This is a genomic window from Burkholderia sp. 4NA327C6 (assembly GCF_005502655.1).
GTDB lineage: Bacteria > Pseudomonadota > Gammaproteobacteria > Burkholderiales > Burkholderiaceae > Burkholderia > Burkholderia contaminans.
Genome location: NZ_SCNZ01000010.1, coordinates 170,858 through 211,974, shown reverse-complemented (window position 1 = coordinate 211,974; position 41,117 = coordinate 170,858). Strand labels below are relative to the sequence as shown.

General features: G+C 65.7%; 36 protein-coding genes and 2 tRNA genes (1 of these 38 cut by a window edge). 13 read left to right on the top strand and 25 right to left on the bottom strand.

Annotated elements, in window-relative coordinates:
* The first annotated feature begins 398 nt into the window (after window positions 1–398).
* Together FFS49_RS13495 and glmS are read left to right on the top strand one after the other, a co-directional pair.
* The gene (locus FFS49_RS13495) at window positions 399–1,487 is read left to right on the top strand and encodes a hypothetical protein (protein ID WP_105815757.1); all 1,089 of its coding nucleotides are present in this window, start codon (window positions 399–401) and stop codon (window positions 1,485–1,487) included.
* 48 nt (window positions 1,488–1,535) lie between these two features.
* Window positions 1,536–3,353 (top strand): glutamine--fructose-6-phosphate transaminase (isomerizing), encoded by a 1,818-nt coding sequence (glmS, locus tag FFS49_RS13490; protein ID WP_105815756.1) that lies wholly within the window; start codon window positions 1,536–1,538, stop codon window positions 3,351–3,353.
* Between the two features lie 52 nt (window positions 3,354–3,405).
* Here glmS and FFS49_RS13485 read toward each other — a convergent pair.
* Together FFS49_RS13485 and FFS49_RS13480 are read right to left on the bottom strand one after the other, a co-directional pair.
* Window positions 3,406–3,482 (bottom strand) — tRNA-Arg (locus FFS49_RS13485).
* 168 nt (window positions 3,483–3,650) lie between these two features.
* Window positions 3,651–4,481: an undecaprenyl-diphosphate phosphatase gene (locus FFS49_RS13480; protein WP_039347620.1), complete on the bottom strand. Its 831-nt coding sequence runs from the start codon at window positions 4,479–4,481 to the stop codon at window positions 3,651–3,653.
* 477 nt (window positions 4,482–4,958) lie between these two features.
* Between FFS49_RS13480 and FFS49_RS13475 the strand changes: the two genes are divergently transcribed.
* The 6 genes from FFS49_RS13475 (at window position 4,959) to FFS49_RS13455 (ending at window position 10,485) form a co-directional block, all read left to right on the top strand.
* Window positions 4,959–5,870, top strand: a complete 912-nt coding sequence (locus FFS49_RS13475) for an aldose epimerase (protein WP_105815755.1) — start codon at window positions 4,959–4,961, stop codon at window positions 5,868–5,870.
* Between the two features lie 152 nt (window positions 5,871–6,022).
* Window positions 6,023–6,724 carry a peptidoglycan DD-metalloendopeptidase family protein gene (locus FFS49_RS13470; protein ID WP_105815754.1) on the top strand — a complete coding sequence of 234 codons (702 nt, stop codon included), beginning with the start codon at window positions 6,023–6,025 and terminating at the stop codon, window positions 6,722–6,724.
* A gap of 68 nt (window positions 6,725–6,792) precedes the next feature.
* The gene (locus FFS49_RS41965; protein WP_162489645.1) at window positions 6,793–6,939 is read left to right on the top strand and encodes a hypothetical protein; all 147 of its coding nucleotides are present in this window, start codon (window positions 6,793–6,795) and stop codon (window positions 6,937–6,939) included.
* A gap of 152 nt (window positions 6,940–7,091) precedes the next feature.
* Window positions 7,092–8,711: an acyl-CoA synthetase gene (locus tag FFS49_RS13465; protein ID WP_105815753.1), complete on the top strand. Its 1,620-nt coding sequence runs from the start codon at window positions 7,092–7,094 to the stop codon at window positions 8,709–8,711.
* Between the two features lie 75 nt (window positions 8,712–8,786).
* Window positions 8,787–9,110, top strand: coding sequence for a DUF2288 domain-containing protein (locus FFS49_RS13460; protein WP_039347631.1), 324 nt, complete (start codon window positions 8,787–8,789; stop codon window positions 9,108–9,110).
* A gap of 10 nt (window positions 9,111–9,120) precedes the next feature.
* Window positions 9,121–10,485 (top strand): MATE family efflux transporter, encoded by a 1,365-nt coding sequence (locus FFS49_RS13455; protein ID WP_105815752.1) that lies wholly within the window; start codon window positions 9,121–9,123, stop codon window positions 10,483–10,485.
* An 18-nt stretch (window positions 10,486–10,503) separates the two neighbouring features.
* Here FFS49_RS13455 and FFS49_RS41960 read toward each other — a convergent pair whose 3' ends face one another.
* Complete coding sequence (locus tag FFS49_RS41960; protein ID WP_095146129.1) at window positions 10,504–10,680, bottom strand: hypothetical protein; 177 nt, start codon at window positions 10,678–10,680, stop codon at window positions 10,504–10,506.
* A gap of 136 nt (window positions 10,681–10,816) precedes the next feature.
* Here FFS49_RS41960 and FFS49_RS13450 point away from each other — a divergent pair, with 136 nt between their 5' ends.
* On the top strand, window positions 10,817–10,987 hold the full coding sequence (locus FFS49_RS13450) for a hypothetical protein (protein ID WP_171026759.1): 171 nt from the start codon (window positions 10,817–10,819) through the stop codon (window positions 10,985–10,987).
* A gap of 200 nt (window positions 10,988–11,187) precedes the next feature.
* Here FFS49_RS13450 and FFS49_RS13445 read toward each other — a convergent pair whose 3' ends face one another.
* Both FFS49_RS13445 and sixA read right to left on the bottom strand, forming a co-directional pair.
* Complete coding sequence (locus FFS49_RS13445) at window positions 11,188–11,994, bottom strand: GNAT family N-acyltransferase (protein WP_011351620.1); 807 nt, start codon at window positions 11,992–11,994, stop codon at window positions 11,188–11,190.
* A 170-nt stretch (window positions 11,995–12,164) separates the two neighbouring features.
* A complete protein-coding gene (gene sixA, locus FFS49_RS13440) occupies window positions 12,165–12,626 on the bottom strand; it encodes a phosphohistidine phosphatase SixA (RefSeq protein WP_105815751.1) in 462 nt (153 codons plus the stop codon).
* A 160-nt stretch (window positions 12,627–12,786) separates the two neighbouring features.
* Here sixA and FFS49_RS13435 point away from each other — a divergent pair.
* Together FFS49_RS13435 and FFS49_RS13430 are read left to right on the top strand one after the other, a co-directional pair.
* Window positions 12,787–12,863: transfer RNA gene (locus FFS49_RS13435), tRNA-Pro, on the top strand.
* 358 nt (window positions 12,864–13,221) lie between these two features.
* Complete coding sequence (locus FFS49_RS13430; RefSeq protein WP_039347888.1) at window positions 13,222–13,656, top strand: hypothetical protein; 435 nt, start codon at window positions 13,222–13,224, stop codon at window positions 13,654–13,656.
* Between the two features lie 87 nt (window positions 13,657–13,743).
* Here FFS49_RS13430 and ppx read toward each other — a convergent pair whose 3' ends face one another.
* Complete coding sequence (gene ppx / locus FFS49_RS13425) at window positions 13,744–15,258, bottom strand: exopolyphosphatase (RefSeq protein ID WP_039347642.1); 1,515 nt, start codon at window positions 15,256–15,258, stop codon at window positions 13,744–13,746.
* A 278-nt stretch (window positions 15,259–15,536) separates the two neighbouring features.
* Between ppx and ppk1 the strand changes: the two genes are divergently transcribed.
* Window positions 15,537–17,600, top strand: a complete 2,064-nt coding sequence (gene ppk1 / locus FFS49_RS13420; RefSeq protein ID WP_137909902.1) for a polyphosphate kinase 1 — start codon at window positions 15,537–15,539, stop codon at window positions 17,598–17,600.
* A gap of 125 nt (window positions 17,601–17,725) precedes the next feature.
* On the opposite strand, the gene phoR is transcribed toward ppk1, so the two are convergent.
* From phoR to FFS49_RS13360, 11 genes are all read right to left on the bottom strand, one after another.
* Complete coding sequence (phoR, locus tag FFS49_RS13415) at window positions 17,726–19,045, bottom strand: phosphate regulon sensor histidine kinase PhoR (RefSeq protein WP_105815749.1); 1,320 nt, start codon at window positions 19,043–19,045, stop codon at window positions 17,726–17,728.
* A 57-nt stretch (window positions 19,046–19,102) separates the two neighbouring features.
* Window positions 19,103–19,804, bottom strand: coding sequence for a phosphate regulon transcriptional regulator PhoB (gene phoB, locus FFS49_RS13410; protein ID WP_027787869.1), 702 nt, complete (start codon window positions 19,802–19,804; stop codon window positions 19,103–19,105).
* Between the two features lie 30 nt (window positions 19,805–19,834).
* The gene (gene phoU, locus FFS49_RS13405; protein ID WP_039347650.1) at window positions 19,835–20,539 is read right to left on the bottom strand and encodes a phosphate signaling complex protein PhoU; all 705 of its coding nucleotides are present in this window, start codon (window positions 20,537–20,539) and stop codon (window positions 19,835–19,837) included.
* 18 nt (window positions 20,540–20,557) lie between these two features.
* A complete protein-coding gene (pstB, locus tag FFS49_RS13400) occupies window positions 20,558–21,406 on the bottom strand; it encodes a phosphate ABC transporter ATP-binding protein PstB (RefSeq protein WP_039347653.1) in 849 nt (282 codons plus the stop codon).
* Between the two features lie 15 nt (window positions 21,407–21,421).
* Window positions 21,422–22,315 (bottom strand): phosphate ABC transporter permease PstA, encoded by an 894-nt coding sequence (pstA, locus tag FFS49_RS13395; RefSeq protein ID WP_105815748.1) that lies wholly within the window; start codon window positions 22,313–22,315, stop codon window positions 21,422–21,424.
* The gene (gene pstC, locus FFS49_RS13390) at window positions 22,312–23,298 is read right to left on the bottom strand and encodes a phosphate ABC transporter permease PstC (RefSeq protein WP_039347659.1); all 987 of its coding nucleotides are present in this window, start codon (window positions 23,296–23,298) and stop codon (window positions 22,312–22,314) included. The genes pstA and pstC overlap by 4 nt, the downstream gene beginning before the upstream one ends.
* A 94-nt stretch (window positions 23,299–23,392) precedes the next feature.
* Entirely contained in the window at window positions 23,393–24,427 is a 1,035-nt protein-coding gene (gene pstS, locus FFS49_RS13385; protein ID WP_039347662.1) for a phosphate ABC transporter substrate-binding protein PstS, read from the bottom strand.
* Window positions 24,428–24,885: 458 nt separating this feature from the next.
* On the bottom strand, window positions 24,886–26,241 hold the full coding sequence (gene glmM, locus FFS49_RS13375; protein ID WP_105815747.1) for a phosphoglucosamine mutase: 1,356 nt from the start codon (window positions 26,239–26,241) through the stop codon (window positions 24,886–24,888).
* Between the two features lie 28 nt (window positions 26,242–26,269).
* A complete protein-coding gene (gene folP, locus FFS49_RS13370) occupies window positions 26,270–27,211 on the bottom strand; it encodes a dihydropteroate synthase (RefSeq protein WP_105815746.1) in 942 nt (313 codons plus the stop codon).
* 35 nt (window positions 27,212–27,246) lie between these two features.
* A complete protein-coding gene (ftsH, locus tag FFS49_RS13365) occupies window positions 27,247–29,145 on the bottom strand; it encodes an ATP-dependent zinc metalloprotease FtsH (RefSeq protein ID WP_039347669.1) in 1,899 nt (632 codons plus the stop codon).
* Between the two features lie 166 nt (window positions 29,146–29,311).
* The gene (locus tag FFS49_RS13360) at window positions 29,312–29,974 is read right to left on the bottom strand and encodes an RlmE family RNA methyltransferase (RefSeq protein WP_105815745.1); all 663 of its coding nucleotides are present in this window, start codon (window positions 29,972–29,974) and stop codon (window positions 29,312–29,314) included.
* A gap of 193 nt (window positions 29,975–30,167) precedes the next feature.
* On the opposite strand from FFS49_RS13360, the gene FFS49_RS13355 reads away from it, so the two are divergent.
* On the top strand, window positions 30,168–30,695 hold the full coding sequence (locus FFS49_RS13355) for a YhbY family RNA-binding protein (protein WP_039347674.1): 528 nt from the start codon (window positions 30,168–30,170) through the stop codon (window positions 30,693–30,695).
* Window positions 30,696–30,774: 79 nt separating this feature from the next.
* Here FFS49_RS13355 and FFS49_RS13350 read toward each other — a convergent pair whose 3' ends face one another.
* The 8 genes from FFS49_RS13350 to gloB all read right to left on the bottom strand — a co-directional run.
* Complete coding sequence (locus FFS49_RS13350; RefSeq protein ID WP_046545365.1) at window positions 30,775–31,233, bottom strand: DUF4149 domain-containing protein; 459 nt, start codon at window positions 31,231–31,233, stop codon at window positions 30,775–30,777.
* A 14-nt stretch (window positions 31,234–31,247) separates the two neighbouring features.
* The gene (greA, locus tag FFS49_RS13345) at window positions 31,248–31,724 is read right to left on the bottom strand and encodes a transcription elongation factor GreA (RefSeq protein ID WP_039347681.1); all 477 of its coding nucleotides are present in this window, start codon (window positions 31,722–31,724) and stop codon (window positions 31,248–31,250) included.
* A 118-nt stretch (window positions 31,725–31,842) separates the two neighbouring features.
* On the bottom strand, window positions 31,843–35,097 hold the full coding sequence (gene carB, locus FFS49_RS13340; RefSeq protein WP_039347683.1) for a carbamoyl-phosphate synthase large subunit: 3,255 nt from the start codon (window positions 35,095–35,097) through the stop codon (window positions 31,843–31,845).
* Between the two features lie 49 nt (window positions 35,098–35,146).
* A complete protein-coding gene (gene leuE / locus FFS49_RS13335; protein ID WP_039347686.1) occupies window positions 35,147–35,806 on the bottom strand; it encodes a leucine efflux protein LeuE in 660 nt (219 codons plus the stop codon).
* A 37-nt stretch (window positions 35,807–35,843) separates the two neighbouring features.
* Window positions 35,844–36,989 (bottom strand): glutamine-hydrolyzing carbamoyl-phosphate synthase small subunit, encoded by a 1,146-nt coding sequence (carA, locus tag FFS49_RS13330; protein ID WP_041492797.1) that lies wholly within the window; start codon window positions 36,987–36,989, stop codon window positions 35,844–35,846.
* A gap of 365 nt (window positions 36,990–37,354) precedes the next feature.
* Entirely contained in the window at window positions 37,355–38,572 is a 1,218-nt protein-coding gene (locus FFS49_RS13320) for an MFS transporter (RefSeq protein ID WP_105815744.1), read from the bottom strand.
* 157 nt (window positions 38,573–38,729) lie between these two features.
* Window positions 38,730–40,289 carry a transglycosylase SLT domain-containing protein gene (locus FFS49_RS13315; protein WP_105815743.1) on the bottom strand — a complete coding sequence of 520 codons (1,560 nt, stop codon included), beginning with the start codon at window positions 40,287–40,289 and terminating at the stop codon, window positions 38,730–38,732.
* A gap of 151 nt (window positions 40,290–40,440) precedes the next feature.
* A protein-coding gene (gene gloB / locus FFS49_RS13310) for a hydroxyacylglutathione hydrolase (RefSeq protein ID WP_039347697.1) crosses the window boundary here: on the bottom strand, window positions 40,441–41,117 show its 3' portion. 130 nt of this gene lie beyond the right edge of the window; 677 of the gene's 807 nt are visible here — the last part of the coding sequence; its start codon lies beyond the right edge, outside the window; it ends in the stop codon at window positions 40,441–40,443.

Below are 41,117 nucleotides of genomic sequence, written 5' to 3'. Positions count from 1 at the left end.
CCCCCGCCCCTTGCCGTGCTTGGCATCCCGGCCGATGGCTCACGCCTTGCTTAATGACAGACAGGTGTGCTTCGAAACACTCGCCCGGCAGCGGACGACCGGACGCGCCTCGGCAACGAAACAGGCTGGAAACGCAACGGGTCCGCGTGGAGCGAACGACGAGCGCTCCAGCGCGCCGAAAGTGCCGACGCGCCCTGTTGAAGCACGCGCGATCTACGAGCAAGGTTCCCGCTCCGAAGTAAGGAACCCGCCCGTGAACGCAAACATCGCTACCAGCCTCGGTTTCACCCGCATGACGGAGACCCGAGCCACAACGTCGACCCGCCCGCCAGGCGCCACGCGGCCAACGCCGCGCCCGGCGACGATTGCACAGGACTGCCGCGCAGGAGCCCACGACCATGAACCGGCCCGCGCTTTGCCCGACCGTACGCTCGCGCGTAGCGGCCACCGTCGCGCTGTGTCGCCTGTGGCACGTCGCCTGCTGTATCGCTGCGTGCGGTTTCGCGCTGCACGCGAGCGCCGCTGAACTCCGCCTCAACGGGCTGTACCAACGCGCCGACGGTGCGATCACCGTGCGCCTGAACGGCGTCGGCATCGATCCGTATTTCGCGGCGAAGGCGCTGCTCGCCGCGTCCGACGCGCAACTCGATGCGCGTCAGGCTGCACTCGCGTGGATCGCATGGCTGCTGCCTCGCCAGCGCCCGGACGGCAGCTTCGAACGCTACTGCGTGAAAAATGGCCGCTACCGCGCATGCGCCGACGCGGAAACCGATGACGCGATGACGGCGACCTGGATCGAACTGCTCGCCCGCTTCGCGCCGCCTGACGGCTTGCCTGCGGCCTGGGAGCTCAGCCTGAACCGCGCTGGCGTGCATCTGGACACGCTGCTCGACAAGTCCTGCGGCGTCTATCAGATCTCGTCGTCGCTGCATGTCGCATTGCTGATGGACAACGTCGAAGTACACAGCGCGTTCCAGGCCCTCGCGGCGTACTACGTCCGGCGCGCCGACTACACGCATGCGGGACCGTGGAGCCAGCGCGCCGACCAGTTGGCGTCCGCGATCCTGAGGGTCTTCTGGCGCGGCGCCGGATCCGGCTTTCGTGCGAGCACGCAGCAGGTCAGCGACACGAGTTTTTATCCGGCGAAGATCGCGCAGATCCTCCCGCTCCTTTCCGGTATTCAGGTTCCCGAACAATCCGGCGAGACGATCTACACGCAGTGGATGAAGAAGTATGGAAAGAGCTGGCCGCAACTCGCCAACACAGATTATCCGTGGAGCCTGATCGCGCTTGTTGCGCTCAAGATGGGCGATTGGGGCAACGTCGCCTGCTGGCAAGCGCGATCGGGCCCGTACCGGCACGGCGCGCACTGGAACGTACTGGAGGAATCGCTTTATCTGGCATTCGAAAGCCGGATGGCCGCGCCCGTCATCCCCGCTCGATGCGGACTCACGACGGCAGCGGCAACGGCAACCGCATCGCGCTGACGCACCGGCGTGCGCGGTCCATGATGACTAACAGGGAGGAGACGTGTCATGTGTGGCATCGTCGGCGCAGTCGCGCAACGGGACATCGTCCCGGTTCTGATTGAAGGGTTGCGCCGCCTCGAGTATCGCGGCTACGATTCATGCGGCGTGGCGACGGTCGTGAACGGCCAGGCGCGCCGCGAACGCAGTGTGTCGCGTGTCGCCGATCTCGACGCGCACGTGCGCACCACCGGCCTCACCGGCAGCACCGGCATCGCGCACACGCGCTGGGCAACACACGGCGCACCGGCAACCTGCAACGCGCATCCGATCTTCTCGCGCGACGAAATCGCGCTCGTGCATAACGGCATCATCGAAAACCACGAAACGTTGCGCAAGCAACTTTCTGATGCGCATTATGAATTCGATGGCCAGACCGATACCGAAGTCGTCGCGCACCTGATCCATAGCAAGTACCGCGGCGATCTCCTCGCCGCCGTGCGCGCGGCGACTTCACAGCTTCACGGCGCGTACGCGATCGCCGTGTTCAGCAAGCACGAACCACAACGGCTGATCGGCGCGAAGGTCGGCTCACCACTCGTCGTCGGCTTGAAAGACGGCGAATGCTTTCTCGCCTCCGACGCGCTCGCGCTCGCCGGCATCACCGACCGCTTCATCTTTCTCGAGGAAGGCGACATCGTCGAGTTGACGCCTGGCGGCGTGCGCATACTCGATCGTGGCGGTGCACCGGTCGAACGCGCGGTACAAACCATTTCCTCCGCGCAGGCCGCGGTCGAACTCGGGCCGTACCGGCATTTCATGCAGAAGGAGATTTTCGAGCAACCGGAGGCCGTGGCCGCGACCATCCCGGATGCGGGGCTGTTCGATCCGGCCGTATTCGGCCCCGACGCCGCGCGCGCGTTCGAGCAGATCGACAACGTGCTGATTCTCGCGTGCGGCACGAGTCACTATTCCGGACTGACCGCGCGTCGCTGGCTCGAAACGATCGCGCGCGTACCCGCGCAGGTCGAGATCGCGAGCGAATACCGTTACAGCGACGCACTCGCGATGCCGAACACGCTGGTGGTGAGCGTGTCGCAATCCGGCGAGACCGCCGACACGCTCGCCGCGCTCAAGTACGCGCAGGCGCTCGGCCATATCGACACGCTGGCGATCTGCAACGTGCCGACCAGCGCGATGATGCGGCAGACCGGCCTGCGCTTCCTGACGCGGGCCGGCCCGGAAATCGGCGTCGCGTCGACCAAGGCGTTCACGACCCAGTTGGTCGCGCTGTTCATTCTCGCCGTCACGCTCGGCCGGCTGCGCGGCTACGTCGACGATGCGCAGCTCGCGCGCTACACGATGCAATTGCGGCGGCTGCCCGGTGCACTCGAGGATGTGCTCGGGCTCGAACCGCAGATCGAGCGCTGGGCGGAGGAGTTCTCGCAACACGAGAATGCGCTGTTTCTCGGGCGCGGGCTGCACTACCCGATCGCGCTCGAAGGTGCGCTGAAGCTGAAGGAGATTTCGTACATTCACGCGGAGGCGTATCCCGCGGGTGAGTTGAAGCATGGGCCGCTCGCGCTCGTGACGCACACGATGCCCGTCGCGACGATCGCACCGAACGACGCGTTGCTCGAGAAGCTGAAGTCGAACATGCAGGAAGTGCGGGCGCGCGGCGGCCAGCTTTACGTGTTCGCCGATGCCGATACGCGGATCGACAACAGCGAAGGCGTGTCGGTGTTGCGGATGCCGGATTACTACGGGTTGTTGTCGCCGATCCTGCACGTGGTGCCGTTGCAGTTGCTCGCGTATCACGCGGCGTGTTTGCGTGGCGCGGATATCGACAAGCCGAGGAATCTGGCGAAATCGGTGACGGTTGAGTGAGGGGGGTTGTGCAATCCGGGGCGGACTGGTGAAGGTCTTCGAGGGATCAAGCTGGCCCGCCCTACACGATTCGAACGTGTGACCTACGGCTTAGAAGGCCGTTGCTCTATCCAACTGAGCTAAGGGCGGTCGGGGAGAAAAGACACGGCTGGCACGGGCCACATTTGACACCGGGCATCGAGCGACGACAAAACCACCCACCTCGAAGCCCCGAAACAAAACGGGCCCAGCATGAAGCCGAGCCCGAAATTATACCCGATCATCGCGTCAGATCACGCGAAGCGAGCCATCGCAACCTCAAACCGGCTGCGGATGCAGCATGAACCAGCCGAGACAGAACACACCGGCGATCACGCAATACACGCCGAACGAAGCCAGCCGGCCACGCCCCTCGAAGTAGCGCATCAGGAACCGCACGCTCAGGTACGCGGCGATCGCCGTCAGCACGCCGCCGAGCAGCGCATCGGCAAGCTGGTCGCGCGCATGGAACAGCTTCGGCAGTTCGAGCACACCCGCCGCGAAAATGATCGGCGTACCGAGCAGGAACGAGAATTCCGCAGCCTTCTCCGCCGTCAGCCCTGCGGCATTGCCGGCGATCATCGTCAGCCCGCTGCGCGAGAAGCCCGGAATCAGCGCGCCGATCTGCGCGAGACCCACGAAGAACGCCTGCTTGAACGTCATCTTCTCCGGCGCTTGATGCGCGCGGCTGCGCTGGATGCGATCGCCGAGCCACAGCAGCACGCCGTTCACGATCAGCGCGACGGCGACGATCCGCAGGTCGTGGAACACGCGTTCGATGCGCTTCTCGAGGAGCAGCCCCACGATGCCGGTCGGGATCGTGCCGATGATGAGCGCCCACATCAGGTGCCCGTCGTCGTTCTTGCGGCCGCCGAGCTGCGCGAAGAAACCGCTGATCAGCGCGATCCAGCGCGCGCGGAAATACCACAGCAGCGCCAGCGCGGTGCCGAGGTGCAGCGCGACGAGGAACGGCAGCAGTTGCGGTGCGTGCTTGTCGATGTGCATGCCGAACAGCGCCGGCACGAGCAGCGTATGGCCAAGGCTGCTGACGGGGAAGAGTTCGGTGACGCCCTGCAGGACGCTCAGGAATACCAGAAACCAGAGACTCACGCGTCGGTCCTTTTAGTGAAGTTTGAGCGGAAAGAGAAGCGGACGACGCGATGCGCGTCCGAAAAACGCGCCCCGATTATGCCGAGCCCGGATTACTGCGCCAAGGCATTTGGCTGGATATTGCGGCAATGCACACAAACGCTTGCATCTTGTAAGCAGTCAGAAAGCAAAAGGCCCGCCATTTGCATGGCGGGCCTTTCGATTTCGGCAGGAATTGCCGTCAGCGGCCGAGCTGATAGAAAAATAATACCGTGCTGCCGGTGAACATGCCGAACAGTGCGATACCCATTGCCATTGCCAGATCCATGGCCCCCTCCACGAAGTGTCATGACCCGGCAACATCACCGGTTTAGAGCCATTATCCCGACCGTCGGCAGTCTTAAAAACTCGCGATTTCCCGAGAAGGGTTTTCCCCGAGCCTCCATGGCCCGATAATGGAGCGCGCCGTTCCCGTCCACCCGCCCAACCCGATTCGCCATGCCGACCTTCCAGCAACACGACATTCACGAACTTCACGCCGGCCCGTCGCTCGTCCGGGTCGCTCCGCAATTCGGCGGCCGCCTGCTGTCATGGGATGTCGACGGTGAACCGGTGATCTTCTGGCCGGACACGGCCGACTGGAGCAATCTCGCGCGCGTGCGCGGCGGCAACCCGCTGCTGTTCCCGTTCCTCGGCCGTCATCGCGTCGATGGCGAACTCGGCCGCTGGCGCGACGCCGCCGGCGTGGTGCGCGACCTGCCGATGCACGGCTTCGCGCGCGACCTGCCGTTCGCCGCGCGGCCGTCGGCCGATGGCGCCGCGCTGTCGATGACGCTCGACGCGACCGACGCGCTGCGCGCAAGTTACCCGTTCGACTTCCGGTTCGAGACGACCTACCGGCTGGCCGACTCGCACACGCTCGAAGTCGCGCTGACGACGACCAATCGCGGCGACACGCCGCTGCCCTACTACGCCGGCCACCATTTCTATTTCGCGCTGCCGCACGGCGAACGCGCCGAAACCACGCTTGAGCTGCCGCCCACGCATCGTTGCGCGCAGCAGGCCGACGGCTCGATCAGCACGCCGGAACCAGGCAACACCCGTTATCACCTCGACAACCCGGATATCGTCGACCGCTTCCACTGCCTCGACGGCGTACCGGCCACGCCGGTGCGCATCGTGATGCCGGGCCGCCGCCGCACGATCGAGATCGCGCTCGACGTGCCGGGTTCGATCCCTTGGTACGCGGTGACGACCTGGACGGAGAAGCCGGATTCGGACTTCTATTGCGTCGAGCCGTGGCTCGGCCTGCCGGATGCGATCCACAACGGCCTCGGGCTGCGCATGCTGGCGCCCGGCGCGACCGAAACGGCCACGCTGCGGATTCGCGTCCTCCCGCTCGCCGGCTGATACGCAGGCTCGATACGCAGGCCGAGACGCCGTCAGGCAGCGCGCCGCAGCCCCGATAACAGCCCAAACTGCGGCGCGCGGGTCGAACCCGTTAAAATCGGACGTTTTGTGTTGCCTGCCGCGTCACGAGCGGCAGGGTTTTGCGAGGTTCAATGTTCGGAACAACAACGAAGCGACTCTTCGCAGCCGCCTGCGCCGCCATGCTCGTCGCGTGCGGCTCCGCGCCTGTCGGCCCCGGGTTCTATCGCGTCGAGCGTGGCGATACGCTCTACAAGATCGCGCGCGACAACCGCACGTCGGTATCGAACATCGTGCGCTGGAACCAGATGACGAACCCCGATGCGATCGAAGTCGGCCAGGTGCTGCGCGTCGCGCCGCCGGCCGGCACGACCACCGCATCGACGCCGTCGACCACCGGCACCGGCAGTGCCGGCCGGGCCCGCCCCGCGCCTTCCGCACCGGTCGAGTCGGCCGTCAAGCCGGCCTCGAGCATCGCGCTGATCTGGCCGGCAGCCGGCAATGTGGTCCGCACGTTCGACGGCTCGAAATCGAAGGGCATCGACATCGCGAACTCGCCGGGCACGCCGGTGGTCGCGGCGGCGCCGGGGGTGGTGGTCTATGCGGGTAACGGGCTGCGCGGCTACGGCAACCTGATCATCCTCAAGCACAACGCCGACTACCTGACCGCCTACGCGCACAACCGCGCGCTGCTGGTGAAGGAAGGCCAGTCGGTCACGCAAGGGCAATCGATCGCCGAGATGGGCAACAGCGACAGCGATCGGGTCGCGCTGCATTTCGAGTTGCGCTACGGCGGCCGATCGATCGACCCGTCACGCTACCTGCCGGCGCGCTGAGCACCCGACAGACGACACGCGATGCCGGCACGCATCGCGTGTCGTCGCGGTGAAAACCGGGAAAGGTGATGTCAGCGCTTGCGCAGACGTCCGGTGAACCGGCCGGACAACGGATCGACGTGACGGGCAAACGCTACCAGTACGCCGATTCCTATCAGGCTGAACCCCGCAGCTATCAGAAGCAAATCCATGGTCACACACTGATTTTTTCGTGATCTTATGCGTCATTGTGGAATCGTGCACTGAGCCGAGGCTGTGGACGAGTACGAACATTCCCTACCCTCGGACGCCATTGTGGATTCGTCTGCGTGAAATCCTGATGTAAGCCGCTCGCGCGACGCCACGTTCGCCCCCCGGAGACACCTCGATGCTGCCCGCCGCCGATCGCTACGACGACCTGCTCTCCCGCTTCGCGTGGGACGTCCCGGCGCGCTACAACATCGGCGTGGACGCCTGCGACAAATGGGCCGACGGCAGCGGACGCCTCGCGCTGGTCCACGAAACGGCGCAAGGCGACGTTTTTCGTATCACGTTCGACGACCTGAGGAATGCTTCTAACCGGCTCGCGAACAGCTTCGCGCGCGCCGGCCTTCGGCGCGGCGACCGCATCGGCATCTTTCTCGCGCAGGCCCCCGAAACGGCCGTCGCGCACCTCGCCGCGTACAAGCTCGGCGCGATCGCGGTGCCGCTCTTCACGTTGTTCGGCGTCGATGCGCTCGAATACCGGCTCGCGAACAGCGAGGCCGCTGCGCTCGTCACCGACGCGGCCGGCTACGCGAAAATCGCGCCGCTGCGCGCCCAGCTGCCGGCACTGCATACCGTCTACTGCATCGGCGACGATGCGCCCGATCAGCCGGGCGTGCTGCGCTACGACGAGGCGCTCGCCGCCGAAACACCCGACTTCGCGCCGGCCGATACGGCCGCCGACGATCCGGCGGTCATCATCTATACGTCCGGCACGACGGGCAAACCGAAAGGCGCGCTGCACGCGCATCGCGTGCTGCTGGGCCACCTGCCGGGCGTCGAGATGTCGCAGCAGTGCTTCCCGCGCGACGCGCGCCTGTTCTGGACGCCCGCCGACTGGGCATGGATCGGCGGCCTGCTCGACGTGCTGCTGCCGTCGTGGCATCACGGCGTACCCGTACTCGCCCGCCGTTTCGAAAAATTCGACGGCGACGCGGCGTTCGCGCTGATGGCACGGCACGGCGTCACCCATGCGTTCCTGCCGCCCACCGCGCTGAAGCTGATGCGCACCGTCCCGGCACCGCGCGAACGCTACGCGCTGTCGCTGAAATCCGTCGCGAGCGGCGGGGAATCGCTCGGCACCGAGCTGACGGCCTGGGGGCGCGATGCGCTCGGCGTGACGATCAACGAGTTCTACGGGCAAACCGAGTGCAACATGGTGCTGTCGTCGTGCGCGGCGCTGTTCGATGCGCAGCCCGGCGCCATCGGCAAGGCCGTGCCCGGCCATGCGGTCGCGATCGTCGACGCGGACGGCACGCAGCTGCCACCCGGCGTCGAAGGGCGCATCGCGGTGCGCCGCCCCGACCCCGTGATGTTCCTCGAATACTGGCGCAACGCCGACGCGACGCGCGACAAGTTCGCCGGCGACTACCTGCTGACCGGCGACACGGGCACGATCGACGCCGACGGCTTCGTGCGCTTCGTCGGCCGCGACGACGACGTGATCACGAGCGCCGGCTACCGGATCGGCCCGGGCCCGATCGAGGACTGCCTGCTCACGCATCCGGCGGTGCGGATGGCCGCCGTCGTCGGCGTGCCCGACGCGACGCGCACCGAGATCGTCAAGGCGTTCGTGGTGGTGAATCCCGGCCACACCGGCGACGAGGCGCTCGTGCAGGCGCTGCAGGCACATGTGCGCACGCGCCTCGCCGCGCACGAGTATCCACGCGCGATCGCGTTCGTCGACAGCCTGCCGATGACCGCGACCGGCAAGATCGTGCGCCGCGCGCTGCGCGACGCGTAGGCCGGTGGCCCCCGTGCCGCCGGCCTTGCCGGATGGTTTATAGTGGCGCCACTACGCAGTCTTTCCTAGAAAACGATGTCCTCTGATCACCACTCCGACGCGGGCGCGTCGCACAGCCCGCTCTACGCCAAACTCCTCGGCGAAACCGCCAAGATCGACTGGTGCGATCTCGAACGCTTCTTCGCGCAGGGCAAGCTGCTGTCCGTGGCGCGCGACCTCGATCTCGTCAGCGTCGCGGAAGCCGTTGCCGACGACGATGCCGAGCAGGTCACGCGCTGGCTGTCGGCGGGCCTCGTCGCACGCATGCCGGCGGAAACCGCTGCCGATTACGCGACGCGCAACCCCGAGCTGTGGGCGGTCGTCGTCTCGCCCTGGGTCTGCGTGCAGGAACGCGCCTGACGCGTCCGCCATGTCCGAAGCCGCGTTACCGCACGGGGCCGGCACGGCTGCCGTCACGCACCGGCGTGTCCTCGCGCTCGCGTTCCCGATCGTCCTCGCGAACCTGACCCAGCCGATCCTCGGTGCCGTCGACACGGCCGTCGCGGGCCACCTCGACGGCACGCAGTACCTGGGCGGCGTCGCGCTCGGCGGGCTGTTCTTCAATTTCGTGTTCTGGGGATTCGGTTTCCTGCGGATGGGGACGACCGGCCTCGTCGCGCAGGCGCACGGCGCCGGCGACGCCGCCGGAATCCGCCTGAACCTGCTGCGCGCGTTGATCGTCGCGTTCGCACTCGGCGCCGCGGTGCTGACGCTACAGGTGCCGCTGCTGTCCTTTGCGCTGTCCGCGCTCGGCGGCAGCGACGCCGTCCGCACCACGGCGCTTGCCTACAGCCATGCGCGAATCTGGAGCGCACCGTTCGCGCTCGCGAACTACGTCGTGCTCGGCTACCTGCTCGGCATGCAGCGCGTGCGGCTCGCGCTCGTCGCGCAGGCATTCATCAATGCGGTGAACATCGGCGCCGTGCTGCTCTACGTGTATGGCTTCGGCTGGGGCATCGCCGGCATCGGCGCCGCGACGGCCACCGCGGACACATGCGGTTTCGCGCTCGGCGCATGGATGCTGTGGCGGCTGCGGCCGCGCGGCCTTGCGCCGATCGCGGTACATGCACTCGCCGACCGCGTCGCGCTCAAGCGGCTGATCGTCCTCAATCGCGACATCTTCCTGCGTACGCTGTGCCTGCTCGGCGCATTCGGCTGGTTCGCGCACCTCGGTGCAAAACAAGGCGATGCGACGCTCGCGGCAAACGCTCTGCTGCTGAATTTCCAGACGTTCATGGCGTACGGCCTCGACGGCTTCGCGCACGCGGCCGAAGCGCTCGTCGGCGCGGCCGCTGGCGCGCGCGACCGCAGCGCGTTCAGGCAGGCCGTACGGGTCACGCTGTTCTGGTCGGCGCTCGGCGCGCTGCTGTTCGCACTCGTGTACTGGGCCGCCGGCGGCTGGATCGTCGCGCGCCTGACCGACCAGGCCGAGATCCGCGAAATGGCGCTGCGCTACCTGCCGTGGGCCGCGCTTTCGCCGATCGTGTCGGTCTGGGGCTTCCTGCTCGACGGCGTCTTCATCGGCGCCACGCAGACGCAATCGCTGATGCGCGCAATGGTCGCGTCGTTCTCGATCTTCGTCGTGGCCACGCTCGCCGCGGTCGGCACGTTCGGCAATCACGGCCTCTGGTTCGCGCTGCTGCTTTTCATGGCCGCACGCGGCGCGACGCTGGCGCGCTACCTGCCCGCGCTGTTGCGGCACATCGGCGCCGACGCGCCCGCGGCCCGCGCCTGACGGCGGGCGACCCAGCCGTTATTGCGCGGGTTTCGGCGGCGGCGCGTCGAGCATCGACGGCGGCGTCATGTCGGTCGGCACGCCGTGATAGTCGGCCGGATCTTCCGGCGGATGGCCGCGACGGGCCTGATGCGGATCGCTGGTACAGCCGGCGAGAAAAGATGCGGCCAGCACGGCCAGCATGAAACGGGTCATCGGGTATGGCTCCGGAAATCGGCGCACCCATCGCGCGCCGGGACCGCGCCGAGTCTAGCGGAAATCCTGCTTCGGAGTCGCGCCACGCATGTCCTACTATGTACGCATGGCGCTGTGCCGTGGAAAGGAGGCTGCCATGTCGTCTGAAGAAATTGCCGGCCTGATCGGGCTGTTCGTCGGTCTGATGGTGCTCGTCGCCCTGTCGTTCTTCGAGTCGCGCGAATACAAGCGCAACCATGAAGGCGAAGGGATGATCCACCACTGGATGGCCGAACACCACCTGCTCGACTGGCGGCGCAAGCACTAAGCGCGCCCCTGCCGTCCGGTCCTTCCCCGGGCCGTTCTCGAACGTGCCGTCCCGCGGCACGGTGGTGATCGCGTATCGCCGAAATTAACGGGGTCCGATTCACACACGTCGATCAGATGACGAACGCCGTCGCGCGGCTCGTGCCACGCGACGGCGTTCGCTTGCGCGCGCCCGGACGGGCGCGACGCGATTCCGACGGCTCAGCCCAGGAAATGGCGGGCGTAGCGCGCGTTGATGTCGGACAGGCGGAACAGCGTCAGGAAATCCGCGCAGTTGAAGTCGGGATCCCAGGCCGGCGCACCGCAGATCTTCGCGCCGAGGCGCAGGTAACCCTTGATCAGCGGCGGCGGCGCCACGACGGTGCCCGTCTGCAGTTCGTCGACCGGCAGGGCCGTGTGCGGGAACGCGCGATATTCCGGCGCCGTCAGCGAGCCGGCCGACAGCGACTGGTACAGGTTCGCCGCGTAATGGCCGCCGTCGGCCATCGACACGCTCGCGCAGCCGAGCATCGTCTCGTAGCCGTTCTGCATCATGTACGCGCCAAGGCCGCCCCACAGCGCCATGATGACGGCGCCGCTGCGATAGTCGCTGTGCACGCACGAGCGGCCGACCTCGACCATCTTGCCGCGCAGGTGCGTGAGGCGCGACAGGTCGAATTCGCCTTCGGCGTACAGACGGCCGACACGCGCCGCCTGGTGCGGCGGCAGCACGCGATACGTGCCGACGACCTTCAGGGTGTCGAGATCGCGAACCAGCAGGTGGTCGCAGTACGCGTCGAACGGATCGACGTCGAGACCGGAGGGGCCGCTGACCTGCGCGCCCATCTCTTCGGCGAACACGCTGTATCGCAGGCGCTGGGCTTCGCGCAATTCGTCTTCCGTACGCGCCCACGCGGCGCGCAGGCGATACTCCGATGTGACGGTTTCAGCAGCGCGCGGCAGGTGGCGCCGCGACGTGTCGAGGGGCAGCGAGGCAAAAGGGAGCGTAGGCGTCGGCAGTTCTCGCATTAGGCTTTCCTGATCGTAAGGAATAGGACGACATGCCCGCCAATGTAGTAATCGGCCGTGACCGTTATGTGGCACGACCGTGTCCTTTCAATGACGTGTCGCCGAATTGACTTTAGCAGAAAGCTTGCGAAACCGTACGACGAATCCCTTCAAAGCCCTTCAGACGGGCCTCACAGCAGGTCGGGCGTCAATACCGCGCGCAGTACGGCCTGCCGGCTGCCGTCACGCGTGCGGCTCGCCAGCCACACGATTCCGCCCTTCTTGACGCTCCAGCTGTCGTCGCCGCCGGCGATCAGTTGCGCGGCAACGCTGCCTAGCGTCGGCTGGTGCCCGACGACCACGACCGTCGGTGCAATGCCTTCCGGCCAGCCGGCCGCCGCCAGCACGTCGTCGACGCTGCCGCCCGGCGCGAGCACGTCGACCGTCCGGTACTGGTCGGTCAGCGCCTCGACCGTCTGCACGGTGCGTGCCGCCGGGCTCGCGAGGATCACGGCGTTCGTCTCGAGCCGCCCACGCAGCCATTTGGCCATCGCCTGCGCGTCCTTGCGGCCCCGTACGGTCAACTGGCGCGCGAGATCGCTCGTCGCGTAGTCTTCGGCTTCGGCGTGGCGCCACAGGATCAGGTTCATCATGATGTTCTCCTTGCTTCGGCGAGCGGCCCCGCGCCCATGCGTCCGGGCCCGCCGATGACCGGGCGAATTGTCGCAAATGGCGGACGCTTGCCGCCGCGGCATTTACCCGCATATAGGGATTGACCGGATCAGACCTTCAACGATACAATCTTTGGCTCGTCGGAGCGTAGCGCAGCCTGGTAGCGCATCTGATTTGGGATCAGAGGGTCGTAGGTTCGAATCCTATCGCTCCGACCAAGGAATCAAGGGGTTACGGTTAATACCGTAGCCCCTTTTCCGTTTCTGGGCCCATTAAGCGTCAACCGGGATTCCTTCCCGGTTCGCAGCGCCTCGATTCATTGTAGGGATCAATTGCGGCATCGACGCTACAACGATCCCCGCACCCCTCGGCGGCCCCGTTTCGAAAGTCGGCGCAAGGCAAATGGCTCATGGCCATTCGCTTTCAATGCAGGAAAGGGTGACACGGAAGGATCGAGCGCCCGCCTGGCCGGCCCGTCGAGTTACCGACGGCATACAGGCCAACGAGCCATCCGCGGCCCGCATACGGTACTTGCCGGAACACGCGATAATGCGCGTGGACAACCCGCCCTCGCGCATGAAAAACAACATTCTGAAGACCGCCCTCTGCGCATCGCTGCTCGCGTTCGCGACTGCCGGCACCGCGTCGGCCAAGGCGCTCGACGACGCACTCGACTGCCACTCGACCGGCCACAAATTCGTCGCGCCGCTGCTCGCCGCCGGCGACATCCAGTCGGAGCCGATGCACGTCGAATCGAACTCGGTCAATGCATTCCGCACGAGCCACGCGCTGACGGCGTACGGCTTCGGCGTCTATGTCGTCCTCGGATACCAGGCGAACGACCCGATCTTCCGGCCGGGCGACGGCACGCCGATCGGCGACTGGGCCTATGGCGTCGTGGTGCGGGGCACGAAGAGCGCGGTGGAGGAAGCCGTGCGCAAGGCCGGCAGCGACGCGACCGTCAAGCAGGCGTTTCCGTTCCTGACCGCGATCGTCTGCTCGTCGGACTGAGCGCCCGTCAGGACGATCATGCGGCCATCCTGAGGGGTATCGAGCCGCCCCCTCTGCCCAGCCCCTCCGAGCCCCGCCATCGACCTCTTACGCGCCGGTATACACCACGCGATACGGGATTCCGACCTTCTCCCACTCGGCTGCCTCCTGGCTGAGGCTGTAGTCGGTCAGCGGGTTCTGCTCGACCCACGCGCTCGGCAGGCGTACTTCATACCCACCCTTCTTCATCTGCGACACGGAAATATCCGGCAGCCCCGCATCGGTCCGGCGCCGGCACAGCAGCGCCGCGAGCCGCAGGCAGAACAGCAGCGGCCACTCGACCTCGCGCGCCTGCGACAGCTTGCCGAGCTTGCCCGCGTGACCGAGCACGAGCGCGGCGAGGCGCGCCTGGTCGGTGCGCGAAAAACCCGGCATGTCCGCGTTGCTCGCGATATAGGCCGAATGCTTGTGATACGCGCTGTGCGAGATCGACAGACCGATCTCGTGCAATGCGGCCGCCCAACCGAGGAACATCCTGCCTTCCTCGCGCGCCTCTTCGTCGGCTTCCTCGAGTTCGTCGTAGAAACGCGCCGCCAGCGCGCCGATCCGTTCGGCCTGCGCGCGATCGACACCGTAGCGGCGCGTGAAGCCCTCGACGGTCACAGCACGCATGTCCTCGTGCTGTGTCCGGCCGAGCAGGTCGTACAGCACACCGAGCCGCAGCGCGCCGTCGGTCGTATCGACGTAGTCGACACCGAGCTCCTCGAACACCGCGAGCATGATCGCGAGGCCGCCTGCGAGCACCGGCACGCGATCAGGCTTCAGCGCGATCAGCTTCAGCCGGTTGACGTTCTCCGACTTGATCAGCGCACGCTTCAACCGCTCGAGGCCGCCGCGCGAAATGCCGTGCGTGATGCCCGGATCATTGAAGCCGTTTGCCTCGACGAGTTCCGCGAGCGCACGCGCGGTGCCCGACGAGCCGATCGCCTGGTCCCAGCCGGCCTTCTTGTACTCGCTCGAAATGATCTGGATCTCGCGCTTGGCCGCGAGCTCGGCCTGCCGCATCGTGTATTCGTCGACGTTGCCGGCCGGGAAGAACGTACGGCTGTGGCTCACGCAGCCGATATAGAGGCTCTCCATCACGATCGGCGTGTAGTGCGAGCCGATGATGAATTCGGTGGAGCCGCCGCCGATGTCGACGACGAGCCGCTTGCCCGCGCTCGCCGGCACCGAGTGCGCGGCGCCCGCATAGATCAGCCGCGCTTCTTCGCGGCCCGCAATCACTTCGATCGGGAAACCGAGCGCCGCTTCGGCTTCGCCGAGAAATTCGCCCGCGTTCTTCGCGACGCGCAGCGTGTTGGTCGCCACCGCGCGCACGTGATCGGGGTGGAAATCGCGCAGGCGCTCGCCGAACCGCTTGAGCGCTTCCCAGCCACGCTCCTGCGACGCGCGATCGAGCATCTTGTCGCTCGACAGGCCCGCGGCCAGCCGGACGGGCTCGCGCAGCGCGTCGACGGGATAGATCTGGCTGCCCGCCGGCGTTTCCTCGACGCGTCCGACGATCAGCCGGAAGCTGTTCGAGCCGAGATCCACGGCAGCCAGCAAGTGGGGGGTTGTAACCATCAGAAGGGGCTCCGTGCGCGTTCGCCCGCGGCGGCCGGTGCGACAACCGTGGGCGGTCAATCAAAGGCGACATTTTAAGCGTGGAACGCTTGCCATTGCCACGCTTCACGGGCATACAACCTGCTCGATTGCATATAGCCGAAACATTTATGAGACGAAACGGTTACGGCGTAGAATTTCCCGATATAAATACATGATTGTCATCAGCACGTCATCGTACCGTGAGAGTTTCCGAGCGTCCTTTCGAATCATCGCCCGAATCACCCCCTACTCTGCCGATGTCCGTCCGTTACCCGCTTCTCAATCGTGAACTCGGCATCCTCGGTTTCAACGAGCGCGTGCTGGCCCAGGCAGCCGATCCTCAAGTCCCGTTGCTCGAGCGTCTCCGCTTCATCTGCATCACCAGCAGCAACCTCGACGAATTCTTCGAAGTCCGGATGGCGGGCCTGCAGGAGCAGATCCGCGACAACCCCGGCGCACTGACGCCCGACGGCATGTCGTTACAACATGCTTACGACCTCGTCGTCGAACGCGCGCAGCGGCTCGTGCATCGACAGTACACGATGCTGCACGAAACCGTGCTGCCCGCGCTCGAACAGGAAGGCATCTACTTCCATGCGAGCGACACGTGGAACGACGAGCAGCTCGAATGGGCGCGGAATTACTTCCTCGACGAGTTGCTGCCGGTGCTCACGCCGATCGGCCTCGATCCCGCCCACCCGTTCCCGCGCGTGCTGAACAAGAGCCTGAACTTCGTCGTCGAGCTCGAAGGCCGCGACGCATTCGGCCGCCAGGCCGTGATGGGCATCGTGCAGGCGCCGCGTGCACTGCCGCGCGTCGTGCGCATGCCGCACGCGCTGTCGGGCTTCGAGCACGGCTTCGTGCTGTTGAGCTCGTTCATGCAGCGCTTCGTCGGCGAACTCTTCCCGCAGCTGAGCGTGAAGAGCTGCAACCAGTTCCGCATCACGCGCAACAGCGAGCTGTTCGTCGACGAGGACGAAATCACGAACCTGCGCGTCGCGCTGCAGGGCGAGCTGCCCGCGCGCCACCTCGGCAATGCAGTGCGCCTCGAGGTATCGGCCGACACGCCGCCGCATATCGTGCGCCGCCTGCTCGTGGAAAGCGAACTGAGCGAAAAGGACTGCTATCGCGTGTCCGGATCGGTGAACCTCGTGCGGCTGATGCAGATTCCCGATCTCGTCGACCGTCCCGACCTGAAGTTCGCGCCGTTCACCGCGTCGACCCCGTCCGCGATCACGAACGCGCCGACGATGTTCGACGCGATCGACAACGGCGACATCCTGCTGCACCACCCGTACGAGAGCTTCCAGCCGGTGCTCGAACTGCTGCAGCAGGCCGCGAGGGATCCGAGCGTCGTCGCGATCAAGCAGACCATCTACCGCACCGGCACCGATTCGCCGCTGATGGATGCGCTGATGGAAGCCGCGCGCAACGGCAAGGAAGTGACCGTCGTCGTCGAGCTGCTCGCGCGCTTCGACGAGGAAACCAACATCAACTGGGCGTCGCAGCTCGAAGCCGTCGGCGCGCATGTCGTGTACGGCGTGGTGGGCCACAAGTGCCACGCGAAGATGATGCTGATCGTGCGACGCGTCGTGCAGGCCGGCAAGGCGTCGCTACGCCGCTACGTGCACCTCGGCACCGGCAACTACCACCCGCGCACGGCACGCCTCTACACCGACTTCGGGCTGATGACGGCCGACCAGAAGATCTGCGAGGACGTCCATCACGTGTTCCAGCAACTGACCGGCATCGGCGGCGAACTCACGCTGCACGAGCTGTGGCAGTCGCCGTTCACGCTGCATCCGCGCATCATCGACTCGATCCGCGCAGAGATCGACAATGCACGCGCCGGCAAGCGCGCACGCGTCGTCGCGAAGATGAACGCGCTGCTGGAGCCGACGGTGATCGCGGCGCTGTACGAAGCGTCGCAGGCCGGCGTCAAGATCGACCTGATCGTGCGCGGTGTCTGCGCGCTGAAGCCCGGCGTGCCGGGGCTGTCGGAAAACATCACAGTGCGCTCGATCGTCGGCCGCTTCCTCGAGCACCACCGGATCTACTATTTCCACGCGAACGGCACCGAGGACGTCTATCTGTCGAGCGCAGACTGGATGGACCGCAACCTGTTCCGCCGCGTCGAAGTCGCGTTCCCGATCCGCGATCGCAAGCTGAAGCGGCGCGTGATCGCAGAAGGCCTGTCGGTGTGCCTCGGCGACAACCAGTCGGCGTGGCAGATGCAAAGCGACGGCCACTACCGCCGGCGCCGCGCCGGCAAGACGATCCGCAACGCGCAACTCGGGTTGCTCGCGAAGTTCTGCTCCTGAACCGGCCGCGCGGCGCAAGTCGCGCGCCGCGTCGCTCCAAATAAAAAACGCAGCCGGCTGGCTGCGTTTTTTTCGACCCCGGCATGCCGCCGCTTGCCGAACGAGCGACGGATGCCGTTACGCGATCATGCCTCGTAAGCGGCCGGCCGGATCGCGATGATGCGCGAGCCCGGGAAGCGCGCGGTGAACGTGCTGCCACGCCCTTCCTCGCTCTGCACGTACAGGTGCGCGTCGTGACGCTGCAGCACGTGCTTGACGATCGCAAGGCCGAGCCCCGTGCCGCCGGTGTCGCGCGAACGGCTGCGGTCGACGCGGTAGAAGCGCTCGGTGAGCCGCGGCAGGTCGGCGGCCGGAATCCCGAAGCCGCTGTCCGTGACGGAAAGCACGCCCTGCGCGCCCTCACGCCGCCAGGTCACGACGATCTTGCCGCCTTCCGGCGTATAGCGGATCGCGTTCGTGACGAGATTCGCGAACGCGCTGAACAGCTCCGTCTGCGCGCCGGTGACGCCGAGCGTCTCGTCGATCGAGAACGCGATGTCGTGATGCCCGTTCGACAACGTCTGCGCGTCTTCCTTCAGATGGTCGAACACGGCACGCATGTCGATCGCGCGATCGAGCGGCGGCTTGCTCTCGCCCTCCAGCTTCGCGAGCACCAGCAGGTCGGTCACGATGTGCCGCATCCGCGAGGCCTGCTGCTCCATCATCTCGAGATAGCGCGCGCGGTCTTCCTCGTTCAGCGGCAGCTCGCGCATCGTCTCGAGGAACCCCGACAGCACGGTGAGCGGCGTCTTCAATTCGTGCGACACGTTCGCGACGAAGTCGCGCCGCATCGCATCGGTCCGCTCGAGCTCGGTGATGTCCTGCGTCAGCAGCAGCTTGCGATTCTCGCCGTACGGAAACACCTGCACTTCCAGCACGTTCTGCCGCGAATCGCCCATGCCGCGCATCACGAGCGTCTCTTCGTAATGCTGCGCATTCAGGTAGCGGACGAACTCGGGATGGCGAACCAGGTTGGTGATGTGCTGGCGCAGGTCGCGCTTCGCGTCGAGGCCGAAATGGACCTCGGCGATCGCGTTGCACCACTCGATCTGGTCGTGGTCGTCGAGCATCGCGACACCGTTCGGCGACGCCTGGATCGCCTGGATGAAGCGCGAATGCTGCTGCTCGACCTGACGCACCTGTGCGTGCCACTGCTTCGCGAGCTTGTGCAGGCGATAGTAGATCTCACCCCAGATGCCCGGCGCGCTCGGCACCTCGCCATAGACCGGTGCATCGAGCAAACGCCACAGACGCTGCGTATGAAAGGTACTGAAAAAGCCCTGCGCGACCAGCATCACGACCACGAACACGAGGCCCGCGGTCGGGCCGGCGAAGACGCCGACCAATACGCCGATCAGCACGAGCAGCACGAGCGACACCAGAAAGCGCGCCCAGATGATGTTCATGATTCAGCGCCCGAAAGAATGAACGGCATGCCGTGGCACACGGCATGCGTGGATACGTTACGCGTGCTTGGCGAGCCGGTAGCCGCTGCCGCGCACGGTCTCGATCATCGCATCGCAGCCGGCCGGTTTCAAGGCCGCACGCAATCGTTTGATGTGCACGTCGACGGTACGCTCCTCGACGAATACATGATCGCCCCACACCTGGTCGAGCAGTTGCGTGCGGCTGTGCACGCGTTCCGGATGCGTCATGAAGAAATGCAGCAGGCGGAACTCGGTCGGACCGAGATCGAGCTTGATCTCGCTGCCTTCCGCATGCGCGGCGACGCGATGCGTGGCCGGGTCGAGGCGCAGCCCGTTGATCGACACGACGTCCTCGGTCAGCTGCGGTGCGCGACGGCGCAGCACGGCCTTGATCCGCGCCATCAGTTCCTTCGGCGAGAACGGCTTCGTCACGTAGTCGTCCGCGCCGATTTCGAGGCCGAGCACCTTGTCCTGCTCGTCACCGCGGGCAGTCAGCATGATGATCGGGATGTGCTTGGTCCGTTCGTTGTTGCGCAGGTCGCGCGCGAACGCGATACCGGACTTGCCCGGCAGCATCCAGTCGAGCAGTACGAGATCGGGCAGCACGTCGCTGATCAGGTTCTGCGCCTGTTCGGCGTTGTACGCCCGAATCGGGCAGTGACCGGCGTGCTGGAGATTCACCGAGATCAGTTCGGAAATCGCGGGCTCATCTTCAACGACGAGAATGTTGCTGGGCATCGGCACCTCTGTTCTTCCTTACGGAGTCGATTAACTGTTGGCTTCGCGATCGAGCGTGTCGCGCGGCTGGTGCCGCACGTCGGTGCCCTTCACGATGTAGATGATGAATTCGGCGATGTTCTTCGCGTGGTCGCCGATCCGCTCGATCGCCTTCGCGATGAACAGGTACTCGAGGCCGACCGAGATCGTGCGCGGATCTTCCTGCATGTACGACACGAGCTTGCGCACGAACGCGCGGAATTCCTGGTCGATTTCCTTGTCGTCCTTGACGATCTGCGCGGCGGCCACCGTATCGAGACGCGCAAACGCGTCGAGCGCGCGGCGCAGGATCGTCACGGCCATCTCGCCCGACACCTTGATCTCGGCGATGTTGACCGTGCGCGCAGCGGGCTCGTCGACCAGGCGGCGTACGCGCTTCGCGATCTTCTCGGCCTCGTCGCCGGCGCGCTCGAGGTTCGTAATCGTTTTCGAAATCGACATCAAAAGGCGCAGGTCACGCGCGGCAGGCTGTCTCCGCGCGATGATGTTGCCGCACTCCTGGTCGATGTCGACTTCCATCGCGTTCAGCGTTTCCTCGGCCGTGATGACCTTCTCGGCCGCATCGCGATCGAATTCGTTCAGCGCGTGCATCGCGCCGACGATCTGCGACTCGACGAGCCCGCCCATTTCCAGCACTTTCGACGACACCGCGTTGAGATCGGCGTCGAACTGGCTCGACAGATGTTTATCCGACATGGCTGTTGTTCTCCGTCATCAGCCGAAGCGGCCGGTGATGTAGTCTTCCGTTTCCTTGCGCACCGGCTTGATGAAGATCTTTTCGGTCTCGCCGAATTCGATCAGCTCGCCCAGGTACATGTAGGCCGTGAAATCCGAGCAGCGTGCGGCCTGCTGCATGTTGTGCGTGACGATCACGACCGTGTAGTCGCTCTTCAGCTCCGCGATCAGCTCTTCGATGCGGCCCGTCGAGATCGGGTCGAGCGCCGAGCACGGTTCATCGAGCAGCAGCACTTCCGGACGGATCGCGATGCCGCGCGCGATGCACAGACGCTGCTGCTGGCCGCCCGACAGGCCGTAGCCGCTCTGGTTCAGCTTGTCCTTCACTTCGTTCCACAGCGCGGCCTTCGTGAGCGCCCACTCGACGCGATCGTCCATTTCCGAGCGCGTAAGCTTCTCGAACATCTTCACGCCGAATGCGATGTTGTCGTAGATCGACATCGGGAACGGGGTCGGCTTCTGGAACACCATGCCGATCCGCGCGCGCAGCAGCGAGATGTCGCGCTTCGTCGTCAGCAGGTTCTCGCCGTCCATCAGGATTTCGCCTTCGGCGCGCTGCTCCGGATAGAGCGCGAACATCTTGTTGAACGTGCGCAGCAGCGTCGACTTGCCGCAGCCCGACGGGCCGATGAACGCCGTCACCTTCCCTTCGGGAATGCTCAGGTTGATGTTCTTCAGCGCATGGAACTTGTTGTAGAAGAAGTTGAGGTTGTTGACCTCGATCTTCGCGTTCAGCGGCTCGAGCGGACGGCCGTGCGCCGCTTCTTGCGTGCCGGCCGGCGCTGCAGTGCGTTCGACCGGATTCAGGTGGCTTTCTGCCATATTCATCGGATTGCTCCGCCGTTACTTTTTCGAGAAGATCGAGCGCGCCAGGATGTTGAGTCCGAGCACCCCGAGCGTAATCAGGAACACGCCCGCCCATGCGAGCGACTGCCATTCCGCGAACGGGCTCATCGCGAACTTGTAGATCGTGACGGGCAGGTTCGCCATCGGCTGGCTCATGTCCCACGAGAAGAACTGGTTCGACAGCGCGGTGAACAGCAGCGGCGCCGTTTCGCCGGCGATCCGCGCGACGGCGAGCAGCACGCCCGTGATGATCCCGCCGACCGACGCGCGCAGCGTGATCTTCAGCACCATGCGCCACTTCGGCGTGCCGAGCGCGAAGGCCGCTTCACGCAGTGCGTTCGGCACGAGCTTCAGCATGTTCTCGGTCGTGCGGATCACGATCGGAATCTGCAGCAGCGCGAGCGCGATCACGCCGGCCCAGCCCGAGAAGCGCCCCGACTTCGCAACGACGATCGCGTACACGAACAGGCCGATCACGATCGACGGCGCGGACAGCAGGATGTCGTTGATGAAGCGGATCGTGCTCGCCAGCAGGTTCTTCTGGCCGTATTCGGCGAGATAGACGCCCGCGAGGATGCCGATCGGCGTGCCGACCAGCGTGCCGAAGCCGCACAGCAGCAGGCTGCCGACGATCGCGTTCGCGAGACCGCCGCCTTCCGTGTTCGGCGCCGGCGTCGATTCGGTGAACAGTTGCAGCGACAGGCCGCCGACGCCGAGGTGCACCGTCGTGTAGAGAATCCACACGAGCCACAGCAGGCCGAATGCCATCGCGGCGAGCGACGCGGTGAGCGCGATCGCGTTGATGGCCTTGCGCTTGCGCTGCAGGCGGTTGCGCATCGCGTCGAGCACGGCGCCGTCCGGACCCGGGAAATTCATGATGGGCTCGCTCATTTCTTGCCCTCTCCCTTCTCGAGACGAAGCAGCAGCAGTTTGGAGATGGACAGCACGATGAACGTGATCACGAACAGGATCAGGCCCAGTTCCATCAGCGCGGACGTATGCAGGCCCGGTTGCGCTTCCGCGAATTCGTTCGCCAGCGCCGACGTGATGCTGTTGCCCGGTGCGAACAGCGACACGCTGTCGAGCAGGTTCGTGTTGCCGATCACGAAGGTCACGGCCATCGTCTCGCCGAGCGCGCGGCCGAGGCCGAGCATCACGCCGCCGATCACGCCCGTCTTCGTGTAAGGCAGCACGACCTTCCACATCACTTCCCAGGTCGTGCAGCCGATGCCGTACGCCGATTCCTTCAGCAGCACGGGTGTGACTTCGAACACGTCACGCATCACCGATGCGATGTACGGGATGATCATGATCGCGAGGATCACGCCGGCCGCGAGGATGCCGATCCCGATCGGTGCGCCGGACGTCAGCGGGCCAATGACCCACACGTCCTTGAACAGGCGGCCGATCGGCTTCTGGAAGTACTCCGCGAAGATCGGGGCAAACACGAGCAGGCCCCACATGCCGTACACGATCGACGGAATCGCGGCGAGCAGCTCGATTGCGATGCCGAGCGGGCGGCGCAGCCACACGGGCGACAGCTCGGTGAGGAACAGCGCGATGCCGAAGCTGACCGGCACGGCGATGACGAGCGCGATGACCGACGTCACGATCGTGCCGTAGATCGGCACGAGCGCGCCGTAGATGTCCGAGTTGGGATCCCACTCGGATTGCCACAGGAAGCCGAGGCCGAACTTCTGGATGGTCGGCAGCGACGCGATGATCAGGGAAACGATGATCCCGCCGAGCAGCAGCAGGGTCACGATGGCGGCAAGCCGTGCAAGACCGCCGAATACGACATCCCCGAGGCGGCTCGGCGCGCGTTGCTGCGCAACGTCGGCGGACCGTGAGGACGTATAGGAAATATCAGACATGGGTGCCTGCTTTTGATTGCCGGGCGCCGTAACGCCCGGCTTTACCGCACGCACTGCCCGACCGGCACGGCCGGGCAGCGAACCGCTGCAATGCTTACTCCGCGGCGACCGGCTTGCCCGAAGCGTCCGTCACCTTGATCTTCCACTGCTTGCGGATTTCCGCTTCGACTGCCGGCGGCAGCGAGATGTAGTCGAGGCTGTCAGCAGCCTTCTCGCCGTTCTTGAACGCCCAGCTGAAGAACTTCAGCGTTTCCACGCCCTGCTCCGGCTTGTCCTGCTTCGCGTGCAGCAGCACGAACGTCGCGCCGACGACCGGCCATGCTTCCTTGCCCGGCTGGTTCGTCAGGATCTGGTAGAACGACTTCGACCAGTTCGCGCCGGCCGCAGCGGCCTTGAACGTTTCCGTCTTCGGCTCGACCACCGTGCCCGTCGAGTTCTTCAGGGCCGTGTAGACCATGTTGTTCTTCTTCGCGTACGCCCATTCGACGTAGCCGACCGCGCCCGGCAGGCGCTGCACGAAGGCTGCGACGCCGTCGTTGCCCTTGCCGCCCGTGCCCGTCGGCCAGTTGACCGTCGTGCCTTCGCCGACCTTCGACTTCCACTCGTCGTTGACCTTCGACAGGTAGTTCGTCCAGATGAAGCTCGTGCCCGAGCCGTCAGCGCGGCGAACCACGGCGATGTCCGTGTCCGGCAGCTTGACCTTCGGGTTCAGCGCGGCGATCGCCGGGTCGTTCCACTTCTTGATCTTGCCGAGGTAGATGTCGCCGAGCACCGGGCCCGACAGCGTCAGCTCACCCGGCTTCACGCCCGGCACGTTGATGACCGGCACCACGCCGCCGACCACCGTCGGGAACTGGAACAGGCCTTCCTTCGCGAGCTCGTCATCCTTCAGCGGAGCGTCCGAACCGGCAAAGTCGACCGTCTTCGCGACGATCTGCTTCAGGCCGCCCGACGAGCCGATACCTTGGTAGTTGACCTTCGCGCCGCCGGTCTGCTGGTAGTCAGCAGCCCATTTCGTATAGATCGGCATCGCGAACGTGCTGCCTGCGCCCGTGATGTCGGCAGCGTGGGCGGCGACGGCGAAAAGCGCGCCAGCCAGGCCGGCAATCGCGGTTTGCATCAATTTCATGAGACCTCCAGTGTGTGAGCGGATGACTACGGCACCGCGAAGGTTAGGGGCTCCTCATGACGGTAATGTGACAATCGATGAAACTGGCGTGACAGTAACATGACTGGTTGAAAGGGAGTATCGGGTGCGGCGCGTGCGGCGCGTGCGGCGCGCGGACGCTGCCGGAACCGCGATGGCGGCAAGAATTGCCTGCCTGGAAGGAACGGGAGACTTCCCGTTTTAAATCGGTGCGAGCGGATCGTAGCGCTGTATCCGCGCCACGGAAAGCCTCGTTTGTGGCTGCACCGTTATCAGGGTCTGACGATTTTCCGACCCGGGATTGCGCTGGCGACGCGCCCTTCCTTATAGGTATCGCAAACCTTTGCGTCTGACGAAATCACGGCGCCCCGAAGGCGCCGTGTGCGGGTTCACCGGAACACCGGCGCGCAGGTGCTTGACCTGACGCGCCGGGCCCAGCGTCAGGTCGTGGCCGCGCGCACAGCGTCGGCGATCGTCTCCGCATGGCGGACCGCGTCGGCGGCCTGCTGTGCTTCGACCATCACGCGCAGCACGGGCTCCGTGCCCGATGCGCGGATCAGCACGCGGCCGCTGCCGGCGAGCGCGGCCTCGGCTGCGTCGATCGCGGCGCGAATCGACGTGCTGCCCTTCCAGTCGGCGCCCGGCTTCATCCGCACGTTGATCAGCTTCTGCGGGAACAGCGTGACGCCGTCGAGCATCTGCGCGAGGGTCTTGCCGCTGCGCTTCAACGCGGCCAGCACGAGCAGCGCCGACACGATGCCGTCGCCGGTCGAGTGGCGGTCGAGCGACAGGATGTGGCCCGAGCCTTCCGCGCCGAGCTGCCAGCCGTGCTCGCGCAACTGCTCGAGCACGTAGCGATCGCCGACCGCCGCGCGGACGAACTTCACGCCCTCGCGCTGCAGCGCGACTTCGACCGCGAGGTTCGTCATCAGCGTGCCGACCGCGCCTTCGACGTTGCCGTCGGTCGCGATCCGGTCCTTCACGAGCACGTAGAGCAGCTCGTCGCCGTTGTACAGGCGACCGGTCGCGTCGACCACTTGCAGGCGGTCCGCATCGCCGTCGAGCGCAATGCCGAGATCGGCGTGGTTCGCACGCACCGCGCGCACCAGCGCGTCCGGCGCGGTCGCACCGACACCGTCGTTGATGTTGAAGCCGTTCGGCGCGACACCGATCGGGATCACGTCCGCGCCGAGTTCGTGGAACACGTGCGGCGCGATCTGGTACGCGGCGCCGTGCGCGCAATCGATCACGAGCTTCAGCCCGCGCAGGTTGAACGCGACCGGGAACGTGCTCTTGCAGAACTCGATGTAGCGGCCGGCTGCGTCGTCAAGGCGGCGCGCCTTGCCGAGACCGTCGGACGGCGCGCAATCGAGCGGCTTGTCGAGCCACGCTTCGATCGCGGCTTCGGTGTCGTCCGGCAGCTTGTTGCCGTCGGCGGAGAAAAACTTGATCCCGTTGTCGTGATACGGGTTGTGCGATGCGCTGATCACGACGCCCGCCGACAGGCGCAGCGCGCGCGTCAGGTACGCGACGCCCGGCGTCGGCATCGGGCCGGCCAGCATCACGTCGACGCCCGCCGCCGAGAATCCGGCCTCGAGCGCGGCTTCGAGCATGTAGCCCGACACGCGCGTGTCCTTGCCGATCAGCACGGTCGGACGCGAACCTGCCGCGACATCGGCCGAGCCTGCCAGTACCTTGCCGGCCGCATAGCCGAGACGCAACACGAAATCCGGCGTGATGGGTGCCTCGCCCACCGTGCCGCGAATGCCGTCCGTGCCGAAATATCGACGTCCCATGGTGATTCTTCCTCCTTCGTCTTCTAACTTATCGTTGCCGCGCGGCTTCGCGCACGGCATTCCAGATTTTCAGCGCGTCGACCGTCGCCGCGACGTCATGCACGCGCACGATCGCCGCCCCGCGCTCGACCGCGCACACTGCGGCCGCCACGCTCGCCGCGACGCGCTCCATCGGCGGCTTGCCGCCGATCACCGCGCCGAGCATCGACTTGCGCGACATGCCCGCGAGGATCGGATACGCGCGGCCGTCGGGCCGCACGGGTGCCGTGTCGGGCAACGCGGCCAGCAGCGCATAGTTGTCGTCGACAACCGCCTTGCCGAATCCGAAACCGGGATCGACGCAGATCCGCTCCGGCGCAACCCCCGCATCGCGCAGCGCCTGCGCGCGCTCGGCGAGAAAATCGCGCACGTCGGTCACGACGTCGCCGTAATCGGGTTCGCCGACCTGCATCGTCTGTGGCTCACCAAGCATGTGCATCGCACACAATCCGCAGTTGCCGTCGCGCACCGCGTCGATCGCGCCCGGCTGGCGGAACCCCCAGATGTCATTGATCAGGTCGGCGCCTGCGGCCAGCGCCGCACGCATCACGGCCGGCTTGTAGGTATCGATCGACAGCGGCACGTTCAGCGGCCGCAGCGCTTCGACGAGCGGAATCACGCGCGCGAGTTCCTCGTCGAGCGGCACGGGCGGCGCGCCGGGGCGCGTCGATTCGCCGCCGATATCGAGAAGGTCGACGCCTTCGGCAATCATCCGCTCGGCCTGGCGCAGCGCATCGTCGCGCGCGAGGAAGCGGCCGCCGTCGGAGAACGAATCAGGCGTGGCGTTGAGAATGCCCATCACGAGCGGGCGTTCGAACGTCAGTTCGACGCGGCCGCACTGGAGTGGCGCGGGAATGAATGGGGAAACAGCGGAATCGGACACGAGCAACTGGCGTGAATGAATGCAAAACGGGCCGGTGTGAAGCCACACCAGCCCGTGAACGGCGCTAAAGCGCTAGAACGGGATTATGCCGCCGGCGAAGCAGGCGCCGGCGCGTTGGCAGGCTTCACCTCGGCGCTGCTGCCGCCACCCGACGAATCGCCGCCGACAGCCGGCGAGCTCTTCGGGGAGCGCGGCGGACGCCCTTCCATGATGTCGTTGATCTGATCGGCATCGATCGTCTCCCACTCCATCAGCGCGGCGGTCATCGCTTCGACCTTGTCGCGGTTCTCTTCGAGCAGGCGGCGCGCAAGGCCGTACTGTTCGTCGAGCACGCGGCGGATTTCCGAATCGACCTTCTGCTGCGTCGCTTCCGAGATCGTGCGCGTAAAGCCGCGGCCGAACGGCGATGCATCGTTCTCGTCGTCGACGTAGACCATCGGCCCGAGCGCGTCGGTCATGCCGAAACGGGCCACCATCGCACGTGCCGTCTGCGTTGCCTTGTTGAAGTCGTCCGATGCACCGGTGCTGACGAGGTTCATGAACAGCTCTTCCGCCACCCGGCCACCGAACAGGATCGCAAGGCGGTCCATCAGGTAGTCCTTCGAGTACGTTTCGTTGTCATGCTCCGGCAGCTGCCACGTGACACCCAGTGCGCGACCGCGCGGGATGATCGTGACCTTGTGCACCGGGTCGGCCTTCGGCAGCAGCTTCGCGATCACCGCGTGGCCCGACTCGTGATAAGCGGTCGCACGCTTCGCTTCTTCGCGAATCACGGCCGACTTGCGCTCCGGACCCATGAAGATCTTGTCCTTCGCGTCTTCGAAATCCTGCATCTCGACGATGCGCTTGCCGCGACGTGCGGCGAACAGCGCCGCCTCGTTCACGAGGTTCGCGAGATCGGCGCCCGAGAAGCCCGGCGTGCCGCGTGCGATGACTGCCGCATCGACGTCGTTCGCGATCGGTACCTTGCGCAGGTGCACGCGCATGATCTGTTCGCGGCCGCGGATGTCCGGCAGGCCGACGTAGACCTGGCGGTCGAAACGGCCCGGACGCAGCAGCGCCTTGTCGAGCACGTCCGAACGGTTGGTTGCGGCGATCACGATCACGCCCGAGTTCGCCTCGAAGCCGTCCATCTCGACGAGCATCTGGTTCAGCGTCTGTTCGCGTTCGTCGTTGCCGCCGCCCATGCCGGCGCCGCGATGACGGCCGACCGCGTCGATTTCGTCGATGAACACGATACACGGTGCGTGCTTCTTCGCCTGCTCGAACATGTCGCGCACACGAGCCGCGCCGACACCGACGAACATTTCGACGAAGTCCGAACCGGAGATGCTGAAGAACGGCACCTTCGCTTCACCCGCGATCGCGCGGGCCAGCAGCGTCTTGCCGGTACCCGGGGGGCCGACGAGCAGCACGCCGCGCGGAATGCGACCGCCCAGCTTCTGGAATTTCTGCGGATCGCGCAGGAAGTCGACGAGCTCGGACACTTCTTCCTTCGCTTCGTCGCAGCCCGCGACGTCGGAGAAGTTGACCGCGTTGTTGTTCTCGTCGATCAGCCGCGCGCGCGATTTCCCGAACGAGAATGCGCCGCCTTTGCCGCCCCCCTGCATCTGCCTCATCATGTAGAACCAGAACACGATGATCAGGATCGTCGGCCCGAGGTAGTACAGCGCGGACATCAGCGCATTCGGCTCATCGTCGGCCTTGCCGCTGACCTGCACGCCGTACTTCATCAGATCGCCAACCATCCAGATGTCGCCGGGCGACACGATCTGGTATTTCTGGCCATCAGCCGGAGTGACGGTGAGGTTGCGCCCCTGAACGATGACGTTCTTGACCTTGCCGTTCTTGGCGTCGTCCATGAACTGCGAATAGGACACGCCTTCCTGGACGCGGGGCTTGTCGAACTGCTTGAACACCGTAAACAGCACCAGTGCGATCACCAGCCACACCGCTGCCTTCGAAAACATATTGTTGTTCAAAGCACCACTCCTTCACTCGTAGACGAGCGCCTACATTTTCCTTGCGGCGCCCCTCGGTCATTCTAATCCAGTCCGACCACCCTCGCCATAAGCATTGACAACCGTCGCGATAGCGCTTCGCTTGTCTGGCAAGGGCCGGAGCCCGTTTGCGGCACCTCGTTGCGCATCAGCGCGGACGTTTCAGATGCCGACCCAAAATGAACGTTTCGGACGATTTGTCGCGGGACGCCTTCGGCTTGCGCGGCGCGACGGTCTTAAACTGCTGTTTGAATTTCTCGACGATCTGGCTGTAGCCGCTGCCGTGAAAGCATTTCACGAGCAGCGCACCGTCCGGCTTCAGATGATTCTGCGCGAATTCGAGCGCCAGATCGCAGAGATGCTCGATGCGCGCCGCGTCTGCCGAGGCCACGCCAGAGAGGTTGGGGGCCATGTCGGAAATAACAAGGTCGACCTCGCGCCCTTCGAGCACTTCTTCGAGCTGGTGAAGGACTCCGTCCTCGCGGAAGTCGCCCTGCAGGAAGTGGACGTCGGCGATCGGCTCCATCGGCAGGATGTCGAGCGCCACGATCGTGCCGTCGATACCGCCTTCGCGCTCCGCGTCACGCTTCTTGCCCTGCGCGAGCTTGTTGCGGGCATACTGGCTCCAGCTGCCCGGCGTCGCGCCGAGGTCGACGATCACCTGGCCCGGACGGATCAGCTTGTCCTGCTCGTCGATTTCCTTCAGCTTGTACGCGGCGCGCGCGCGATAGCCCTCCCGCTGCGCCATTTTGACGTAGGGATCGTTGATGTGGTCGTGCAGCCAGTGCTGGTTGAAGCGGTTTTTTGCCATTCGAGAGAGAGATTGCTGCCCATTGCTTCGTGAAGCCGCGCTTTTAGCGGATAATACGCGTCTTCTTCGCGCGGCTGCGGCCCCTTTTCAGGCCCAAGCCGCGATTTTACGTGGTTTCGGCGCACGGCTGACGCGGTAACTTCCCGCGATCGCTATTCAGTCAGCGCGCCCTTATTTAGATTTCGACATTTCCATGCCCGCCCTTTCGCTTTCTCCCGCCGAGCGCTCCGCGCTGCGCTCCCAGGCCCATGCGCTCAAGCCCGTCGTGCTGATCGGGGCCGAAGGGCTGACCGACGCCGTGCTGAAGGAAATCAAGGTGCACCTCGACGCGCACCAGCTGATCAAGATCCGCGTGTTCGGCGACGAGCGCGACGAGCGCATCGCGATCTACGACGAGATCTGCGACCGCCTGAGCGCGGCGCCGATCCAGCACATCGGCAAGTTGCTGGTGATCTGGAAGCCCGAAGCCGCCGCAGCGGCCCCGTCCCGCGGCCGTCGTGCCGGCACCGTACCCAGCGCGGCCGAAGCCGTCGACGACAAGAAAGGCCGTGCTCCGCGCACCGTCAAGGTCGTCAAGGTGTCGCCGAACGCGAGCCCCGTGCGTCGCCCGCGGCCGGTCAAGGTCACGGTGCGCGGCAACGAGCGCGTGACGGCAGGCGGTAACGTGAAGCGCGCCAAGAAGCGCCAGGCCAGCACGAAGCGTCCGTTCCAGGACAAGTAAGCATCGTGGCGGCACGGCTACGCCGTACCGCCGCCCTGCCCGCGGGCCCGGCATCGACCGGGCCTGCGCGGCATTCGCGTCAGGCGTCGCGCGCCGGCAGACGCCAGATCAGCATCAGCCCCAGCACGCTCTCGACGAGGTAGAACACGCTCGAGACGCCGTGCAGCATCCCGAAGCGGCTCGCATACGGCGAGTTCGCGATATCGGTGCCCGCGTCCATCGCGGCCACCCGCAGCGCATTCATGAACGGCTGCAGCGCGAAATACCCGACCAGCACGCACACGACCATCGCGGCGACGATCCAGCGCACGCGGCGATAATCGCTGCTGCCGCGCCGCACCTGCTGGTTCGACAACGCGAGCAGCAGCACGCCGCACACGACTCCGAGGATCGCCTCGATACGGAACAGCTGGGCGGCGACCGAACCGGCCGTCATCCGCTCCAGCGTCTTGAATAGCACGGGCGCGACCGCATACCCGATCGTCAGCAGGCTGCCGACCCACACGGCCGACAGCAGACGGAACACGCGATGCGGCATCACGTCGCCCCGCTTCAGATGTAGCTGACCGAGATGATTTCGTACTCGCGCACGCCGCTCGGCGCCTGCACGGCCGCGACGTCGCCTTCGGACTTGCCGATCAGTGCGCGCGCGATCGGCGAGCTGACCGAGATCAGGCCGTGGTCGATATCGGCTTCGTCGTCACCGACGATCTGGTACCTGACGGTGTCGCCCGACTCGAGATCCTCGAGTTCGACGGTCGATGCGAAAACCACGCGGCCTTCGGCATCGAGCACGGTGGGATCGATGACCTGCGCGGCCGACAGCTTCGATTCGAGTTCCGCGATACGACCCTCGATGAAGCCCTGCTTTTCCTTCGCGGCATCGTATTCGGCGTTTTCGGACAGGTCGCCCTGTGCGCGGGCCTCCGCGATCGCGTTGATCACGGCCGGCCGCTCGACGGACTTGAGGCGCTGCAATTCATCGCGCAGGAGTTCCGCGCCACGCTTTGTCAACGGAATGGTGCTCATAAACGGCTCAATCGCTAAAAACGGCTATAAAAAAAATCACCGCGATTAAGCGCGCTTCCGATGCACTGGAAACACCGCCTAATCGCGGCACGTGTTGCTTCGACAGGTAACTGACTGCTTAGTTTAGGCGAGCGTGAAGACCTTGTAAATCATAGACTTCCAGATCCTTCAGGTAGCGCAAGCCTTCCACCGCCGCGCGCGCGCCCGACATCGTCGTGTAGTACGTGACCTTGTGCGCCTGCGCGCTCATGCGGATCGAACGCGAATCGGCGATCGCCTGGCGCGTCTCGTCGACCGTCGTGAACACGAGGGCGATTTCGCCGTTCTTGATCATGTCGACGATGTGCGGACGGCCGTCCTTCACCTTGTTCACGACCTTCACCGGCACGCCGGCCGCTTCGATCGCGGCGGCCGTGCCCTTGGTCGCGACGATCGGGTAGCCGAGGTCGTGCAGCATGCGCGCGACTTCGACGGCCTTGGGTTTATCCGCGTCCATCACGGTCAGCAGCACCGTGCCCGACTCCGGCAGGCGCGAACCGGCCGCGAGCTGCGACTTGAACAGCGCTTCGCCGAACGTCTGGCCGACACCCATCACTTCGCCGGTCGAACGCATTTCAGGCCCGAGGACCGGATCGACGGTCGGGAACTTGACGAACGGGAACACCGCTTCCTTCACGCTGAAGTACGGCGGCTCGACTTCCTTCGTCACGCCCTGCTGCGCGAGCTTCTGGCCGACCATCGCACGCGCCGCGATCTTCGCGAGCGGCAGGCTGGTCGCCTTCGACACGTACGGCACCGTGCGCGATGCGCGCGGGTTCACTTCCAGCACGTAGATGATGTCCTGCTTCGAACCGTCCGCCTGCGGCACCTGCTGGATCGCGAACTGCACGTTCATCAGGCCGACCACGTTCAGCGCCTTCGCCATCGCGCCCGTCTGGCGCTTCAGCTCGGCCACGGTTTCCTTCGACAGCGAGTACGGCGGCAGCGAGCATGCCGAGTCGCCCGAGTGGACGCCCGCCTGTTCGATGTGCTCCATCACGCCGCCGATGAACACGGCTTCGCCGTCGCAGATGCAGTCGACGTCGCACTCGATCGCGTCGTTCAGGAAGCGGTCGAGCAGCACCGGCGAATCGTTCGACACCTTCACGGCCTCGCGCATGTAGCGCTCGAGGTCGCGCGGCTCGTGGACGATTTCCATCGCGCGGCCACCCAGCACGTACGACGGGCGCACGACCAGCGGGTAGCCGATTTCAGCCGCCAGCGCGAGCGCTTCGTCTTCGGCACGCGCGGTGCGGTTCGGCGGCTGGCGCAGGCCGAGGTCCTGCAGCAGCTTCTGGAAGCGCTCGCGGTCTTCGGCCGCGTCGATCATGTCCGGCGACGTGCCGACGATCGGCACACCGTGCGCCTCGAGGTCGAGCGCGAGCTTCAGCGGCGTCTGGCCGCCGTACTGGACGATCACGCCGACCGGCTTTTCCTTGTCGACGATCTCGAGCACGTCTTCGAGCGTCAGCGGCTCGAAGTACAGGCGGTCGGACGTGTCATAGTCGGTCGACACCGTTTCCGGGTTGCAGTTGACCATGATCGTTTCGTAACCGTCCTCGCGCATCGCGAGGGCCGCGTGCACGCAGCAGTAGTCGAACTCGATACCCTGGCCGATCCGGTTCGGGCCGCCGCCCAGCACCATGATCTTCTTGTTGGTGGTCGGCTGCGCCTCGCACTCTTCCTCGTAGGTCGAGTACATGTACGCGGTTTTCGTCGCGAACTCGGCCGCGCAGGTGTCGACGCGCTTGTAGACCGGGCGCACGTTGAGTTCGACGCGGCGCTTGCGGACGTCTTCCGGGCTCGCGCCGAGCAGCTTCGCGAGGCGACGGTCGGAGAAGCCGCTCTGCTTCAGGTAGCGCAGCTCGTCGAACGTGAGCGACGCGAGCGTGCGGCCGCCGAGCGCCTTTTCCTTCAGGATGATCTGCTCGATCTGCTCGAGGAACCACGGGTCGATCGCGGTTTCCGCGTAGATTTCCTGGGCCGTCATGCCGATCCGGAACGCGTCGCCGACGTACCAGATGCGGTCCGGGCCCGGCTCGTGGATCTCGATCGCGATTTCGTCGCGGTCGGTCGACTTCTCGTCGAGACCGTCGACGCCCACTTCGAGGCCGCGCAGCGCCTTCTGGAACGATTCCTGGAACGTGCGGCCGATCGCCATCACTTCACCGACCGACTTCATCTGCGTCGTCAGGCGCGAATCGGCTTCGCGGAATTTCTCGAACGCGAAGCGCGGGATCTTCGTGACGACGTAGTCGATCGTCGGCTCGAACGACGCCGGGGTCTGGCCGCCGGTGATTTCGTTCTTCAGCTCGTCGAGCGTGTAGCCGACCGCCAGCTTCGCCGCGACCTTCGCGATCGGGAAGCCCGTTGCCTTCGATGCGAGCGCCGACGAACGCGACACGCGCGGGTTCATTTCGATGACGACCATGCGGCCGTCCTTCGGGTTGATCGAGAACTGCACGTTCGAGCCGCCCGTGTCGACGCCGATCTCGCGCAGCACCGCGAGCGATGCATTACGCAGGATCTGGTATTCCTTGTCGGTGAGCGTCTGCGCCGGCGCGACCGTGATCGAGTCGCCGGTGTGCACGCCCATCGGGTCGAGGTTTTCGATCGAACAGACGATGATGCAGTTGTCGGCGCGGTCGCGCACGACTTCCATCTCGTATTCCTTCCAGCCGAGCAGCGATTCTTCGATCAGCAGCTCGCGCGTGGGCGAGAGATCCAGGCCGCGCTTGCAGATCTCTTCGAACTCTTCGCGGTTGTAGGCGATGCCGCCGCCCGAGCCGCCGAGCGTGAACGACGGACGGATCACGACCGGGTAGCCGCTGCCGCCGGTGAGCGCCATGATCTCGGCGTGCACCTGGGTCGCTTCTTCCATCGAATGCGCGATGCCCGACTTCGCGGAACCTAGACCGATCTTGGTCATCGCTTCCTTGAACTTCTGGCGGTCTTCGGCCTTGTCGATCGCTTCCGGCGACGCGCCGATCAGCTCGACGCCGAACTTCTCGAGCACGCCGTGGTGGTGCAGGTCGAGCGCGCAGTTCAGTGCGGTCTGGCCGCCCATCGTCGGCAGGATCGCGTCCGGGCGCTCCTTCTCGATGATGCGCGCGACGACTTCCCACGTGATCGGCTCGATGTAGGTCACGTCGGCCGTGTTCGGGTCGGTCATGATCGTCGCCGGGTTGCTGTTGACGAGAACGACCTTGTAGCCCTCCTCACGCAACGCCTTGCAAGCCTGCGCGCCCGAATAGTCGAACTCGCACGCCTGGCCGATGATGATCGGGCCGGCGCCGATGATGAGGATGCTTTTGATGTCTGTGCGTTTTGGCATGGCTTGTGAATTCAATAAGTAATCGTTGTCGTGGGTCGGCCGGCTGCGCTCAGCTCATCGTGGCGAGCGCGAGCTTCACCGAGAATCCGATGAACAGGCCGCCCACGCTGCTCGCCGCGCCTGCTGCAAGCTTGCGGCGGCGGCGGAAGTGCTCGGCAAGCCGCGCACCCGCGAAGATCAGCGTGCTCAGGTACAGGAAGCTCGCGCATTGCGCGATCGCCCCGAGCACGACGAACGACAGCGCGGGATGCGGGAATGCCGGGTCGACGAACTGGATGAAGAACGAGATGAAGAACAGGATCGCCTTCGGATTCAGCAGGCTCACGATCAGCGCCTTGCGGAACGGCCGTTCGCCGTCCACCGCAGGCGCTGCCTCGACCGGCTCGTCGCCGCGCGCGCGCAGCTTCTGCCACGCGCTGCGCAGCATGCCGGTGCCGATGTAGAGCAGATACGCGGCGCCGCCGTACTTGACGACGGAGAACAGCAGCGGGTTCGCCTTCAGCAGCGACGCGACACCGGCGGCGGACAGCACCATCAGCACCGTGTCGCCGACGAACACCCCGCACGCCGCGCGATAGCCGGCCTTCACGCCGCGCTGCGCCGCGAGCGACAGCACGTACATCGAGTTCGGCCCCGGCAGCAGGATGATGAAGATCACGCCGAACACGTAGGTCCAGATATCCGTGATGCCGAGTGCGTGGCCGAACATGATGCGAATCTCCCGTTCTTCGGTTGCGTCGTTGACGTCAGGCGTTGCGCTGCTTCGCCGCGTCCATCAGCGCGGTGAAACGGTCGAACAGGTAGCCGATGTCGTGCGGGCCGGGCGACGCTTCCGGGTGGCCCTGGAAGCAGAATGCCGGCTTGTCGGTCAGCTCGAAGCCCTGCAGCGTGCCGTCGAACAGCGACACGTGCGTCACGCGCGCGTTGGCCGGCAGCGAATCCGCATCGACCGCGAAGCCGTGGTTCTGCGACGTGATCACCACGCGACCGTCGCCGAGATCCTTCACCGGGTGGTTCGCGCCGTGGTGGCCCGTCTTCATCTTCAGCGTCTTCGCGCCGACCGCGAGGCCCATGATCTGGTGACCCAGGCAGATGCCGAAGGTCGGCACGCCGCGCTCGATGAACTGCTTCGTGGCCGCGATCGCGTAGTCGCACGGTTCCGGATCGCCGGGGCCGTTCGACAGGAACACGCCGTCCGGATTCAGCGCGAGCGCATCTTCCGCGCTCGCCTGCGCCGGCAGCACCGTCACGTGGCAGCCGCGCTCCGCGAGCATGCGCAGGATGTTGTACTTGACGCCGAAATCGTACGCGACGACGCGGTACTTCGGCGCTTCCTGCATGCCGTAGCCGCCTTCGAGGCGCCATTCGGTCTGCTTCCACTCGAACGGCTTCGTGGTCGACACGACCTTCGCGAGATCCATGCCGGCGAGACCCGGGAACGAGCGCGCGAGCTCGATTGCCTTCGCTTCGTCGTCCGAGCCCGTCAGGATGCAGCCGTTCTGCGCGCCCTTGTCGCGCAGGATGCGGGTCAGCTTGCGGGTGTCGATGCCGGCGATCGCGACGACGCCTTCGTCGCGCAGGTAGTCGCCAAGCGTGCGGTCCATGCGGAAGTTCGATGCGAGCGAGGGCAGATCACGGATGATCAGGCCGGCGGCATGGACTTTCGTGGCTTCGACGTCTTCGGCGTTGACGCCGACGTTGCCGATATGCGGATAGGTGAGCGTGACGATCTGGCGCGAGTAGCTCGGGTCAGTCAGGATTTCCTGATAGCCGGTGATCGCGGTATTGAACACGACTTCGCCGATCGTGTGGCCTTCGGCCCCGATCGAATAACCACGAAAGACCGTGCCGTCGGCGAGTGCAAGCAAGGCGGGAGTAAAAGACGGCAACACGGGAGGCTCCTTGGGGAACACCCTGCTGCCGACCTGCTTACCCGGCCGCGCGAGCGCCGCGCTGCGTGGGCGCGCGCGGTCGCTTGCTGGACGCGGCCTGCGTTGTCGAGACGCGAACCCGGCGCGTGGCGCACGAGGCTTCGCGGCATCGCCCGGCAGGCGGCGTGCGGCGGATGAACGGGATGAATGAGGTAGGCGCTAGGGTGCGAGGTTGATCAGCACAAACTTTCAAATTATAGCCTGAAAATGGCCCTATCTTCAATTGATATGGCCGTCCGATCGTGCGCGCGCCGCGTCCGGCAACGCGGTACAACGCGCTGCGGCCCCGTTTAAGCGGCCGCCCTACCCGCCAGCGTACCGCCGGATCAGTGCGCTTGACCAGTGCCGCGCGCGGGCCAGACGTACCAGACCGCGCTCACGACCTGCAGCGCGAGCAGCACGCCCCAGGCGGTGAAGTGCGCAGCGGCCGGATAGCGGCCGTCGACCGCCGGCCAGTGCGACAGCACCGCGCCGACACCGATCTGGAACGCAAAGATCAGCAGGAAGATCACGAGCGTGAGCGTCGTGTTCGCGCGGCCGATCAGGTGAGCGGGAAAATGCCCGGCCATCACCGCGTAGGTCAGGATGCCGACGCCGCCGAACATCCCGTAGGCGGCCCACAGCACGGCCGGCGGCACCGGCACGCGCGCGACGATCGCGGCCTGCGTCGCGACGAACAGCGCCATGCCGACGCCGCAGAATGCGTACACCGATACGCCGCGCCGCTCGAGCACGCGTGCCGCGGCGCCGAAGCCGACACAGCCGGCCATCATCGCGAAGCCGAGCACCGATACGAGGCGTGCGGAATGCGGCGCATCGAACCCCGCGACATCGCGCAGGTACGGCCCGACCCACAGCGACTGCATCGCATAGAACACGCCCTGCGTGACGACGGAGAACGACGAGATCTTCCAGAACGCACGGCTGCTCAGGATGTGCCACGTCCCTTTGAACTGGCTGACGAGCCCGCCCTGGTGGCGCACCTGCTGCGCTTCCGGCGCGCCCAGCCCGACCGACGCGGCGACGATCACCGTCAGCACCGCGAGGCCGAAGCAGATCGCGCGCCAGCTCGTCCAGCCGAGCAGCCAGGTCAGCGGCGAGCCGACCATCACGCCGCCGAGGCCGCCCACGGCCATCACGAGGCCGTTGACGAGCGGCAGCCGGCCGACCGGGAAATGCTGCGCGAGCGCCTTGAACGCCGCGCCGAGACACACCGAGACGCCAACACCGATCAGCAGCCGGCCGACCATCATCGCGCCGAGGGTGTGTGCGGTGCCGAACACGGCCGCCCCGGCAGCCGCGAACAGCAGCATGCCGGCCGTCACGCGGCGCGGGCCGAAGTGGTCGAGCATCACGCCGGCCGGGATCTGCGCGCCCGCGAAGCCGAGGAAATAGAGGCTGGTGAGCAGGCCGAGATCGGCGGCCGACAACCCGAGCTCGTTCGTGACGAACGGCGCGAAGCCGAGATTGACGCCGCGAAACACATACGACACGAAATACCCGACCGAAAACAGCGCGAGCACCCTCACCTGCACCGACGACATCACTTCCCCTTGTCATATGAAGACATTCGAAGCAGCGCCCCCGCGCCGCGCACAAACAAAAACGCCGTCACCTCGGTGACGGCGTTTCCCTGCATTTCGTCGGATGATAGCGCAATCGCGCGAGCCGGGCCGGCCGCACGACGCGATCGCGACTGCGTTACTTCTTCTTGCCCTTGTGCGCGGCGGCCTTGGCCGGTGCCGCTTTCGCCGATTTGGCCGCCGGCTTCGCCGCGCCGCGCTTCGCGCCGTGCGACTTGCCGCCCACCGCCAGGCTCGCGCGCTCGATGTGCGCGCCGCCGGCCGACGTCGCGATCCGCTCCGGACCGGGTTCCGCCGGTACCGAACGGCCGACCGGCACGTGCAGCACGAGCGCCTGGCCCGGCATCGCCAGATCGCGGTGCGTGCGGTTCCACGCCTTGAGCTGGCCGACCGACACGCCGTAGCGGACGGCGATCGCCGCCATCGACTGCTTGCGGCGCACGCGGATCAGCATCTTGCGCGTGTCGGGTACGTCGGGTTCCATCGCGAGCGCGCCGTTTTCGGCGACGTCGGCGCTGATGTCCTCGTCGTCGTCATCGCCGCGCGGCACGACGATCGTCGAGCCCGGCTTCAGGCGCATGCCGGCCGGAATCTTGTTGATCGACATCAGCGTATCGGCGTCCACGCCGATCTTCTCGGCGATCGCGGCCGGCCGCGCCCGTTCGCTGACCGTATAGGTGGTCCACGACGAAAGCTGGCCGTTGTACGCCTTCAGGCTCTTCTCGAACGCCGACGCGTTGTCGAACGGCAGCAGGATCTGCGGCTCGGTCGCGCCGAGGATCACCGGCTTCGAGAACGACGGGTTCAGCGAGCGGAATTCGTCGAGCGACAGGTTCGCGAGCTTCGCGGCCACCGCCACGTCGATGTCGCGCGATGTCGTGACCGTCACGAAATACGGGTGGTTCGGGATGTCCGGCAGCGCCAGGCCGTACTGCTGCGGATTCGCGATGATGTTCTTCACCGCCTGCAGCTTCGGCACGTAGTTGCGCGTCTCGTTCGGCATCCGCAGGCTCAGGTAGTCGGTCGGCAGGCCGGCCGCCTGGTTGCGCGCGATCGCGCGCTGCACGTTGCCCTCGCCCCAGTTGTACGCGGCCAGCGCGAGATACCAGTCGCCGAACATGTCATGCAGGCGCGACAGGTAGTCGAGCGCGGCGCTCGTCGACGCGAGCACGTCGCGGCGCTCGTCCTGCCACATGTTGCGCTTCAGGTTGTACGTGCGGCCCGTGCCGGGCATGAACTGCCACATGCCGGCCGCCTTCGCGACCGACAGCGCCTGCGGGTTGTATGCGGACTCGATGAACGGCAGCAGCGCGAGCTCGGTCGGCATGTGACGCGCCTCGAGTTCCTCGACGATGTGGTACAGGTACTTCTGCGAGCGCTCGGTCATGCGCTGCACGTAGTCCGGGCGCTGCGTGTACCACGTGGTCTGCATGTCGACGAGGTCGGTCTGCAGGTCGGGCATCTGGAAACCGCGGCGGATGCGACCCCAGAGATCGGAGTCCGCACTGGTCAGGTCGCCGACGGATTGCTTGTCGACGTCGACAGTTTCTTTGGCGGTGGCTGATTTACGGAGGTAGGTGGACGTCGCCTGAGAATCGGCGGCGTTGTTGGCGACAGGGGCCTGGCTCGCACAAGCGGCGAGCAGCAGAACCACCATCGCACTCAATATAAGTCGCATGAAAATCTCTGCTTCCGACGGCTGGAAATTGCAGGCGATACTACGGAAGTGCGTGCTTCACGTCAATAAAAACACCGAAAACTCAGCGAAATCCTACATTTGGAGCAATTTTTACAGACACCGCTTGAGCTTTGGAGTCCTCCGGAAATCGTCATCGGAACCGGTTTTTCCATTCGCGCATCAGCGTGAACGCCGTCAGGCGATCCGGCACCGTTTCGTGCAGTTCGGCCTCGAGCGTCGCGCGGATCGCATCGCTGTCCGCACGCATGAACGGGTTAACGGCACGCTCATGCGCGATCGTAGTGGGCAGTGTCGGCACGCCGCGCGCGCGCAGCGCCTGCGCGTCGTCGCGCCACGTGGCGAGCGCCGCATTGCCGGGTTCGCACGCGAGCGCGAAGCGGATGTTCGACAGCGTGTATTCGTGTGCGCAATGCACGTGGGTGTCGCCCGGCAACGCCGCGAGCGCGTCGAGCGACGCGAGCATCTGCGCGGGCGTGCCCTCGAACAGGCGCCCGCAACCGCACGAGAACAGCGTATCGCCGCAGAACACGTGCGGCGCCGCGTTGCCCGGCCCGGCCGCCTGGAAATAGGCGATGTGGCCGCGCGTATGGCCGGGCACGTCGAGCACGTCGAACGTGGCGGCGGGCGCCTCGAGCGTCACGCGCGCGCCGCCCGAAAGCGGCTGCGTAACCACGCCGATCGCCTCGGCCGCGGGGCCGTAAACAGCGAGCGGAGCATCGTCCGGTTGGCTATCGCGCAGTGCCGCGACACCGCCGACGTGGTCGGCGTGATGGTGCGTGAGTAAAATAGCGGTCAACCGCCAGCCTC

Bases quoted from the DNA above. Each gene is read 5' to 3' on its own strand.
- FFS49_RS13495 (WP_105815757.1), top strand. From the start codon at position 399: ATGAACCGGCCCGCGCTTTGCCCGACCGTACGCTCGCGCGTAGCGGCC.
- glmS (WP_105815756.1), top strand. From the start codon at position 1,536: ATGTGTGGCATCGTCGGCGCAGTCGCGCAACGGGACATCGTCCCGGTT.
- FFS49_RS13475 (WP_105815755.1), top strand. From the start codon at position 4,959: ATGCCGACCTTCCAGCAACACGACATTCACGAACTTCACGCCGGCCCG.
- FFS49_RS13470 (WP_105815754.1), top strand. From the start codon at position 6,023: ATGTTCGGAACAACAACGAAGCGACTCTTCGCAGCCGCCTGCGCCGCC.
- FFS49_RS41965 (WP_162489645.1), top strand. From the start codon at position 6,793: ATGTCAGCGCTTGCGCAGACGTCCGGTGAACCGGCCGGACAACGGATC.
- FFS49_RS13465 (WP_105815753.1), top strand. From the start codon at position 7,092: ATGCTGCCCGCCGCCGATCGCTACGACGACCTGCTCTCCCGCTTCGCG.
- FFS49_RS13460 (WP_039347631.1), top strand. From the start codon at position 8,787: ATGTCCTCTGATCACCACTCCGACGCGGGCGCGTCGCACAGCCCGCTC.
- FFS49_RS13455 (WP_105815752.1), top strand. From the start codon at position 9,121: ATGTCCGAAGCCGCGTTACCGCACGGGGCCGGCACGGCTGCCGTCACG.
- FFS49_RS41960 (WP_095146129.1), bottom strand. From the start codon at position 10,680: ATGACCCGTTTCATGCTGGCCGTGCTGGCCGCATCTTTTCTCGCCGGC.
- FFS49_RS13450 (WP_171026759.1), top strand. From the start codon at position 10,817: ATGTCGTCTGAAGAAATTGCCGGCCTGATCGGGCTGTTCGTCGGTCTG.
- FFS49_RS13445 (WP_011351620.1), bottom strand. From the start codon at position 11,994: ATGCGAGAACTGCCGACGCCTACGCTCCCTTTTGCCTCGCTGCCCCTC.
- sixA (WP_105815751.1), bottom strand. From the start codon at position 12,626: ATGATGAACCTGATCCTGTGGCGCCACGCCGAAGCCGAAGACTACGCG.
- FFS49_RS13430 (WP_039347888.1), top strand. From the start codon at position 13,222: ATGAAAAACAACATTCTGAAGACCGCCCTCTGCGCATCGCTGCTCGCG.
- ppx (WP_039347642.1), bottom strand. From the start codon at position 15,258: ATGGTTACAACCCCCCACTTGCTGGCTGCCGTGGATCTCGGCTCGAAC.
- ppk1 (WP_137909902.1), top strand. From the start codon at position 15,537: ATGTCCGTCCGTTACCCGCTTCTCAATCGTGAACTCGGCATCCTCGGT.
- phoR (WP_105815749.1), bottom strand. From the start codon at position 19,045: ATGAACATCATCTGGGCGCGCTTTCTGGTGTCGCTCGTGCTGCTCGTG.
- phoB (WP_027787869.1), bottom strand. From the start codon at position 19,804: ATGCCCAGCAACATTCTCGTCGTTGAAGATGAGCCCGCGATTTCCGAA.
- phoU (WP_039347650.1), bottom strand. From the start codon at position 20,539: ATGTCGGATAAACATCTGTCGAGCCAGTTCGACGCCGATCTCAACGCG.
- pstB (WP_039347653.1), bottom strand. From the start codon at position 21,406: ATGAATATGGCAGAAAGCCACCTGAATCCGGTCGAACGCACTGCAGCG.
- pstA (WP_105815748.1), bottom strand. From the start codon at position 22,315: ATGAGCGAGCCCATCATGAATTTCCCGGGTCCGGACGGCGCCGTGCTC.
- pstC (WP_039347659.1), bottom strand. From the start codon at position 23,298: ATGTCTGATATTTCCTATACGTCCTCACGGTCCGCCGACGTTGCGCAG.
- pstS (WP_039347662.1), bottom strand. From the start codon at position 24,427: ATGAAATTGATGCAAACCGCGATTGCCGGCCTGGCTGGCGCGCTTTTC.
- glmM (WP_105815747.1), bottom strand. From the start codon at position 26,241: ATGGGACGTCGATATTTCGGCACGGACGGCATTCGCGGCACGGTGGGC.
- FFS49_RS13360 (WP_105815745.1), bottom strand. From the start codon at position 29,974: ATGGCAAAAAACCGCTTCAACCAGCACTGGCTGCACGACCACATCAAC.
- FFS49_RS13355 (WP_039347674.1), top strand. From the start codon at position 30,168: ATGCCCGCCCTTTCGCTTTCTCCCGCCGAGCGCTCCGCGCTGCGCTCC.
- FFS49_RS13350 (WP_046545365.1), bottom strand. From the start codon at position 31,233: ATGCCGCATCGCGTGTTCCGTCTGCTGTCGGCCGTGTGGGTCGGCAGC.
- greA (WP_039347681.1), bottom strand. From the start codon at position 31,724: ATGAGCACCATTCCGTTGACAAAGCGTGGCGCGGAACTCCTGCGCGAT.
- carB (WP_039347683.1), bottom strand. From the start codon at position 35,097: ATGCCAAAACGCACAGACATCAAAAGCATCCTCATCATCGGCGCCGGC.
- leuE (WP_039347686.1), bottom strand. From the start codon at position 35,806: ATGTTCGGCCACGCACTCGGCATCACGGATATCTGGACCTACGTGTTC.
- FFS49_RS13320 (WP_105815744.1), bottom strand. From the start codon at position 38,572: ATGTCGTCGGTGCAGGTGAGGGTGCTCGCGCTGTTTTCGGTCGGGTAT.
- FFS49_RS13315 (WP_105815743.1), bottom strand. From the start codon at position 40,289: ATGCGACTTATATTGAGTGCGATGGTGGTTCTGCTGCTCGCCGCTTGT.